This is a genomic window from Colwellia piezophila ATCC BAA-637 (assembly GCF_000378625.1).
GTDB lineage: Bacteria > Pseudomonadota > Gammaproteobacteria > Enterobacterales > Alteromonadaceae > Colwellia > Colwellia piezophila.
This window is the reverse complement of record NZ_KB905163.1, coordinates 115344-173014: the sequence shown is the minus strand read 5'-3', so window position 1 is coordinate 173014 and position 57671 is coordinate 115344. Positions and strand designations below refer to the sequence as shown.

Annotated in this window: 49 protein-coding genes, 1 other RNA gene and 1 pseudogene (2 of these 51 cut by a window edge); 36 read left to right on the top strand and 15 right to left on the bottom strand. The window is 39.7% G+C overall.

The genetic code is table 11. The features are described from left to right. The 19 genes from F580_RS0108120 to lpxC form a co-directional block, all read left to right on the top strand. Positions 1 to 807 carry the 3' portion of a M20/M25/M40 family metallo-hydrolase gene (locus tag F580_RS0108120; RefSeq protein ID WP_019027216.1) on the top strand. It extends 651 nt beyond the left edge of the window, so 807 of the gene's 1458 nt are visible here — the last part of the coding sequence; the start codon falls outside the window, past its left edge; its stop codon occupies positions 805 to 807. Positions 808 to 864: 57 nt separating this feature from the next. Beyond that, a complete protein-coding gene (locus F580_RS0108115) occupies positions 865 to 2547 on the top strand; it encodes a long-chain-fatty-acid--CoA ligase (RefSeq protein ID WP_019027215.1) in 1683 nt (560 codons plus the stop codon). Beyond that, positions 2544 to 4697 (top strand): glycoside hydrolase family 5 protein, encoded by a 2154-nt coding sequence (locus tag F580_RS24190; protein WP_019027214.1) that lies wholly within the window; start codon positions 2544 to 2546, stop codon positions 4695 to 4697. The genes F580_RS0108115 and F580_RS24190 overlap by 4 nt, the downstream gene beginning before the upstream one ends. A gap of 655 nt (positions 4698 to 5352) precedes the next feature. Further along, positions 5353 to 5811 carry a division/cell wall cluster transcriptional repressor MraZ gene (gene mraZ / locus F580_RS0108105; RefSeq protein ID WP_026301330.1) on the top strand — a complete coding sequence of 153 codons (459 nt, stop codon included), beginning with the start codon at positions 5353 to 5355 and terminating at the stop codon, positions 5809 to 5811. 97 nt (positions 5812 to 5908) lie between these two features. Next, positions 5909 to 6859, top strand: coding sequence for a 16S rRNA (cytosine(1402)-N(4))-methyltransferase RsmH (gene rsmH / locus F580_RS0108100; protein ID WP_019027212.1), 951 nt, complete (start codon positions 5909 to 5911; stop codon positions 6857 to 6859). A 2-nt stretch (positions 6860 to 6861) separates the two neighbouring features. Then, entirely contained in the window at positions 6862 to 7170 is a 309-nt protein-coding gene (gene ftsL, locus F580_RS0108095) for a cell division protein FtsL (RefSeq protein WP_019027211.1), read from the top strand. A 66-nt stretch (positions 7171 to 7236) separates the two neighbouring features. Continuing rightward, positions 7237 to 9012, top strand: a complete 1776-nt coding sequence (locus tag F580_RS0108090; RefSeq protein ID WP_019027210.1) for a peptidoglycan glycosyltransferase FtsI — start codon at positions 7237 to 7239, stop codon at positions 9010 to 9012. After that, the gene (locus F580_RS24185; RefSeq protein ID WP_019027209.1) at positions 9005 to 10612 is read left to right on the top strand and encodes a UDP-N-acetylmuramoyl-L-alanyl-D-glutamate--2,6-diaminopimelate ligase; all 1608 of its coding nucleotides are present in this window, start codon (positions 9005 to 9007) and stop codon (positions 10610 to 10612) included. Before F580_RS0108090 ends, F580_RS24185 begins: the two co-directional genes overlap by 8 nt. Further along, a complete protein-coding gene (locus F580_RS0108080; protein ID WP_019027208.1) occupies positions 10609 to 12192 on the top strand; it encodes a UDP-N-acetylmuramoyl-tripeptide--D-alanyl-D-alanine ligase in 1584 nt (527 codons plus the stop codon). The genes F580_RS24185 and F580_RS0108080 overlap by 4 nt, the downstream gene beginning before the upstream one ends. Further along, positions 12192 to 13274 carry a phospho-N-acetylmuramoyl-pentapeptide-transferase gene (mraY, locus tag F580_RS0108075; RefSeq protein ID WP_019027207.1) on the top strand — a complete coding sequence of 361 codons (1083 nt, stop codon included), beginning with the start codon at positions 12192 to 12194 and terminating at the stop codon, positions 13272 to 13274. Before F580_RS0108080 ends, mraY begins: the two co-directional genes overlap by 1 nt. A gap of 39 nt (positions 13275 to 13313) precedes the next feature. Further along, entirely contained in the window at positions 13314 to 14729 is a 1416-nt protein-coding gene (murD, locus tag F580_RS0108070) for a UDP-N-acetylmuramoyl-L-alanine--D-glutamate ligase (RefSeq protein WP_019027206.1), read from the top strand. Then, complete coding sequence (gene ftsW / locus F580_RS0108065) at positions 14720 to 16036, top strand: cell division protein FtsW (protein WP_019027205.1); 1317 nt, start codon at positions 14720 to 14722, stop codon at positions 16034 to 16036. The genes murD and ftsW overlap by 10 nt, the downstream gene beginning before the upstream one ends. Then, entirely contained in the window at positions 16033 to 17181 is a 1149-nt protein-coding gene (gene murG, locus F580_RS0108060) for an undecaprenyldiphospho-muramoylpentapeptide beta-N-acetylglucosaminyltransferase (protein ID WP_019027204.1), read from the top strand. The genes ftsW and murG overlap by 4 nt, the downstream gene beginning before the upstream one ends. 24 nt (positions 17182 to 17205) lie before the next feature. Then, positions 17206 to 18717: a UDP-N-acetylmuramate--L-alanine ligase gene (gene murC, locus F580_RS0108055; RefSeq protein ID WP_019027203.1), complete on the top strand. Its 1512-nt coding sequence runs from the start codon at positions 17206 to 17208 to the stop codon at positions 18715 to 18717. Beyond that, positions 18717 to 19688 carry a D-alanine--D-alanine ligase gene (locus tag F580_RS0108050; RefSeq protein WP_019027202.1) on the top strand — a complete coding sequence of 324 codons (972 nt, stop codon included), beginning with the start codon at positions 18717 to 18719 and terminating at the stop codon, positions 19686 to 19688. Before murC ends, F580_RS0108050 begins: the two co-directional genes overlap by 1 nt. A gap of 43 nt (positions 19689 to 19731) precedes the next feature. Then, positions 19732 to 20601: a cell division protein FtsQ/DivIB gene (locus tag F580_RS0108045; RefSeq protein WP_019027201.1), complete on the top strand. Its 870-nt coding sequence runs from the start codon at positions 19732 to 19734 to the stop codon at positions 20599 to 20601. A 13-nt stretch (positions 20602 to 20614) separates the two neighbouring features. Next, positions 20615 to 21850 carry a cell division protein FtsA gene (gene ftsA / locus F580_RS0108040; protein WP_019027200.1) on the top strand — a complete coding sequence of 412 codons (1236 nt, stop codon included), beginning with the start codon at positions 20615 to 20617 and terminating at the stop codon, positions 21848 to 21850. Positions 21851 to 22001: 151 nt separating this feature from the next. Next, positions 22002 to 23162: a cell division protein FtsZ gene (ftsZ, locus tag F580_RS0108035; RefSeq protein ID WP_019027199.1), complete on the top strand. Its 1161-nt coding sequence runs from the start codon at positions 22002 to 22004 to the stop codon at positions 23160 to 23162. 306 nt (positions 23163 to 23468) lie between these two features. Then, positions 23469 to 24386 carry a UDP-3-O-acyl-N-acetylglucosamine deacetylase gene (lpxC, locus tag F580_RS0108030; RefSeq protein ID WP_019027198.1) on the top strand — a complete coding sequence of 306 codons (918 nt, stop codon included), beginning with the start codon at positions 23469 to 23471 and terminating at the stop codon, positions 24384 to 24386. Positions 24387 to 24633: 247 nt separating this feature from the next. Here lpxC and F580_RS0108025 read toward each other — a convergent pair whose 3' ends face one another. Continuing rightward, the gene (locus tag F580_RS0108025; protein WP_019027197.1) at positions 24634 to 25143 is read right to left on the bottom strand and encodes a DUF721 domain-containing protein; all 510 of its coding nucleotides are present in this window, start codon (positions 25141 to 25143) and stop codon (positions 24634 to 24636) included. Positions 25144 to 25201: 58 nt separating this feature from the next. Between F580_RS0108025 and F580_RS0108020 the strand changes: the two genes are divergently transcribed. From F580_RS0108020 to F580_RS0108010, 3 genes are all read left to right on the top strand, one after another. Next, positions 25202 to 26098 carry a M23 family metallopeptidase gene (locus tag F580_RS0108020; RefSeq protein ID WP_026301327.1) on the top strand — a complete coding sequence of 299 codons (897 nt, stop codon included), beginning with the start codon at positions 25202 to 25204 and terminating at the stop codon, positions 26096 to 26098. Between the two features lie 114 nt (positions 26099 to 26212). After that, on the top strand, positions 26213 to 28894 hold the full coding sequence (gene secA, locus F580_RS0108015; protein ID WP_019027195.1) for a preprotein translocase subunit SecA: 2682 nt from the start codon (positions 26213 to 26215) through the stop codon (positions 28892 to 28894). A gap of 80 nt (positions 28895 to 28974) precedes the next feature. After that, positions 28975 to 29427, top strand: coding sequence for an NUDIX domain-containing protein (locus F580_RS0108010; protein WP_019027194.1), 453 nt, complete (start codon positions 28975 to 28977; stop codon positions 29425 to 29427). A gap of 16 nt (positions 29428 to 29443) precedes the next feature. Here F580_RS0108010 and yacG read toward each other — a convergent pair whose 3' ends face one another. The 10 genes and pseudogenes from yacG to F580_RS0107965 form a co-directional block, all read right to left on the bottom strand. Beyond that, on the bottom strand, positions 29444 to 29680 hold the full coding sequence (yacG, locus tag F580_RS0108005; protein WP_019027193.1) for a DNA gyrase inhibitor YacG: 237 nt from the start codon (positions 29678 to 29680) through the stop codon (positions 29444 to 29446). Positions 29681 to 30043: 363 nt separating this feature from the next. Then, entirely contained in the window at positions 30044 to 30796 is a 753-nt protein-coding gene (gene zapD / locus F580_RS0108000) for a cell division protein ZapD (protein ID WP_019027192.1), read from the bottom strand. A 62-nt stretch (positions 30797 to 30858) separates the two neighbouring features. After that, the gene (gene coaE / locus F580_RS0107995) at positions 30859 to 31467 is read right to left on the bottom strand and encodes a dephospho-CoA kinase (RefSeq protein ID WP_019027191.1); all 609 of its coding nucleotides are present in this window, start codon (positions 31465 to 31467) and stop codon (positions 30859 to 30861) included. Positions 31468 to 31544: 77 nt separating this feature from the next. Continuing rightward, entirely contained in the window at positions 31545 to 32441 is an 897-nt protein-coding gene (locus F580_RS0107990; protein WP_019027190.1) for a prepilin peptidase, read from the bottom strand. A 173-nt stretch (positions 32442 to 32614) separates the two neighbouring features. Further along, on the bottom strand, positions 32615 to 33874 hold the full coding sequence (locus tag F580_RS0107985) for a type II secretion system F family protein (RefSeq protein ID WP_019027189.1): 1260 nt from the start codon (positions 33872 to 33874) through the stop codon (positions 32615 to 32617). Positions 33875 to 33985: 111 nt separating this feature from the next. Next, positions 33986 to 35686 carry a type IV-A pilus assembly ATPase PilB gene (gene pilB / locus F580_RS0107980; RefSeq protein WP_019027188.1) on the bottom strand — a complete coding sequence of 567 codons (1701 nt, stop codon included), beginning with the start codon at positions 35684 to 35686 and terminating at the stop codon, positions 33986 to 33988. Between the two features lie 308 nt (positions 35687 to 35994). Next, positions 35995 to 36969, bottom strand: a complete 975-nt coding sequence (locus F580_RS0107975; RefSeq protein ID WP_019027187.1) for a transposase — start codon at positions 36967 to 36969, stop codon at positions 35995 to 35997. Positions 36970 to 37169: 200 nt separating this feature from the next. Further along, positions 37170 to 37619, bottom strand: coding sequence for a pilin (locus tag F580_RS0107970; protein ID WP_019027186.1), 450 nt, complete (start codon positions 37617 to 37619; stop codon positions 37170 to 37172). Between the two features lie 370 nt (positions 37620 to 37989). After that, positions 37990 to 38076 (bottom strand): annotated as a pseudogene (locus F580_RS26845) (Mobile element protein); the annotation flags it as partial. Positions 38077 to 38287: 211 nt separating this feature from the next. Beyond that, entirely contained in the window at positions 38288 to 38764 is a 477-nt protein-coding gene (locus tag F580_RS0107965; RefSeq protein WP_026301325.1) for a pilin, read from the bottom strand. A gap of 1037 nt (positions 38765 to 39801) precedes the next feature. On the opposite strand from F580_RS0107965, the gene rplM reads away from it, so the two are divergent. The 7 genes from rplM (at position 39802) to F580_RS0107930 (ending at position 45152) form a co-directional block, all read left to right on the top strand. Further along, entirely contained in the window at positions 39802 to 40230 is a 429-nt protein-coding gene (gene rplM / locus F580_RS26315; protein WP_019027184.1) for a 50S ribosomal protein L13, read from the top strand. Positions 40231 to 40233: 3 nt separating this feature from the next. Beyond that, positions 40234 to 40626, top strand: a complete 393-nt coding sequence (gene rpsI / locus F580_RS26310) for a 30S ribosomal protein S9 (RefSeq protein ID WP_019027183.1) — start codon at positions 40234 to 40236, stop codon at positions 40624 to 40626. 714 nt (positions 40627 to 41340) lie between these two features. Continuing rightward, a complete protein-coding gene (petA, locus tag F580_RS0107950; protein WP_019027182.1) occupies positions 41341 to 41943 on the top strand; it encodes a ubiquinol-cytochrome c reductase iron-sulfur subunit in 603 nt (200 codons plus the stop codon). Then, on the top strand, positions 41943 to 43220 hold the full coding sequence (locus tag F580_RS0107945) for a cytochrome b (protein WP_019027181.1): 1278 nt from the start codon (positions 41943 to 41945) through the stop codon (positions 43218 to 43220). Before petA ends, F580_RS0107945 begins: the two co-directional genes overlap by 1 nt. Next, a complete protein-coding gene (locus F580_RS0107940; protein ID WP_019027180.1) occupies positions 43220 to 43942 on the top strand; it encodes a cytochrome c1 in 723 nt (240 codons plus the stop codon). The genes F580_RS0107945 and F580_RS0107940 overlap by 1 nt, the downstream gene beginning before the upstream one ends. A 92-nt stretch (positions 43943 to 44034) precedes the next feature. Next, positions 44035 to 44676, top strand: a complete 642-nt coding sequence (sspA, locus tag F580_RS0107935) for a stringent starvation protein SspA (RefSeq protein ID WP_019027179.1) — start codon at positions 44035 to 44037, stop codon at positions 44674 to 44676. Continuing rightward, on the top strand, positions 44676 to 45152 hold the full coding sequence (locus F580_RS0107930; RefSeq protein ID WP_019027178.1) for a ClpXP protease specificity-enhancing factor: 477 nt from the start codon (positions 44676 to 44678) through the stop codon (positions 45150 to 45152). The genes sspA and F580_RS0107930 overlap by 1 nt, the downstream gene beginning before the upstream one ends. An 82-nt stretch (positions 45153 to 45234) precedes the next feature. On the opposite strand, the gene F580_RS0107925 is transcribed toward F580_RS0107930, so the two are convergent. From F580_RS0107925 to F580_RS0107910, 4 genes are read right to left on the bottom strand one after another with little or no spacing between them, the layout of a single operon-like run. Next, positions 45235 to 45861, bottom strand: a complete 627-nt coding sequence (locus tag F580_RS0107925; protein ID WP_019027177.1) for a BON domain-containing protein — start codon at positions 45859 to 45861, stop codon at positions 45235 to 45237. Further along, complete coding sequence (locus F580_RS0107920) at positions 45862 to 46452, bottom strand: phosphoheptose isomerase (RefSeq protein WP_019027176.1); 591 nt, start codon at positions 46450 to 46452, stop codon at positions 45862 to 45864. Positions 46453 to 46496: 44 nt separating this feature from the next. Beyond that, a complete protein-coding gene (locus tag F580_RS0107915; protein WP_019027175.1) occupies positions 46497 to 46886 on the bottom strand; it encodes a YraN family protein in 390 nt (129 codons plus the stop codon). Beyond that, complete coding sequence (locus tag F580_RS0107910) at positions 46873 to 49023, bottom strand: penicillin-binding protein activator (RefSeq protein WP_040357062.1); 2151 nt, start codon at positions 49021 to 49023, stop codon at positions 46873 to 46875. Before F580_RS0107910 ends, F580_RS0107915 begins: the two co-directional genes overlap by 14 nt. 45 nt (positions 49024 to 49068) lie before the next feature. Between F580_RS0107910 and rsmI the strand changes: the two genes are divergently transcribed. The 7 genes from rsmI to F580_RS0107875 all read left to right on the top strand — a co-directional run. Then, positions 49069 to 49920, top strand: a complete 852-nt coding sequence (rsmI, locus tag F580_RS0107905; RefSeq protein WP_019027173.1) for a 16S rRNA (cytidine(1402)-2'-O)-methyltransferase — start codon at positions 49069 to 49071, stop codon at positions 49918 to 49920. A 78-nt stretch (positions 49921 to 49998) separates the two neighbouring features. After that, positions 49999 to 50435, top strand: an RNA gene (rnpB, locus tag F580_RS25470) — RNase P RNA component class A. A gap of 563 nt (positions 50436 to 50998) precedes the next feature. Continuing rightward, positions 50999 to 52018, top strand: coding sequence for a PEP-CTERM sorting domain-containing protein (locus tag F580_RS0107895; protein WP_019027171.1), 1020 nt, complete (start codon positions 50999 to 51001; stop codon positions 52016 to 52018). A gap of 105 nt (positions 52019 to 52123) precedes the next feature. After that, positions 52124 to 54958, top strand: coding sequence for an XrtA/PEP-CTERM system TPR-repeat protein PrsT (gene prsT, locus F580_RS0107890; RefSeq protein ID WP_019027170.1), 2835 nt, complete (start codon positions 52124 to 52126; stop codon positions 54956 to 54958). A gap of 715 nt (positions 54959 to 55673) precedes the next feature. Then, on the top strand, positions 55674 to 56219 hold the full coding sequence (locus F580_RS25465; protein ID WP_019027169.1) for a GspH/FimT family pseudopilin: 546 nt from the start codon (positions 55674 to 55676) through the stop codon (positions 56217 to 56219). A 14-nt stretch (positions 56220 to 56233) separates the two neighbouring features. Beyond that, positions 56234 to 56713 (top strand): type IV pilus modification protein PilV, encoded by a 480-nt coding sequence (gene pilV / locus F580_RS0107880; protein WP_019027168.1) that lies wholly within the window; start codon positions 56234 to 56236, stop codon positions 56711 to 56713. 7 nt (positions 56714 to 56720) lie between these two features. Continuing rightward, positions 56721 to 57671, top strand: partial view of a PilW family protein gene (locus F580_RS0107875; RefSeq protein ID WP_019027167.1) — the 5' portion only. The gene runs 12 nt beyond the window's last position; only the first 951 of its 963 coding nucleotides appear in the window; it begins with the start codon at positions 56721 to 56723; its stop codon lies off the right edge, out of view.

Sequence of the window (57671 nt, the reverse complement as noted above, 5' to 3'; positions counted from 1 at the left end):
GCCAATGGCATGGTGCCTGGCGTTAGTAAACCTGTGGCACTGATAGGACCTGCTGAAAAAGGGTTTGTTACCTTAGATATATCGGTAACGTCTGCGGGTGGACATTCTTCAACGCCACCTAAACATTCTGCTGTTGGGCGTTTAGCAACCGCCATTGCCAAGCTGGAAGCTTTTGATTTTGAGGTGGATTTATCGGGCGTGAAAAACATGGCTTATGAACTCGCCGATGACCTGCCTTTTGCTCATAAACTGGTGTTTGCTAATACCTGGCTATTTGCCCCTGTACTTGAATATGTGCTCACCCAAAAGCCAGAACTTGCCGCAGGTATTCGTACCACTATAGCGCCAACAGTTTTTAACGCCGGCATTCAAGAAAATATATTGCCCACTTCTGCTACCGCCCTGGTTAATTTTAGAATATTACCCGGAAATTCGATTGAGCAAGTTATTGCAACGGTAATCAATGTTATTGACGATGACCAGGTAACTATTAAGCAACGCCAAGGCGGTTTTGGTAGCGAACCCTCGAAAGTGACTAATACCAACTCAGCTCCTTACTTAGCCATGAAAAAATCAATCCAGCAAGTGTTAGGACAAGACAATATCGCCATTGCCCCGCGTATTGTGGTTGGCGCTACCGATACTCGTCATTTCAATCATTTGAGTGATAACAGCTTACATTTTGTCGGTATCGATTTATCAAAAGATCAATTAACCGGTATTCATGGTATCGATGAAAGGCTTTCCATTAAAGGTTATATCAATGCGATTAAAATTTATGTGCAAATGATTAAAAACAGCGATTAGTTTTCCCCTGTTCTACCAAATAAAGTAGCGCAATATAAAGTGATGAGAAATATAGTAATGACAAACCAAGACAGTACACTAAACCACTTATGGCTTGATAAAAGTTACCCTAGCGATGTGCCTCATCAAATAAATCCAGATAAGTACACGTCGTTAGTGGAACTTTTTCAATGTTATACGACCAAATATAGTAATAAAACGGCCTTTATCAATATGGGCGCTGAATTATCTTATCAACAATTGTATGCTAAAAGCAGGGTGTTTTCTGCGTATTTACAAAACGAATTACAGTTAAAAAAAGGCGATAAATTTGCCATTATGATACCCAATACCCTGCAATACCCCATTGCATTGTTTGGCGCGTTAATGGCAGGTTTAACCATAGTTAATGTTAACCCTTTATATACCGCGAGAGAATTACAACATCAGCTCAGTGACTGTGACGCTAAAGCTATTCTTATTATTGAAAACTTTGCCGGGACACTGGCCCAAATAATTGATAAAACAGCGATAGAAAAAGCTATCGTCACTAAGGTGGGAGACTGCTTAGGTAGCGTAAAAGGGCCCTTGGTCAACTTTGTTACGCGTTATATTAAAAAATTGGTTCCTCAATACCAACTAAATAACAGCATTGGTTTTAAAGAAGTGATGCGCTTAGGAGAAAAACTACCATTTTCGCCGATTGAAATAACCGGCGATGATTTAGCTTTTTTACAATATACCGGTGGCACTACTGGTGTGGCAAAAGGCGCGATGCTGACACATCGCAATATGATTGCTAATATCGAGCAAGCAAAAGCTATGCTAATGCCGCTTTTTATTGAAGGAAAAGAAAGGGTTGTTACCGCTTTACCGCTTTATCATATCTTCGCGCTTACCGCTAATTGCCTGTTGTTTTTAACTATCGGCGGAACCAATTTGTTAATAACTAACCCTAGAGATATTAAAGGCTTTATCAAAGAGTTATCTAAATATCCTTTCACTGCACTCAGCGGTGTTAATACTTTGTTTAATGCCTTGCTAAAGAGACCTGAATTCTCAAGACTTGATTTTTCTAATTTAAAGCTATCTTTAGGAGGGGGCATGTCTGTTCATCAAACTGTTGCTGAGCATTGGCAGCAAGTCACCAATAGCTGCCTGCTAGAAGGCTACGGCTTAACCGAAACTTCGCCTATTCTTACGGTGTGTCCTTATAATCAAAAAGCCTACAACGGCTCTATAGGCATTCCCGTACCATCCACTGACATCAAGTTAATTAATGATGCAGGAGAAAGCTGTGCTATTGGCGAATGTGGTGAATTACTTGCTCGTGGCCCGCAAATTATGAAAGGCTACTACAAACTCGAAGCCGCGACTGCAGAAGTGTTAAATGATGGTTGGTTAGCTACGGGCGATATAGCTACTATGGACGAACACGGTGTGTTTAAAATAGTCGATAGAAAAAAAGATATGATCATAGTGTCTGGTTTCAATGTTTACCCTAATGAAATCGAAGATATAATGACGTTACTTGATGGCGTGGATGAAGCGGCGGTTATTGGTAAACCACATCCAATTTCTGGTGAGACAATTAAAGCTTTTGTCGTTATCACTAACAAAACAATAAGCAAACTCGATATTATCAACCACTGCAAAACAAATTTGACCAATTACAAAGTGCCTAAAGAGATAGAATTCGTTGCTGAATTACCTAAATCTACCGTGGGTAAAATTCTAAGAAAAGAACTGAGAGACAAATGAAAATAACCTCAATTAAAAAACAGTTTTCACTGCTAACCTTTTCATTGTTAGTTACAGTCGCTTCGCTTTGTTCAATGTTATTCTCTGTATCGAGTTTAGCAAGTACTCACGCCGCTGACTCAGTTACAGCAAGCCAGCAGCCTGCTTCATTAAAAATATCGACGCATAAAGGGCAGTTTATTGATCAATACCATCGCACCATCATTTATCGTGGTATTAATCTGTCGGGCAGTAGCAAATTACCCTATACAACGGACTGTAAAAATAAAACAAGCTTTTGTAAAAATGTGTCATTTGTTGGACGCCCTTTTCCACTCGATAAAGCCGATCGCCATTTTGAACGCCTTCAATCATGGGGCTTTAACTTTATTCGTTTAATTGTGACCTGGGAAGCGTTAGAGCATGCAGGGCCAAAACAATACGATAACGACTATATCAGTTATATCAGACTGATTATTATGAAGGCCAAAACCTATGGCTTTACGGTATTAATAGACTCTCATCAAGATGTTTGGAGCCGATTCACCGGTGGCGATGGGGCGCCTTTATGGACACTAGAAAAAGTTGGCTTTAACATCGATAACTTTAAAGCGACTAATGCTGCGTTAACTTATAACGATCCAAACGAAAAAATTCCAACCATGATCTGGCCAACTAATTACACCAAATTGGGGGCAGCTACCATGTTCAGTTTGTTTTTTGCCGGTAATGATTTTGCCCCTAAAACAAAAATCGATGGTATTCCTGCCCAAGATTTTCTCCAACAGCACTATATTGGTGCTTTTGTTCATTTAGCAAAAGCCATTAAAGATTTAGACAATGTTGTTGGCTTTGATGTGATGAACGAACCTCACCCTGGTTATATCGGTCAAGCGGACTTAACTACTTACACGCGTTTCCCATTGAAAAATTTAGCAACACCTACGCCAGCTCAATCCTTGGCCTTAGGAGCTGGTTATAGTGTCGAAGTAGCGAATTGGAAGGTTGGCTTGCTAGGTTTAGAGCAAGATGGCACCACAATAGTAAACAAAGACAACCTCAGCGCTTGGACTGAGCCAGCGAAAGATGTTTGGCTTGAAAATGGTCTTTGGCAGAAAGAAGGGGGTAAATTCACCCTTCCCAATGAACACTATTTTAGTCAAATTAATGATCGCAAGGTTAACTTTACTCAAGATTATTATGTACCATTTTTACTTGATTTTACCCAAGCAATACGTGCCGTGATGCCTGAAACGTTAATGTTTTATGAAAACCCCTTTACCAGCGAGATGCCAAAAATAGATCACCTTGAAAATGTCGTCAATGCCACCCATTGGTATGATCAAATAACCTTAATTAAAAAACGTTATTTGTCTTGGGTGACACTTAATTTATCAACAGGAAAACCGGTATTTGGTGAAAAAGACATTGATAGTTATTTATCTGGCAAACTAGAGCGAGTGATTAAACATGCTCACTTTTTAGGTGATGACGCACCAACATTAGTGGGTGAATTGGGTATTCCTTTTGACTTATCAAACGGTGCCGCTTTTGAGAAAAATAGCCAAGGACAATGGGATTTTAGTGAACAAAACTTAGCATTAGACCGAAGTTTAAGAACGATGGAACGTGCATCGGCAAATTACTCGCTGTGGAATTACACGCCAGATAATAGTAATAAACGAGGTGATATATGGAACGGGGAAGATTTATCTATTTTTAGCCCAGATCAAGTAGACCCTACAATCAAAAATGATATCAATAATGGTGGTCGAGCATTACGTGCGGCGGTACGTCCATTTGCCTCAGCAATAAATGGCCATATTGAAAAAACCTCATTCGATATGCAAACAGGGCAATACAAATTACAGTTCAGTTCAACGCCTTTGCACAAAAATAATGTGCCGACAGTCATTCACTTACCCGCTTTATATTATCAAGCAGGTTTTGATAGTGAGCTTTCTGATGGTGAGTTAACAGCAACGGACGATCCGAGTATTTGGCATTATTTCAAATCAAACGAGCAGAGTTTACATGAATTAATGATTGTACCTACCGTCGAAATGGCGCGCGTTTCAGAGGGAATATGGTGGAAAACAATCTTGGTAAGCATACTGTTTATTAGTTTGTTAGTGATATTTTTTAGTAGGAAAAAATTAGCTAATAAGTGATAAGTAATAAAGGTTAATTAGTTTAGCAGTCCTGAAACAGGCATATGTATGGGCACTCTAAAGTAAACTATTACCCAAAATACATTGATATTTTCTAATTAAAGCTCAGGATTTTTGCTTCTGGCCTGATTTTAAAGCGGGAAGTTGGGCGGCTAAAGGGGTTTAAGCTCTCGGCAACCGCAACCCTCGATTTTTTTTTTAATAAACTGGGTTAATAAACGATGCTAATTAACCCTACTTAGGATTTATTTTTAGTCGGTATATCATGACAGCCCAAGTAAAGATGTTGGTGTTTATCCAAATATTTTGTTGTGGAATTATGATCTTGTCTTAGCTCCACGCTTATGGGTTCCACGTTTACTACTAAAAACAGCAAATAATAGACAATTCCTCCCCTAAAATAATTGTTTTAACCCTAATGCAGGGATTGCCTACCACAAAAGTCCACAATTTCATCTACTTCCTCACAAGTCTTAATTTTACTGGTGTTATAGCCAGTATGTCGCTGGTTGTTTTTCCTTTTCCTGACTTGACATAACCTTGCTTTTTTCTCTAAACTGTAGCAATGTGGAAAAAAGTGGATAAATGTGGATCTTGTAATCACACCGCCAACCGATTGATTATTAATTAACCAAAAAGTGAAGTGACAGCAGATATGTTCAGAGGCACTAGCGCAATTACGCTTGACAGCAAAAATAGGATAACGATACCAACAAAGTATCGGGAAGAGCTATTTGCTGATTGCCAAGGAAAGATGGTTTGCACTGTTGATATTCAACAAGCCTGTTTATTGCTTTACCCGCTAGCTGAATGGGAAGAAATAGAATTAACCTTGGCGGGATTATCGAGTATTAATCCGCAAGAGCGGTTATTCAAACAAATTATCTTGGGTAATGCTAGCGATTGTGAAATGGATAAAAATGGCCGGTTACTCCTTAATGGCCCATTAAGACAACATGCTAATTTAGAAAAAAACATCATGTTAGTAGGGCAACTGAATAAATTTGAAATTTGGCATGACACTGCATGGCAAACGCAAATGCAGCAAGGTATTAGCAAAATACAAAGTGGCGAAATTGAACTGACGGAACGTTTGCTCGACTTGTCTCTTTAAGTATCACTGAAATAACTTCATAAACTATTTTATGAAATAGTTTATGAAATAGTTTTATAAAAATAAATGCGTTAACAAAGGTTATAAAAAAAACAACATGGAATTAGACACCACTCACATCGCAGTATTGCTAAAAGAAGCTGTAGATGGCTTAGCGATAACTGGCGACGGTTGTTATATTGACTGTACATTTGGCCGTGGCGGTCACTCGTCAGTCATTCTTTCGCAGTTATCAGCTAAGGGTCGCTTAATTGCTATTGACCGTGATCCTACGGCGATTGTAGCCGCTGAAAAATTTAAAGATGATGAGCGCTTCTTAATTGAACACCAAGGCTTTGCTGACTTAGCTGAAATTGTTGAAAAACATCATTTGACTGGTAAAGTTGATGGCATCTTACTGGACCTAGGTGTTTCATCTCCACAGTTAGATGAAGCTGAACGTGGCTTTAGCTTTATGAAAGATGGCCCACTCGATATGCGTATGGATACCAGTAAAGGCCAAACGGCGGCAGAATGGCTAGCCATTGCCGATGTTGAAGATATCACTTGGGTACTGAGAACGTTTGGCGAAGAGAAGCATGCCTGGCGAATTGCTAATGCCATTGTTGATAGCCGAGAAGAAACACCACTGACCAGAACTAGCCAGTTAGCCAAACTGATTAAAACTACCGCGCCGCAAAGAGAAATTAAAAAACATCCGGCGACAAGAAGTTTTCAAGCTATTCGTATGTATATCAATAGCGAGCTAGAGCAAATTGAAAAAGCCCTTGCTGCCTCACTTGATGTTTTAGCTGAAGGTGGTCGTATAGTGGTTATAAGTTTTCATTCCCTTGAAGACCGTATGGTTAAACAATTTATGAAAAAACACTCGCAAGGCAGAAAAGTTCCACGAGGGTTGCCGATAAGTGAAGTTGAATTGAATAAAAGTAAAAAACTGGCTTTAGTTGGCCGGAGATTAAAACCAAGTAAAACAGAAGTGGAAGAAAATGTTCGCTCGCGTAGTTCGGTGTTACGGGTTGCTGAGCGCTTAGCCAGAAATCCTGATTAAAAATGGCTGCTCGAGCCTTAGTTTTTGATATTTGGCAGGATATTGTTCGTTATAGTGTGACGTATATATTGCTGTTGTTTGTGGTGATATCAGCATTTGCTGTCATTTATTACAGTCACATCAACCGACAGACAACCAGTGAGTTGGAAATATTGTTTTCAAGAAAAGACGAGCTAAACATTGAATGGCGAAATTTAATACTAGAACAAAGTAGCTTAGCCGAACACAGTACTATAGAAAGTAAGGCAAAAAAATTCTTAGGTATGAAGACCCCAGATAGTCGCTCAGAAATAATTGTTAGTTTGGATTAGCGCAATGAATACCAAACAGCCGTTAAGGTAGCCAACAATAAAAATAATAGTCTAGATGAGAACGGTGTGAATAAAAAAACAGCCAATAACAATAAGCCATTAAATACCGCCCCTTGGCGCTATTATTTAGTGCTGTCTGTTGTTGGACTTATTTACCTCAGTTTGATGGCTCGGACAGCTTATATCCAAATAATTGAACCCGATATGCTGAAAAAGCAAGGCGATTTACGCTCTTTACGTGTGGCCGCCAATACCGTGCAGCGTGGTTCAATTGTCGACCGTAACGGCGCTGAACTCGCCATTAGTGTACCGGTTGAAACGGTGTGGGCTGATCCTAAAGTTATCATGGACAATAATGCCCTTGCCATGACTAAACATTGGCAAGCCTTGGCTGATGTCTTAAATCAAGATATTCATAAATTGACCGCCCGTGTGGTTAGAAGTCCTCGTAAACGTTTTATTTATCTCGAGCGTAAAATATCGCCAGCCATGGCAAATTACATCAAAGAATTAAAAATCCCAGGTATTCATCTACGTAAAGAATCAAAACGTTTCTATCCAACTGGTGAGATTAGTGCCCACTTAATTGGCTTCACCAATGTCGACGATAAAGGTATTGAAGGCATCGAGCGTATGTACGATGATTTACTTACCGGTACAGGTGGCGCCAAGCGTTTTAGAAAGGATGCTAAAGGCAGAAAAATTGAAATAATTTCTATTGAAGAAGCCAAACAAGCGAAAAACATCACCTTAAGTATTGATCAGCGTATTCAAGCCCTTGCTTATAAAGAGCTTAAAGGTGCAGTACAAGCATTTAAAGCGACTTCAGGCTCTATTGTCGTGGCAAATGTGCATACTGGTGAGATCTTAGCAATGACTAACTCGCCATCATATAACCCAAATAACCGTCGGAATACCGCCATTCATCGTTTTCGTAATCGCGCTATTACCGATGTCTATGAGCCGGGCTCAACTATGAAGCCATTAACGGCAATGGCTGCCTTAGAATTTGGCTCGGTGAACGTGAACACGGTAATTAATACTAGCCCTGGTTGGATGCGCTTAGGGGGCAGACGTGTTAGCGATCCCATTAACCGTGGTAAATTATCCATTGAAGATATCCTAGTCTACTCCTCTAACATAGGCACTACTAAATTAGCGTTGTCGGTGCCAAAAGACTATTTATTAACTAAATTCTTTGATGCCGGTTTCGCTGAAGATACCGGTACCAATTTAGTGGGTGAAAGTTCAGGTATGATGCACGACCGCAGTCGTTGGTCACAATTTGAGTTAGCAACATTGTCTTGGGGGGCAGGTTTGGCAATTACCCCGGCACAATTAGCACGATTTTATATGGCCTTGGCTAATGGCGGCATAAAACGAAAGTTATCGATAGTTAAAGTAGACGAAAATTCGATTCCGCCAGAAGATGGAGAAAGAATTTTTTCTAAAGAAAACAGCATAGCGATTACCAATATGCTAGAAGCTGTGGTTGATGATCACACCCCTAAAGCGAAAGTGCCAGGTTATCGTGTTGGTGGTAAAACCGGCACGTCAATCAAGGCTGTTGCCGGCGGGTACGGTAACGATTATGTTGCTTTTTTTGCCGGCATGGCACCGATATCTAATCCAAAAATTGTTGTCGTGGTGGTGATTAACGAACCAGGTGGTGACTTATATTATGGTGGCGATATTGCTGCGCCAGTATTCTCTCGTGTGATGAAAGGCGCTTTACAAGTGCTAAATATCGCCCCTGATGCACAAAAATTACAAACAGCGAATAAAGACAGTAAATATTCAGACTCAGAGTCGAGCTCAATAGCAGGAGAACATAATGTCTAAACCTGCTACAGAAAACATCATCGCTTGCTTGAGACATTTTGCTATAACACTACCGCCAAGTATTGATTTATCAAACTTTGTCGGCGATCTTCATAATGATAGCCGATTAATTGTTACCGGTGATATTTTCTGTGCGATTATCGGTCACCAACAAGATGGTCGCCACTATATAGAACGAGCGATTAGCCAAGGGGCTAAATTAATTATTGCTGAGTGTGATAGTGCAACTGAACATGGCGAGATAGAAGCTAATTCAAATTCAGTAGGCATTGTCATTGTTAAGTTTTATCAGCTAAATCAGCAGCTTTTTTCGTTAACAAAAGCATATTATCAAGCGCCAGAAGATAAGATGACCATAGTGGGCATTACCGGCACTAACGGTAAAACTACCACCAGTCAGTTATTAGCTCAAATGCTAACTGAACAGCAAAAGCCTTGCGCTATTATCGGTACCAATGGAGCAGGTGGCATCGGTAATTTACAGCCAATAGAAAATACCACACCAGGGGCTTGTGAGTTACATCAATTATTAAACAGCTTTAATGATGAGCACTCTATCCATGGCAAGTTCAGTCATGTTGCCATGGAAGTTTCTTCTCATGCGCTATCGCAAAGGCGTGTCCATGCTGATTTATTCGATATTGCACTATTTACCAATTTAACTCGTGACCATCTCGATTACCACGGCACTATGGCAAGTTATGGTGCTGCGAAAAAGCAAATTTTTACTGGCGATAATAAGCAAGTAGCGGTAATCAATTTTGATGATGAGCAAGCAAAAACTTGGTTAGAAAATTGGCCTGAGCAACAGGTGCTCTGGCTGTATGGTCGTGAAGATAAAATAACGTCATATCAATATTATGTCACCGCAAAAAATATCCATCGCCATAGTTTTGGGGTCTCATTTCAGCTAAGTAGCCATTTAGGTGACGTTGAAATTACCAGTCCATTATTGGGTGACTTCAATATTGATAACTTATTGGCTGCTATCAGCGCCTTGCTTATTCAAGGCGTGTCATTAGTTGATATCGCCAAATTAGTGAAAAAAGTGAGCGCTATCGCCGGAAGAATGGAGGCAACAAGTGTTAGCGGTTTAGCGACTGCAGTTGTCGATTATGCCCATACCCCTGATGCCTTAGAGAAAGCGCTACAAGCATGTCGTCAACACTGCACCGGTAGCCTTTATGTGGTTTTTGGTTGTGGCGGGGATAGAGATAAAGGCAAAAGACCACTAATGGCACAGGCGGCAGAAAAATATGCTGACTATGTCGTGGTAACTAATGATAACCCGCGTACCGAAGACGCGCAGTCAATAGCGAATGATATTGTTGCTGGTTTTACCTATCCAGATGCCGAAAAAATATCAGTTATTTTAGCAAGAGAGCAAGCCGTAGTGAATACGCTCAAGAAAGCCAAAGCGGGTGATATTGTGTTATTGGCAGGTAAAGGCCATGAAGATTATGTCATTGTGCCTAAACATGATGACCATGGCGCAATCATCGGCACTGAAAAGTTACCCTACAATGAGCGCCTAGTGGTTAGCCATTATTATCAACAACAACTAGCTTCAAGCTCAAAACATAGTGAGAAAAATTTATGATCACTATTTCATTGGCGACTTTAGCCAAAATTACCGATGGCAAACTGATTAGCTCAGCAGAGCAAATGTCACTGTCTATCAATGATTTAGTTATCGATAGTCGCGTGATTGATAAAAATTCTACCCAGGCGTCTGCTTTTCTTGCCCTTAAAGGACCTAATTTTGACGGTCATCGCTTTGCTCAACAGGTTATCGAGCAAGGCTGTAAACTACTGATAGTTGATCATCATTTAAATGCCTTTACCAATACCCCACAATTAATTGTTAGCGATACCCGTTTAGCTCTTGGTAAAATAGCCGCCTTTGTAAAAAAAGAGCTTGGCCCTAAAACCGTAGGCATTACCGGAAGTAGTGGTAAAACCACCGTTAAAGAAATGGTGGCTGCTATTTTATCTCGTTTAGGCAAGGTATTGGCAACCCAAGGTAATTTTAATAACGATATTGGTGTGCCGTTAACTTTACTGCGTTTAGATAGTAGCCATGACTTTGCTGTTATTGAAATGGGAGCTAATCATATTGGCGAGATTGCTTATACCACTGCCTTAGCTCAGCCAGACGTTGCGGTGATTAATAATATTGCTGCAGCACATTTAGAAGGTTTTGGCGATTTATGCGGTGTCGCCCGCGCTAAAGGTGAGATATTCTCAGGCCTTAGCGAATCGGGTGTTGCTTTATATAATCAAGATACCAAATACACCAATAAATGGCAGTGGCGCTTAATAGGTAAAACAGTACGTACCTTCTCTTGTGTTACCTCTTCACCTGAAAATAAAGCCAATTGTTATAGCGAAAATATCAAGTTAGACGAAAATGGCTGTGCAAGTTTTCTCTTGAATACTGAACAGGGTAGTTGCGCAATCAACTTAACCATCCCGGGTAAACATAATGTTTGTAATGCGGTGGCGGCTGCTGCGATCGCAGTGGAGTTTGGCGCTAGCCTTGATGATATTCGCTTGGGTTTAGCGCAAATGCAACCGGTAAAAGGTCGGCTAAATCTACATCAACTAGTGGTAAAAAAAACCGGCTGCAAAATCAAGCTTATTGATGATAGTTATAATGCTAACTTAGAGTCAGCTAAGGCTGCCGTGCAGTTGTTATCTAGCTATCCCGGAAAAAAATGCCTTGTTTTAGGTGATATGGGCGAATTAGGTAGTGAAGCACGTAGTTACCATCAAGAGGTTGGCGAGTTTGCTCAAAGCCTACAGCTAGATACCTTGTTGTCACTTGGGGTACTGAGTCAAAGTGCAAGTGATGCATTTGTACAGGGTAATGAAAACAATGAACAGAGTCAGCATTTTAGTCAAAGGGCTGAACTGATGAGCCATTTATGCAAGATGCTAAACGAGCAATTGTCGGCCGGTCAACAAGATATTGCCATTTTAGTGAAAGGCTCTCGCAGTGCTCATATGGAGTATGTAGTGACAGAGCTGATTGCCTGGTTTGAACAATTGAATGCTCAATCAAGTAGTCAAAAAAGTACAGCGCAAGGCACTGGCGAAGGTAATAGTCCTAGTCAAGCAAATCGTGTTAGTAACGAGAACCGTACTAACAAAAATCAAAGTAAAGAAGGTAAAACTTAATGTTATTGTGGTTAGGTGAGTATTTAACTCAATTTTATACAGCGTTTAATGTTTTTTCATATTTAACATTTCGCGCTATTGTTAGCACGCTAACCGCGTTGTTTATCTCGTTATATTTCGGTCCGAAATTGATTCGTTATTTACAGAAAATGCAAATCGGTCAAACGATAAGAGATGACGGTCCTGAAAGCCATTTGTCTAAGTCAGGCACCCCGACGATGGGGGGATTATTAATCATCGCTTCCATTGTGGTCACTGTTTTACTGTGGGCTGATTTAACCAATATTTATGTTTGGGTGGTACTTTTTGTAGTAGTGAGTTTTGGTGCCATCGGCTTTGTTGATGATTATCGCAAAGTAGTTCGCAAAGACGCAAACGGCCTGATTGCGCGTTGGAAGTATTTTTGGCAAACCGTTATTGGCCTAAGCACCGCTTTATTCTTATATTATATCGCTCAGGGGCCAAATGAAACGGCGTTTTTAGTGCCCTTTATGAAAGACGTTTTACCGCAATTAGGTATTTTTTATGTGGTGATGACCTACTTCGTTATTGTCGGCACATCTAATGCCGTCAACTTAACCGATGGCCTAGATGGCTTGGCGATAGTGCCAACCATTATGGTCGCGGGTGCTTTCGCTTTATTCGCTTATGTTACCGGTCATGTGAATTACTCCAGTTACCTTAATATCCCCTATATTCCGTTAACGAGTGAATTGGTTATTGTTTGTACTGCTATTGTTGGTGCCGGTTTAGGTTTTTTATGGTTTAACACTTACCCTGCGCAAGTTTTTATGGGTGATGTTGGCTCATTATCTCTGGGTGCTGCACTGGGCGTTATTGCGGTGCTGGTTCGTCAAGAGTTGGTGTTATTTATCATGGGCGGTGTTTTCGTCATGGAAACGGTGTCAGTAATTTTACAAGTGGGCTCCTATAAGATGCGCGGCCAACGAATTTTCCGTATGGCACCCATACATCATCATTATGAACTGAAAGGGTGGCCAGAGCCGCGAGTGATCGTTCGTTTTTGGATTATTTCATTGATTTTAGTATTGATTGGTTTATCGACCTTGAAGTTACGTTAGACATCACGTTAGAGAAAGTAGGGTAGATTTTAAAATATTATGACTTGGTTAACGGCATTTAAAGATAAAAACATTGTTGTGCTTGGCGCTGGATTGACAGGTTTGTCATGTCTGCGCTTTTTGCACGCTCAAGGTTTGTCATTTGCTGTGAATGATTCTCGTGCTATGCCTTTTGTTGATGCGGAAGAAAAATCACAATATCAGCATGACTTCCCCAATACTGAATTTGTTTTTGGTCAATGGCATGACAGTTTAATAGCAAGTGCAGATATTATTATCGCCAGCCCTGGTATTGATTTATCGGGTGAAGGTATTACCAGACTTATTGCCAAGCACTGTCGAGTTATTGGCGATATTGAGTTGTTTTGCCTGGTCAATAATAGCCGTGAAAAACCGATGGAACTATTGGCGGTAACCGGCTCTAATGGCAAATCTACCGTAGTATCGTTACTTGCCTATTTAGCACAAATGCTAGGTAAGCATGCGGCACTCGCAGGTAATATCGGTGCGCCAATCCTTGAACTGCTTCAGCATGAACTTGACGACAGCAATCATGAGACTAAACAAGTTGATACGGTTATTGTCGAGCTATCTAGTTTCCAACTAGAAACATTAACCAGCATGAAAGCCATCGCCGCGAGTGTTCTTAATTTAAGTGATGATCACTTAGATAGGCATAAAACCTTAGCGAACTATCAAGCGATCAAACAAAGCATATACCCACAAGCGGCAATCGCTGTGGTTAATAGAGAAGATCAAAAAACCGTCAGTTTAGATAAAAACCAAGCAGTCATCTCTTTCGGTTTAAATAAGCCCGAAGCAGGGCATTTCGGCTTGGCCGTAGTAAGTAACAAGCCTATGCTGATGTTTGGTGAACAAGGCCTGATCTCAATAGATGAGTTACCGTTAGCGGGTATGCATAACGCCTTAAATTATATGGCCGCTTTAGCCCTTGGTTACAGTGCGGGTTGGCCTTTAGCGACTATGACTGAAAATTTAGTGGGTTTCACCGGCTTAGCGCATCGCTGTCAACGTGTAACCAGTACCGATGGTATTCAATGGATTAATGACTCTAAAGCAACCAATGTTGGTGCAACATTAGCCGCAATAAGTGGCTTAGCTCCCACTTTAGCAAAACATAATCAGCTTATTTTGATCGCGGGTGGTGACGGTAAGGGCGCCGACTTTTCAGCACTGAAAGGGGTATTAAACCGTGACGTAAATCTGCTGATTACTTTGGGCAAGGACGGTAACGAAATTGCCGGGTTAGTCACAAACGCTATACAAGTAAAAAATCTCATTGACGCTGTTCATCAGGCAAGAAAAGTGGCAAAAGCAGGTGATATGGTATTACTTTCACCCGCGTGCGCGAGCATTGATATGTTCAAAAACTATATGGTAAGGGGTGAGCAATTTATTGCTGCTGCCCAAGCTGGGGAGGACTCATGTCGATAGAATCCGCCACGCCCTTAGCACAAAAAATGTCTTTAAAAACAACAAAGGTAATGACCAAGAAAATATCAACAGTGTCAGTACCGACATTGCCTGAGTGGATAAGCCGCTTTATGGGCAGCTCAAACCAATATGATGCTAGTGCTTTTGATAGAAGCTTTATTGTTTTGGGGATAATCATGTATATGGTTGGCCTGGTTATGGTGGCATCTTCTTCGATACCGGTAGCCGAACGTTTATTTGACAACCCGTTCCATTTTGTTATTCGCCATGGTATCTATATTGGCTTAAGTCTTGCTATCGCAGGTGTTGCGCTACAAATTCCGATGTCTTGGTGGCATAAAAATAGCAGTTACCTGTTAGGGTTTGCCATAGTGCTACTTGTTACCGTATTGCTTATTGGCCGAACAGTAAATGGTTCTACCCGTTGGATTGTGCTTGGTCCCATTACGGTGCAAGCCGCAGAGCCAGCGAAATTATTCTTCTTTTGTTATTTATCTGCCTATCTGGTACGCCGCCGTGAGCAGGTCATGGAAAACCTCAAAGGCTTCATTAAGCCGTTAATTGTCTTTGGCGTTATGGCGGCACTGTTATTATTACAGCCTGATTTAGGCACTGTTATTGTCATGTTTGTTACTACGTTTGGCTTGTTGTTTTTAGCCGGAGCTAAGTTATGGCAGTTTGTGGCGATGTCATTAGTGGGCGCAACCTCCTTGGGTCTGTTGGCCTATTTAGAACCATATCGTTGGCGACGCGTAACGAGTTTCATGGACCCTTGGGATGATCCCTTTGGCAGTGGCTATCAGTTAACACAATCATTAATGGCCTATGGTCGAGGTGAAGTATTAGGTCAAGGGCTAGGTAACAGTATTCAAAAATTAGAATACTTACCTGAAGCACATACTGACTTTGTTATGGCAGTTTTAGCCGAAGAATTTGGCTTTGTTGGTATCAGTTTTGTGTTGCTGCTTAGCATGACCTTGGTTTACAAAGCGCTACTTTTAGGTCGTCGTGCCCTTGCTAAAGAAAAATACTTTGAAGGTTTTTTAGCCTATTCTATCGGCATTTGGATGTGCTTCCAGGCCGCGGTAAATATCGGCGCTAGTGCAGGCATGATGCCTACCAAAGGATTAACCATGCCATTAATAAGCTACGGTGGTAGCTCGATGATAGTCATGACTATCGCTTTAGTTTTATTGATACGTATCGACCATGAACTTCGCTTGCAGAGTCTTCAAGCAACGAGGTCGAAAAGAACGACTAACAACGAAAGTAAAAATAGTGCTAGCCCAAGTGGTGATAAAGAATGAACGTTAGCCATTCCCATAAGCATAAGCAAAGCGAACCAATTAAAGCCAAAACCTTGCTAGTGATGGCCGGCGGTACGGGTGGTCATATATTTCCAGGGCTTGCAGTCGCGGATGAGCTTAAGGCGCAGGGTTGGAATGTCCATTGGTTAGGTACTGCCGATCGAATGGAAGCACAAATTGTGCCTGAGCATGGTTATGATATTTCATTTATCAATATAACGGGTCTACGTAATAAGCAGTTAACAACAATGCTTGCCATGCCTTTTAAATTATTTAAAGCTATTTTTCAAGCACGTCGAGTGATTAAAGACGTTAAGCCCGATGTCGTGTTAGGCATGGGCGGTTATGCTAGTGCACCAGGCGGTTTGGCGGCATGGTTAAGCAATATACCGCTTATTGTACATGAACAAAATGCTGCTGCGGGCTTAAGTAATCGATTACTCGCACGTATTGCCAATAAAATATGTTGTGCCTTTCCTGGTGCGTTTACTAGCAAGGTGCTTGCCGAGGTTGTTGGTAATCCGTTGCGAGCGTCCATAGGTAAACAGGGGCGTACCGAAAAAAATAATGAAGACAGCGAAACATTCAGTAAAAATATATTAGTGGTCGGTGGCAGCCTTGGCGCTCAAGTATTAAATGAAGTCATGCCGGGTAGCTTTGCACACTTAGAAAAAAACGACGCAAGCTTTGCCATTTGGCACCAAACCGGGGCCGATAAGCAAGCGCAAGTTATCGCATCTTATGCAGATCTAGGACTGGCACCCAAAAAGGTGAAAGTCGCTGAATTTATCAAAGACATAGCAAAAGCCTATCAATGGGCTGACCTGGTTATTTGTCGAGCGGGCGCATTAACAGTATCAGAGCTAGCGATGGCAGCAACACCTGCTATTTTTGTGCCCTTGCCGCACGCAGTCGATGATCATCAAACAAAGAATGCGCTGTATTTAGTTAATTGTGGTGCAGCAATGTTATTGCCACAAACGAAATTGAATGAAGAAAATATTACCGCGTTAATTACTGAGCTATTTGAACAGCCCGAAACCTTAGTGAATATGACTAAAGCTTCTTTAGGGGCAGCAAGTGGTGATGCCAGTAAAAAAGTCGCAACATTGTGTAAGCAGCTTGCAAAAGCAAATGAAATATAACTTAGCAGAATACGAAGAGAACATATGATTAAGCAAACTAACTCAACTAACATCTCACGCAATAGCACGGACTCAAACAGCCGTTCAAACACAGCTCAGATACCTGAGATGCGCAGGGTTAAACGGATCCACTTTGTTGGCATCGGTGGCGCAGGCATGGGCGGAATTGCAGAGGTATTGCTTAATGAAGGCTATCAAATTTCGGGTTCAGATATTGGTGAAAACCAAGTGGTTAAACGCTTAACTGCTTTAGGTGCAACTATTGTCATTGGTCATCAGGCAGATAACGTATCCGGGGCAAGTGTTATTGTTGTTTCTACCGCGATAGATAGTAATAACCCTGAACTTGTTGCGGCAAAAGAATTACGTATTCCAGTGGTTAGACGTGCAGAAATGTTAGCAGAGTTGATGCGTTTTCGTCATGGTATTGCTATCGCCGGAACACACGGAAAAACCACCACCACAAGCCTAATCGCCAGTATTTTTGCTCAAGGACAATTAGACCCAACGTTTGTCATTGGCGGTTTACTCAACAGTGCCGGAACGAATGCAAGATTAGGTAGTAGTCGTTATTTGATTGCTGAAGCCGATGAAAGTGATGCGTCATTTTTACATTTACAACCTATGGTTTCAGTCATCACTAATATCGATGCCGATCATATGGAAACTTATGGCGGTGATTTTGAAAAACTTAAAGATACTTACATCGAGTTTTTACATAATTTACCCTTTTATGGTTTAGCGGTTGTTTGTATTGATAACCCAGTAGTACGTGAATTATTACCGCGAATTAGCCGTCAGGTAATTACCTATGGTTTTTCTGCAGATGCCGATGTCAGAGCGGTAAATTACCGACAAGAAGGTGCCGTTAGTTATTTCACCGTTGAAGTCGCCGGACAGAAACCGTTAGATATGAGCGTAAATTTACCAGGCCAGCACAATGTATTAAATGCTTTGGCGGGGGTTGCGGTTGCCAAAGACGAAGGTGTCAATGATGAAGCTATATGTCAGGCATTAACTGAATTTGCCGGTATAGGTAGACGTTTTGAGCAACTTGGTCACTTAAATACGGCTGCGGGAGATATGGTGTTGATTGATGATTATGGTCATCACCCGAGTGAAGTGAAAGCGACTATTTTAGCCATACGTCAAGGTTGGCCTGATAAACGGTTAGTGATGGTTTTTCAACCGCATCGTTATTCTCGAACCCGTGATTTATATGAAGACTTTGTTGAAGTGCTCTCAGAAGTAGACTGTCTATTTTTACTCGATGTCTATGCAGCAGGAGAAACACCAATTTCGTCAGCAGATAGTAAAAGCTTAGCGCGATCCATTCGTCAACGTGGCCAAATAGAGCCGGTGTATGTCAGTGATGTCGATAAATTAGCGCAATTATTAGCAAATCAGTTACAAGATAATGACATGGTTATTACTCAAGGCGCCGGTAGCATTGGTACGGTAGCAAGAAATTTAGCCGAGCATAGTTTATTGCATGTCAATGCTGTTGAGCAACCCGCAGCGAAAGGCACTAAGTAATGGTCAAGGCAAGCCAAAGTTCATCAGCGAGTTCACTGGCTCAGCTAAAACAAGAAAAAATAGCCGTGCTTTATGGAGGCACCTCTGCAGAGCGTGAAGTTTCTTTAAATTCAGGGCAAGCCATTGCCAAAGGGCTGCAATATGCAGGTTTTGACGTAACCTTAATTGATACTAAATTAGTGCCGTTAACTGACTTGTTAACTCAAAAGATAGACCGTGTATTTATTGCCTTGCATGGCAGGGGTGGTGAAGATGGTTGTTTACAAGGCGCGCTTGAGTATTTAGGCATCCCTTATACCGGCTCAACTGTTTTAGGCTCGTCTTTATCAATGGATAAGATACGCAGTAAGCAAATTTTTAAAGCGTGTGATTTACCCACAGCGCCTTTTGCCGTTGTTGATAAAGCCCATTTTGAAGAGTTATCACTAGAAAGTGTTCTTGCTGACTTAGGCGGTAAGGTGATGGTTAAACCTGCCAATGAAGGTTCGAGCATTGGTATGGCGCAAGCACAAACCGTTGAGCAACTTGGTAATGCCTTAATTGAAGCCTTTGGTTTTGACCACGAAGTTTTACTTGAGGCTTGGATTGATGGCCCAGAATATACCGTGGCCATATTGGGTGATAAGGCGTTACCTGCCATTCGTATGGAAACACCGCGTGAATTTTATGATTACGAAGCCAAATATCAATCCACGAGTACACAGTATCACTGTCCATGTGGTTTAAGTGAAGCGGATGAAAGTGAAATAAAAGCATTATCGATTAAAGCTTTTAATGCCACAGGAGCACAAGGTTGGGGTCGTGTTGATCTTATGCGTAATAGTCTGGGTGTATGGCAGCTATTAGAAGTTAATACGGTACCCGGCATGACAGAAACCTCATTGGTACCCAAAGCAGCCGATGCCTTTGGCTTAAGTTTTAGTGAATTAGTGACACAAATTTTATTACTTAGCGTTAAAGACAAGCGTTAAAGACTAGCGCTGGAGACCAGTGTTTAAGAGTAAGAGATAAATGATGGCGAAAAAACAGCACAATAAAAGTAAAGTAACCGCTCAACTAGGGCAAGGCACTACGCTGTCTTTTGGCTTAGGTTTGTTGTTCTTTATTGTGGTGCTGTTTAGCTTAGTGACCATCAGTTGGTGGTTAACTCAACATTTCATTGGTCAAGAAAGTGCGCCGGTAACATCTATCGTCGTCTCAGGAGAAATGCCTTATAGCCAACGTAGCGATATTCTTAACGCTATTGAACAGGTAGATATGGGGAATTTTTTCCAAGTAGATGTTAATGAAGTGCAAAGTCATGTACTTAAGCTACCTTGGGTTTACTCAGTAGCGGTGCGAAAGCAATGGCCTAATGAGTTGAAAATATATGTGGTAGATCAAACGCCGGTAGCATTATGGAACGGTGGCTTTTTAATTAACCAGTTAGGCCATGTTTTTCAAGCAGATATTGGCCGGATAAAACATCACTTACCGACTTTTTATGGCCCTGAGGGAAGTGAACAGCTAGCATTGGAAAACTATAGGGATTTTAATAGCTTACTTAGCTTTAATGCCTTAGTTGTTGATGAATTAATCTTGAGTGAACGTTTTTCTTGGCTGCTTACTCTAGATGACGGTGTGACCTTAAATTTAGGACGTGAAGAGCGGGTAGAGCGCATTCAACGTTTTATTGATGTTTACCCGATGATTAAAGCGCAGCTAGAAGTAAAAAAAATTACCGATAAACAGCAAAATCAGGCAGTTGATTACATCGATTTGCGGTATGATACGGGATTGGCTGTTGGTTGGAAAACCATAGAGAAAGTTACGGAAAATAAATTACTAAAAAACAATGATACTAATCACCTAAAACAAGTGCCTCAAATAAGCACAATCAGTTAAGAGTTTAAGTTAAATGCCTAAAGCAGCAGAAAGAAAATTAGTGGTTGGCCTTGATATTGGTACTTCGAAAATATCTGTCGCCGTTGGAGAAATAACACCGGATAACCAGTTAAGTATTATTGGTGTCGGTAATCAGCCTGCCCGTGGTATGGATAAGGGTGGAGTTACTGATTTGAATCTAGTTATTCAAGCAATCCAACGTGCCATTAATGAAGCAGAGTTAATGGCCAATTGCCAAATTAGCTCAATCTACCTAGGTATTTCAGGCAAACATGTTAGCTGTCAAAATGAAAATGGCATGGTTCCAATTAATGACCAAGAAGTCATTCAAGAAGATGTCGATAATGTCATTCATACTGCCCGTTCAGTACCGATCTCAGCTGAACGTCGTATGTTACATGTGCTTCCGCAAGAATACAGTATCGATTGTCAAGACGGTATTAAGAGCCCTATAGGCATGTCGGGTGTGCGTATGGAAGCAAAAGTCCATATTGTAACTTGTGCCAATGACATGGCGAAAAATTTAGTTAAATGTGTTGAACGCTGTGATTTAACTGCCGATCAATTAATATTTTCAGCACTTGCGTCAAGTTACGCGGTGTTGACCGATGATGAAAAAGAGTTAGGTGTGTGTGTTGTTGATATGGGCGCAGGCACCATGGATATTGCAATTTTTACCGGTGGTACTTTACGACATACTGCGGTGATACCTGTTGCCGGTAATCAAGTGACTAGTGATATTTCTAAAATATTTAGAACGCCATTAAGTCACGCAGAAGATATTAAGGTGCAATACGCTTGTGCGTTAAAACAACTGGTTAGCATGGAAGAAAATATAGAAGTACCTAGCGTTGGTGGACGTCCAGCCCGCACTATGTCACGCCATACGTTATCTGAAGTGGTTGAGCCAAGGTACCAAGAGTTGTTTGAGTTGATTCAAGATGAAATTCGAGAGTCAGGTTTAGAAGATCAAATTGCCGCCGGTTATGTGTTAACGGGTGGTACGGCAAAAATGGAAGGCGTATTAGAGTTTGCGGAAGAGATTTTTCAAATGCCGGTGCGTATTGCCAATCCTTTGTCAGTACAAGGGTTAAAAGAATATGTTAACGATCCAAGCTACGCCACTGTTGTCGGCTTATTACATTATGGCATGCAGGCAACTAGCGAAGTAGATAACCTAAGCAGGAAGCGCGAAGGTGTCAGTGATTTTTGGTCAAGAATTCATGCTTGGTTTAAAGGCGAGTTTTAAAAGAATTATGTTGTAAGCTGTTAGATGGAAATAACAGTGATTCCGAGTAGTTATTAAAAATAATTTTAATAACTGTTATTATACCAAACGGATTAATTAGTCCAATTGGTATTAAGTATTTAAGTGATTGTAAGTAAAACGGAGAGAGAGAATGTTTGAATTAATGGAAGACCATAACGAAGAAGCGATAATCAAAGTTATCGGTGTTGGTGGCGGTGGTGGCAATGCTGTTGAACACATGGTTTCACAAACGATTGAGGGTGTTGAATTTATAACAGCAAATACTGACTCACAAGCGTTACGCAACTCTTCTGCAGATGTGACACTACAACTTGGTGCAGATGTAACTAAAGGTTTAGGCGCTGGCGCAAACCCTGAAATAGGTCGTTGTGCCGCTGAAGAAGATAGAGAAACAATTAAGCAAGCCCTTCAAGGTGCCGATATGATCTTTATCGCCGCAGGTATGGGCGGCGGTACGGGTACTGGTGCTGCACCTGTTGTTGCTGAAATTGCTAAGGAAATGGGTATTTTAACGGTTGCAGTAGTAACAAAACCGTTCCCATTCGAAGGTAAAAAACGCATGAACTATGCGGATCAAGGCATTGAGTTTTTATCTAAAAACGTTGATTCATTGATTACTATCCCTAACGAAAAATTACTAAAAGTTCTTGGCCCAGGCACAAGTTTGTTAGATGCGTTTAAAGCGGCTAACAATGTTCTACTTGGCGCAGTACAAGGTATTGCTGAATTAATTACTCGTCCTGGTTTAATTAACGTCGATTTTGCCGATGTTCGTACCGTTATGTCAGAAATGGGCACCGCTATGATGGGCTCAGGTACTGCTTCGGGTGATGATAGAGCACAAGAAGCCGCCGACGCAGCTATTTCAAGTCCATTACTAGAAGATGTTGATTTAGCTGGTGCTCGCGGTATCTTAGTAAACATTACTGCCGGTATGGATATTAGTATTGATGAATTCGAAACTGTAGGTAATGCAGTGAAAGCTTTTGCTTCTGAAAATGCGACTGTTGTTGTTGGTGCTGTCATTGATATGGATATGACCGACGAGCTCCGAGTTACTGTTGTTGCTACCGGTATTGGCGCTGAAAGTAAGCCTGATATTACCTTAGTTAATCCTATGCCAGTTGCAGAGCCAAAAGTTGTTGGAGCTGATTATACACCGGCTATTCCACAACCAAGCACAGTCACTGAAACAATCGCAATGACCGATAGCAATGCCCAAAAAGCCGTTGCAGCGGATTTAGATACTTACTTGGATATTCCGGCATTTTTGCGTAAGCAAGCGGATTAAACCTGTGCTATTGAGTGACTCGATAGTTACTAAATAGTTACTCATTGAGTATCAGCGAAGCTCAGTAGTGATGAGTATTATTGATTTTAGTGCTTTTTTTTGATATATTATGCGCCGGTTAAATTGGCTCGACTATTCCACTGCTTTATAAGGTCATGGGCTAGTTAATCCGTCTTAACGTTGGGGTTAAATATTGGTGGTGGTTTTCTTAGCTTACGCTATTTTAATGGCGAGTAAAAAAGAAAGTTCACGGCTAAAAGTAATTGCATTTACTTATAAATTAAAAGCAAGGTAAGCGAGGCTAATATGATTAAGCAACGTACATTAAAAACGAGTGTATCAACAGTAGGTGTTGGTTTACATAAAGGTGAAAAAGTACAGGTTACTCTCCGTCCTGCACCAGCAAACACCGGTATTGTATTCCGCCGCATTGATCTTAACCCTGTGGTTGAGATCAAAGCGACGCCAGAAGCTGTGGGCGAAACAACGTTATGTACTTGTTTAGTTAATGAGCAACAAGTTAAGGTATCAACGGTTGAGCACTTACTCTCAGCAGTAGCGGGTTTAGGCATCGATAATTTAATTGTCGATGTTGATGCCGCTGAAATTCCAATCATGGATGGCAGTGCCTTACCTTTCGTTTACTTAATTCAATCCGTTGGTATCGAAACATTAAATGCGCCTAAGCGTTTTTTGCGTATTAAAAAAGCTATTCGCGTTGAAGAAGGTGACAAGTGGGCTGAGTTACTACCTTATGAAGGTTTTAGAGTTAACTTTGCTATTGAATTTGAGCACCCTGTTATCGAAAAAACGTGTCAAACGATGAGCATGGACTTCTCTAGTTGCTCTTATATTAAAGAGATTAGTCGAGCCAGAACCTTCGGTTTTATGAAGGATATTGAGTTCCTACGCTCTCATAATTTGGCGTTAGGGGGTAGTTTAGAAAATGCCATCGTGCTTGATGACTATCGCATGCTCAATAAAAATGAATTGCGTTACGATGATGAGTTTGTAAAACATAAAATACTTGATGCTATTGGCGATCTTTATATGGGCAGTGCCAGTATTTTAGGTGAGTTAAATGCATTTAAATCAGGGCATGGCTTAAATAACAAGCTACTAAGAGAAGTATTTAAACGAACAGACTCTTGGGAGTGGGTGACATACGAAGACGATACTGCCTCGCCAATTAAGTTCCAGGAAGTTAGTGCCTCGGCATTTTAGTTAATTAACCGGATCACGGCTTAACTAGATGTTTCTCTAGCTGCTATTTATCCTTACTTCGGCGTTAAATTTACTTGCAATAGGCCAACTATTGACGCGAAACTTGCCTTGAATTAAGCAAAACTATCAGGCTAAAGATTTAATGGGGTAATTTATTCTTATATTCAATTCGTTGAACGTCTCTTAAACCGAGTTCAGGTTATTTAGAGCATGCCTTAAAGTGCGGACAACAATCAGAACGTTCGCACTAGTATTTCCCCCCCGCTACCCGCGCTAATTTCTCCAGTTTTTCTTTTAAGCCTTTAGGGGCATTTTTCGCGATATCTAAAAATTGTTTAGCCGTTTTTTCATTAACTACACGGTTACTTTGATGAGTTATATTTGGCGCTGTTTTTAAAAGGTCAGCACGTACTTTTTCAGTGATTTCATGCCGCTGCAGCTTAAATCCTTGCGGATTTACCTTAATTTCTATGCGGTGAAAATTACCATCTGTACTACTTGATAATGCGTTACAGATATTGTTGCGTTCAAATTGTAATCGTTGCCCCCAAGCGGGTGATTTAACTTCTATTATCAGGGTGTCTTGCCGACAATTGGCAATATGCCATGCATCTGCTGGTAAATCGGGACATATTTGCCGTACAATGTCTGTCAAAATAGTCAAAGAGTTGGTTTTTGATTGAATATGTGCCAAAGTGCCTGTCGTCGATTGTAACAGCGCGGACATATTAATAGGGACTTTTGATTTTCTAGCCATTATAACTACCAAATTTTAGTATAAACGTATACTGAATGATTAACCGAAATAGATACCTATGAGTTTAACACTACTATACCGAGGAGAAAACGTCAGATTCTCAATGCGACTGACAAAATTGCATTGGTTATCGGCTTTGTCTGCGTTTGCCTTGATTTCGGGGTTAATTGTTCACCTTATTGCCAGTAATCAATTACAACCTAGTGGCGAGCAATATCAAGTATTAGCTCAAGCTAGTTCAGGACCTTCAGATTTTAAAGACGAAAAAATTACCGCATTAACAATTAAACTTGCTGAGTTACAAAGCCAAGTATTGCGTTTAAATGCGCTTGGTGACCGCTTAGCCGATGATGCAAATATTCCAGAGAACGAATTTAATTTTAGTCAGCTGCCTGCAAGAGGTGGCCCGGTAAATAGTACTTTGGTACTAAACACTAAAACCATCGAAGAGCTTTTTATCGAAATTGAAGATTTTGAAAAAGTGATGAATTACGAAGAAAAACAATTACAAATGCTTGAATCTTTAACATTTGGTCACCATATACAAAACAGTGCTTACTTATCAGGCCGACCAATTGCTAAAGGCTGGTTATCCTCATATTATGGAGTCCGTAAAGACCCATTTAGCGGTAAAGCAACACTTCATAAAGGTATTGATTTTGCTGGCAAGGAAGATAGTCCCGTTATTGCAACAGCTTCTGGTGTTGTTACCTGGGCAGGTAAACGTTATGGTTATGGGCAATTGATTGAAATCAATCATGGTGATAGTTTATCCACCCGTTATGGCCATAATAAAGAGATCTTGGTTAAGGTCGGAGATGTGGTAAATAAAGGGCAAGATATTGCTCGCATGGGCAGTACAGGGCGCTCTACAGGTCCGCATGTTCACTATGAAATATTACGAAATGATAAACAAATTAATCCAATTAAATTTGTTTATCGCAAAGGGAAGTAGCCGGGTAAAGCGTTTAACGGCTATCATAATAAATTCACAAAAGGTGGTAAATATACCCGGTACCCAGGTAACGGTTATAGTCACTGATAATTCTCAATAAATGGTTTAAATAAGATGTTTGGAAGTTTGTTAACAAAAATGTTTGGTAGTCGAAATGATAGATTACTGAAGCAAATGGGCAAAGAAGTAATTAAAATAAATGCACTTGAGCCTGTTTTAGAAGCGTTAAGTGATGAAGAATTAAAAGCTAAAACCATTGAGTTTAAAGACCGTTTTACCGCAGGGGAAAGCATTGAGCAATTATTACCAGAAGCCTTTGCCGTCGTAAGAGAAGCAAGTAAACGTGTCTTTGGTATGCGTCATTTCGACGTGCAAATGATTGGCGGCATGGTACTCAATGACGGAAAAATTGCTGAAATGCGTACCGGTGAAGGTAAAACCCTAACCGCGACATTGCCATCATATTTAAATGCGTTAACCGGTCAAGGTGTGCATGTTATTACGGTCAATGATTACCTGGCCACCCGTGATGCGGATTGGAGTCGTCCTTTATTTGAATTCCTTGGTATGACGGTTGGCTGTAATGTCGCTGGTATGTCAACCACGGAAAAGCAAACCGCTTATCAATCAGATGTCACTTACGGTACCAATAATGAATTTGGTTTCGATTATTTACGTGACAATATGGTGTTTTCGCCGCAAGAGCGTTCTCAAAAGCCATTACATTTTGCCATTATCGATGAAGTCGATTCAATCCTAATTGATGAAGCTCGAACGCCGCTTATTATTTCAGGCCAGGCCGAAGATAGCTCAGCACTGTATAAATCTATTAATATTGTTGTACCTACGCTAGTGCAGCAAGCAGAAGAAGATAAAGAAGGCGAAGAGAGCACGGGTGATTACACCATTGATGAAAAATCCAAGCAAGTTTATTTAACTGAGCGTGGTCAAATTCATATTGAAGAAATCATGGTGGAAAAAGAGCTGTTAGCTGAGGGAGACACTTTATATTCAGCCGCTAATATCACTTTGTTGCATCATATTATGGCAGCGCTTCGAGCACATAAACTCTTTCTAAAAGATGTTGACTATATTGTTAAGGATGGCGAAGTCGTTATCGTTGACGAGCATACCGGTCGTACAATGGAAGGTCGTCGCTGGTCTGAAGGTTTACACCAAGCTGTTGAAGCGAAAGAAGGTGTTAATATTCAAAATGAAAACCAGACACTTGCTTCGATAACGTTTCAGAACTACTTCAGGATTTATGACAAACTGTCAGGTATGACGGGTACTGCCGATACTGAAGCGTTTGAGTTTAATCATATTTATGGTTTAGAAACGGTAATTATTCCAACCAATCAGCCGATGATACGTAAAGATCTGGCTGATTTGATCTACTTAACCGCAGATGAAAAATTTGAAGCGATATTAGCTGATATCCAAGATTGTGTGAAGCGTGGACAGCCTGTGCTTGTTGGTACCATTGCCATTGAGACTTCAGAATTCTTATCTGACTTTTTGAAAAAGCAAAAAATTAAGCACAAAGTTCTTAACGCTAAGTTCCATCAGCAAGAAGCTGAGATTGTTGCTGACGCAGGTAAAGAAGGTGCAGTGACCATTGCTACCAATATGGCGGGTCGTGGTACGGATATCGTTCTAGGTGGTAATTTAGATGCGATTATTGCTAAGTTAACTAACCCTAGCGAAGATGAGATTGCCAAAACTAAAGCACAGTGGAAAATTGATCATGACCGTGTACTTGAGCTAGGTGGCTTACACATAGTGGCTACAGAACGTCATGAATCACGCCGAATTGATAATCAACTTCGTGGTCGTTCGGGTCGTCAAGGTGATGAAGGTTCAACACGTTTCTACCTTTCAATGGAAGATTCATTGATGCGTATTTTCGCTTCAGAGCGTATTTCTAACATGATGCGTAAGTTAGGTATGGAACACGGTGAAGCTATCGAGCACCCTTGGGTAACTCGCAGTATTGAGAATGCTCAACGTAAAGTTGAAGGTCGTAACTTTGATATGCGTAAGCAATTATTAGAATACGATGATGTTGCTAACGATCAACGTGGCGTTATCTATGAGCAACGTAATGAGTTACTGGATAATGAAGAAATTGGTGATGTTGTTGATGCGATACGCAGCGATGTCATTAATGGCGTTATTGATCAACATATTCCGCCGCAATCAATGGATGAAATGTGGGATATCCAAGGACTTGAAGAGCAATTAAAAGGCGATTATTCAACCGACCTGACTATTGCAAAATGGCTTGAAGACGATGAGAAACTCCATGAAGAAAGCTTGCGCGAAAAGATTGTTACTGAATTTGAACAAGCTTATAAAGATAAAGAACAAGCAGTAGGTGTTGATGTTTTACGCCAATTCGAAAAAGCGGTAATGCTACAAAGTTTGGACTCGCATTGGAAAGAACATCTATCAGCCATGGATCACTTACGTCAAGGCATTGGTCTTCGAGCACATGCACAAAAGAACCCCAAGCAAGAGTTTAAGCGTGAATCATTTCAATTGTTTACTGAGATGTTAGATAACTTGAAATATGATGTTGTTGGGATTTTATCGAAAGTTCAAATCCGTGCTGAATCAGATGTTGAAGCGGTTGAAGAACAACATAGAAAGTCAGAAGAAATTCCGATGGACTTTCAACACCAATCTGCCTCGGCCCCTAGGGAACAAGAACAAACTCCTCGCGTAGGTAGAAATGAGCCATGCCCATGTGGCTCAGGTAAAAAGTATAAACAGTGTCATGGTAAGTTAGTTTAATACTTAACCTTATCATTAATAAATGCCAGTCTTATGACTGGCATTTTTGTTTTTAGAAATGTTAGTTTTAGAGGTCAAATATGCAAAAAATTGTTCATGTAGCTGTCGGAGTGATTACCAAGCGTTGCGAAGTTCACGGTACACAATACTTCCTAACTAAACGGCTTGAAAAGGCACATCAAGGAGGGAAGTGGGAGTTTCCAGGTGGTAAGGTGGAAAAAGATGAAACAGTCGCCCAAGCGCTTGCTAGGGAGCTTAAAGAAGAAATTGCCATAGATGTATTATCTTGTCAGCCGCTGATTAAGATTGAGCATACTTACCTTGGGAAAGAGCTAGGGAAAGAGCCAGATAAAGAAGGCAACGAAAAAGCAGATAAAAAAGTTTGTTTAGAGGTTTTTGTCGTGGATAACTATACTGGCGAGCCAAGTGCACAAGAAGGGCAAGGTCAAGGCTGGTTTTCACTCTCTGCCTTGCAACTGCTTGATTTTCCTGCCGCTAACAAAGCCATTATTAGCGAACTTTTAGCCCGGTAGCACTAGCTAAGTTGATTTATTCGGGTTCTACAAAGAATTTATTGTTGAGTAAAAACTCATCTTCCATGGCATCAATCATTTCTTCAGAAATCATAGTATCAGCTTTTATTGGTTGGCTGATTTTATGATTTTCATCAGCCCAGTCACCAAAATCAATGAGTTGGCAGCGTTTACTGCAAAAAGGGCGGAATTCACTACTTGCTTGCCATACGACAGTTGTTTTGCAATGTGGGCAGGGGACTTTTAAGGTCATAGCTTTATAATACTAATAATTTGATGTAACCATAATTATATACCCATTACCAATCAAAGTGCAGGATTTCAGTGGGAATTAAAATCATTTAAGGCAAGGAGAATAATTTCAGCATAGTCACTCTATGGTTTGATTTTTAACGCAGCATAAAGTAATTTTAAACCCATCGTAGAAGCGCTTGAGCAACATCACTTCATCGTTGCTGTGATAGTAACCATTATTTCATCACAGCGCCTTGAATTGAAATTGCTCAAGCACTCTGAAACCTGCATCTTGAATGGTAACGGGTATAAACTAAAGCTTAGGATTTTGAATCTACAACATGGTAATCAATATTACAGCTCTTTTATTTTAAAGAGCGAGCTAGCAACGAGCTAATTGGAATACAGTCGCTTGGTTAGCATACCTGCGCCCCGTATTTTGGCAAGGCAACATAAAGCGAATGGAATAGCGAAACTTGTTACCACTTATTGTCGGGTAATATTTAGCATCGTCCGCTAATTTTATCCGTAATAATAACAGACCTTCGCCATTATCTTGGTAAAAACCACTATCAACCTCAATGGTTTCAAAGTCGTCGCGTAGGCGGATAAATTTCAATATAAGTCCGAGAGCGGAGGAAAAATCGCTGAGTAAGTTTAGCCATTGCGCTATATCTTGCTTAGTCTGTTGTTCGCTTTGATGTAGCCAAAAGTGCAATTGTGGTAAATCAAAGCTTGAACTCCCGCCTTGTATTGCAAAACGTTGCTTTAAGCCTGCCAGTAGCTTGTCTTCTTTTAACTGCCACCATGTCGGGCGGGGAACTCGAAGGTGACGTATTAAGTGGACTGTTTCAGTGAGCTGTTTTTCTAAAATACTGCTATCAACATCCGGTCCTTTTGACCAAATCACTAGGTTTTGCTCAAGCTTTTCTAAATCTTTGACCAAATCACTACGTACGTCATTGCGCTCTAAGGTGTCGATAATGGCAAAAAGTGCATTGAAAAATACTGGGTGGCTAGTGGTGATTTTTAGATCATTATCCAGGCATGTATATGCCTGAGCGAAGAATTGCTCAAGTTTAAGATAATTTCTAATACGCTCATTGAGCGGATGTTCATATAATACCGTTGACATACAATTTTGTTATTAGTTAAGCAAATGTTGAAATTAAAGACCGAATTATTTATTGTTGATTTTTAAAGCATTTTTGTCAAGGCCAAATACTTTTTATCAAGAGAAGTGACCGCTTCTTTAATACAGGCCAGACTAACATCATCATTAGTTATTATATCATCAGCGTGGTTAAGTCTATTAGCACGCGTAGTTTGGCTCGCTAGAATAGCTTTCACTTGCGCTATAGAGTTATTATCACGTTGCATGGTGCGCTTTGTTTGAGTGCTTTCACTCACGTCAATAACAAGTACACGGTTTACCAGGTGCTGTAAGTTATTTTCAATAAGCAAGGGCGCCACTAAAATACAATAGGGACTGGTCGCTTTTTTAGTTTGGCTTAATAATGAGCTTCGAATTAAAGGGTGTAAAAGCTCATTTAACCAAAGCTTATCGGGTTCATTTGCAAAAATACGATTACGTAATAAGCTACGGTTTAGTTGACCATCTTGTTGAATATAATCAGCACCGAAGTGTTGCGATATTGCGGTTAATGCCGGACTACCCAAAGCAACAACTTCTCTGGCAATGATATCAGCATCAATGACTTCAATGCCTAACTCTTGGAAGTAGTCGGTTACTGTGGTTTTACCACTACCAATACCTCCGGTAAGGCCAATAACTAGTTTAGACATGATGAAAACAACTTAGACATAATAAAAACAACTTTGACATGATGAAATAGTTCAGACATATGATATAAACTTAATGGCTAATAAAGTTGCAGTAAATACCATGACCACATGCCATCTCCCCACAATAAAGCAACCCAACCAGCGACAGCCAAGTAAGGGCCAAAGGGGATACCCTGTTGTCTTTGGTGGTTTTTAAATAGGATTAATGAAATACCGACAATAGCACCGACCACAGATGCCATCAAAATAATGAGTGGCAATAGCTGCCAACCTAACCAAGCACCAAACACGGCGAAGAGTTTAAAGTCACCAAAGCCCATGCCTTCCTTGCCGGTAAATAATTTAAACAACCAGAAAACGCTAAAGAGACTCATATAACCAACGGCGGCGCCAATAACAGCGTCGGCTAACGGAGCAAATGTGCCATTGATATTGAGTAATAAGCCAAGCCATAACAATGGCAGTGTGATTTGATCGGGTAATAACATGTGATCAAAATCAATCATGGTTAAGCTAATTAAGCACCAGGTGAAAATTAACGCGAACAAGGTCTCAATAGTTACACCAAAGTGTTGCGCAACTACTAGGCTTAACAACATAGTGGCCAGTTCAACCAAGGGATAACGGGCTGATATTCTATTATTACACTGGCTACATTTACCCTTTAACAGTAACCAACTCAATACTGGAATATTTTCATAAAACTTGATGTTATGGTCACACTTAGGGCAAGTAGAATTTGGTGTTGATAGCGTTATTGGCTTGAGGTCTTTCGGCTTTATATTGGCAACTTCATCGGCTAAGAACTCACGACATTCATGATACCAGGTGTATTCCATTATCTTTGGTGTGCGGTAAATAACTACATTTAAAAAGCTGCCAATGATCAATGAAATTAAAGCGATGCTGAAATAAAATAAAGTGCTAGATTGCTGAAACAGGACAACAAAGTGGTTAAAAAAAGAATCGAACAAGTGAAGACCTACTTTTTATTTTAAGGATTAAGTTTGATTTTAAGAATTAGTTTGATTTTAATAATTAGAGTAACGATAAAGTTAATAATAACAGAACCATAATTAATTAATAATGAATAATGAATAGTTTATAAGCGAAGTAGCCCAAACGCTACTTCGCTGTATTGAAATGGTTAGACTATCTTACCGATTTCAAATATTGGCAAGTACATGGCAATGATTAGACCACCGATGACTACACCAAGCACTGCCATGATCATTGGCTCTAATAAAGCAGTTAAGCCATCAACGGCATCATCAACTTGTTGCTCATACACATTGGCCACTTTTTCGAGCATATCATCAACAGCGCCAGACTCTTCACCAATGGCTACCATTTGAATAACCATATCTGGAAATATCTTACAGTTACGCATCGCTAAATTCATTTGCATGCCTGAGGTAACTTCAGCTCGTACCTCTAAAATTGCATCACGAAAGACAGCATTACCTGAAGCGCCAGCTGCAGATTCTAGGGCATCAACTAATGGCACACCGGCCGCAAAAGTGGTTGATAAGGTACGGGCATATCGAGCTACGGCAGCTTTTTCTAATAAGTCACCAATAACAGGTAGTTTTAATATATTTTTATCAACGCTATCACGTAATTTTTGGCTATTTCTATGAGCACGTTTAAATAAGAACAAAGCAAGCCAAATTCCTGCCAAACCAAAATACCAATAAGCCTGCATAAATTCTGATATTGCAATGACAAATAAAGTAAAACCCGGTAATTCTGCACCGAAACCTTCAAAAATATCTTGAAATACTGGTACAACAAAGATTAATAAAATTGAAGTAACTATTGCGGCAACAACAAGAACAGCAATAGGGTAAACCATGGCTTTCTTAATTTTTGATTTCAGGGCTTCTGCTTTTTCTTTGTAGGTAGCAATACGGCCATAAATAGTCTCTAAGGCACCAGATTGCTCACCAGAGGCAACGAGATCACAATAAAGATCATCGAAATAAAGTGGATGGTCACGTAAACAGTCCGATAAGGGAATGCCCGAAGAAAGTTTAGTTTCTATATCAGCCAAGAGTCGACGCATTTTACCATTATCGTGACCTGAGCCTATCATTTGTATGGTTTGTACTAAGGGCACTCCAGCTCCCAACATAGTAGCAATTTGACGGGTAATAACCGCTATATCACGAGGCTTTATTGGTTTATCACCGCCACCTATTCCAAATAGAGGTTTAGGTTTTTTCTTAACCCGGCTAGGGGTGACACCTTGTTTACGTAATTGAGCTTTCAATTCAATAATATTATTAGCAGGCAGTTCTCCGCTAACATTTTTACCTTTGCGGTTAACGCCGCGCCATACAAAGAGCTCTTGCTCTTTTACCTTAATTTTCTTTTTAGCTAATTTTTTCTTTGCTGTAGTAGCCATAGTTAACCTTAATCGAGAAAGTACTCTACCTTTATTATGTGTATTTTTTAAGTAAAGTCACTTAATTAGTCGTTATCATGAGTAGAATAATTAAGTTAGGCGAAATTTACCTTAAGAACTAGTGACACGATTTATTTCTTCTAAGCTAGTCATGCCACTCATGGCCTTTATTAAGCCGGATTGACGGAGGTTATTATAACCTTCTAGCTGACATTGTTTGGCAATATCAAGAGAGTTGCCCCCTTCCATGATGATAGAAGCAATAGTAGGGCTAATCTTTATCACTTCATAAATACCAACACGGCCTTTGTAGCCACCAGTACAATGTGTACAACCTACCGGTTGAAAAAGTTTTATTTCTGACAGTTTATCCGCAGGGAAACCTTGCTCGGCTAACTGCATTTCAGATAGCGGCTCTTCTATCTTACATTGTGGGCATAAACGCCTTGCTAGCCGCTGGGCAATAATAACAGAAACTGAGCTCGCGACATTATAAGAAGGTACGCCCATATTAAGTAAACGCGTTAAGGTTTCAGCCGCTGAGTTAGTATGCAGGGTCGATAAAACTAAATGGCCTGTTTGTGCAGCTTTGATAGCTATCTCGGCAGTCTCAAGATCTCGAATTTCACCCACCATAACAATATCAGGATCTTGTCGTAAAAATGAACGTAGCGCACTTGGGAAAGTTAATCCGGCACGATTATTAATTTGTACTTGATTGATACCTTCAAGATTAATTTCAACCGGATCTTCGGCGGTGGAAATGTTTCGTTCTTCAGTGTTTAGTATGTTCAGACCAGTATACAGAGATACCGTTTTACCTGAACCGGTTGGCCCCGTAACTAGGATCATACCTTGCGGCTGTTCTAGGGCCTCCATATAAATTTTCTTTTGCTCGGGTTCATAACCTAACATCTCGATTCCTAGCATAGCGCTAGAGGAATCTAAAATACGCATTACTACCTTCTCACCCCACATGGTCGGCAGGGTACTGACACGAAAATCAATGGATTTTTTCTTTGAAAGTGCTAACTTTATTCGGCCATCTTGTGGTACTCGTCGCTCGGCAATATCTAGCTTAGACATAACTTTTAAACGTGCGGCCATTCTTGCAGCAAGTGATACCGGCGGTCTCGCTATTTCAGACAGTATGCCGTCAATACGAAAGCGGATACGGAATGATTTTTCATAAGGTTCAAAATGTAAATCAGAGGCTCCCTTTTTAATGGCATCGAGTAATATTTTATTAATAAAGACCACGATAGGCGCGTCATCTTCACCACTACCATAGTCTTCTTCTTTTCTAGCTTCTTCTACATCGATGCCGGCAAGCTCATCTGCATCGATGTCACTAATATTTAGCGCATCACTTTCATCTTCTAATACTTTCTCGATACAAGTTTGTAAGCAAACTTCATCACATAAGACTAACTCAGTGCTGTAACCGGTATTAAATTGAATCTCTTCTAAGGCATCTAAGTTGGTAGGATCTGACATGGCGACAAAAAGTACTTTACCACGTAAAAACAAAGGCAGAGCATTATGTTTGATGATTAACTTTTCGTTGCGAATTCCGTCAGGGATCAGACTAGTATCATAACTCTTGAGCTGTATTTGTGGATAACCAAAGGTTTTGGAGAGAGTTTTTGCAATTTTTTTACCATCGATATTCTTATTTTCAATTAAATAGCGAATAAAAGGTTTGTCTTTGCCGACATAGTCAGCAGATATCTCGTCTATCGACTCTATTGGAATTAGGCTCTGCTTTGATAGTGCAGATAAAACACTGGCTTGTTGATGGCTGCCTTTCATAACTTTTAGAGATAACCTTTTGGAAATATTGAATTAGTAATATCAATTCAGTGTAACTTATAATTATATAAAAGAACAAAGAGAATTACTGATAGGCAGCCATTTTAAATATTTAGTTAAAATGCTTGGTTAAGGAAATCCGTAAATGGAAAAATTAAAGTCGTTCTGAATCAGTTATTCAATAATTTTAGCGGGGCTTTCGTACGGAGAAAACACAAACAAAGCAACTTACCTTGATTACATTAATTCGCTTAAGTGTGTCCATTCATTTTTATTGAATAGCATATCAGTACATTTTATCTCAGGATTTAAGCTAAAAGCTTTTTACAGACCGATAAGGTTGAACATCGTTTTAGCTTTAAGTGCTGGCAATATTGAGTTAACGCATGCTCACTACCCACTGCGCCATGAAAACACTTAGTAAAGCTACTGGTTAAGGTAAACCAGTTATCGGGAGAAATTTTTAAACGGTTTAGTATGTTGAGTAGGTTATCAATAATATAGCCTGTCTTATCTGCTCGAATACAACGTCCCGTTAAATCTACCAGTAGAATGTAATCACTTAACTCAAAAGGTAAACCTGTCGGCTTATATTTTTTGGGGTTTCCGACAAAATCAGCAAGTTTTTCCGGTTGTTTGCCGTCAATAGCGGCTTTTATACGCTGTTGAATGCTGGTGTAGGCTGATGTTTCAGGTGTATTGGCAATATTGGCTCGCACAGGGTTTAAATCAACATACACCATACAGGCAGCCAGTGCCGCTTCATCCAGTAATGCTTGAGATTTAAAGCGTCCTTCCCAAAAACGACCAGTACAGTTATCTTCAATGTTGGCTCGTCTGGCTATAGTCTCATTGAGTATGCGCATAAACCAGCTGATATCCATTAAACGTGCTCGGTATACTGCCGCCGTTTCTGCCACTATTTGCTGCAAGGGTGTGATAAGTTTATCTCCCCGTAGATACTGGTGAGTCAATAAAGTCCCTTTAAATAGTAGATGCCAACGCTCAAGCGCCTCAATCATTGACCATGATTTCGCTCGCTCGACATCAACAAAGAGCACGATATGAGTATGATTACTCATGACCGCATAGGCACAAACGTCAATAGCAAAAATTTGTGTCAGTGATAGTAATTTATCTTCAACCCAACCTCTGCGGTGCTCATAGCTAATGCCCGAAAACCTGTCTTCGCCACAAAGGTAGGCGCGACGGACACAACGAGACACACAGTGATAATATTGAGTATCAGTTAAACTAATTTGTCTTTTGCGTGGTATAGCCATACAAAGCGCTAATTGAATTTAGGGGTGATTATTTGAGCATAGCTGACGTTTTTGATATATCAATTTGAGTGGGTGTCTAGCTAATTTTTAGCTTGGTTTTGGTGGGCATTTGGGCATTCACAGAATTGAAAATTTTAATGTTAAAATAAAAAAATCTCCCTAGGAGCTTTTTATTTAGTATTTTATACTTTAAATTGTGATTAACATAAACCAGCAGCTTCACACGTACCAGAAGGGGCCCATCTTATACCTGCGCCATCTATTGTACCCGTTAGAATAAAGGTCTTGTCACCTAGATCTGTAGTAGCTGTTGCTGTTACTGTAGGAGCTGCTGAAGTCCCTCCAATTACAACATGTTTTACATATTTACTATTAGACCAACCATTAGTATTTGCAGTTGACCCATCAGTACCGTCATCAATCTGATGACAACCACCTTTTCCTGATGATACACAGATTGTAATAGCGGTTTTGGCTGGCGTTGCAGCTAAAACAATTTCAGAAAACTTAGCACGTTGCGTATAAGTTTGATAAGCCGGTAATGCTACTGCGGCCAAAATACCGATAATCGCAACAACGATCATTAATTCAATTAAAGTAAAACCTTTTTGGACTCTGTTCATTGTGTTTAAGTTTTTAATAGCTTTCATTATTATATTTCCATTTGATTTATGGGAAAATTAAAGTCGCTCTTAACCTATTATTCAAAAAATTTTAGTGGGGCTTTTATGCGGGGGTAAGCATATTTAACCTGAACTCTGGATAAGCAGCACTTGCTCAATATTCCCCTTTATCCGATTCTCAGCGTTAAAACGTCGATAAATAACCCGTTATTCATAAACGTTTTGCCTTGATAATCGAATAAATTGAAACATTGATAGAGTATATCGCTACTTAACCTTGTAAATTTTATTCTTAATAATTGTAAATTGTTGTTTTTACTTAAACATCAAGCACTCATTATCCAGAGTTCAGGTTACTTAACCTTGATTAATTCTGGCTTTAAATGCCCTTGAATTAGTCTTTGCCACAAAGGTACGCGCGACGCACACAGTGATAATATTGAGTATCAGTTAAACTAATTTGTCTTTTGCGTGGTGTAACCATACAAAGTGCCAATGAAATTTAGAGGTGATTATTTGAGCATAGCTGACATTTTTTGTTATATCATTTTGAGTGGGTGTCTTATTAATTTATTGTGTCTTACTAATTTGGTTACTGAAAGTGATTAAAACAAAAAAAGCTCCCGTAGGAGCTTTTTAGTATTAGGTCAGCTATTAAGCTTTAACCTGGTGCTGAGCCTATCTTGTAGTATTTATTAACAAAGGCCAGCGGCAGTACATGAACCTGTGTTATTAGTCCACGTAGTTGCGCCATTGGCATTTCGTGTTCCGATTAAAATATAGGTATATGCATTGCTAGCAAAAGAACTTGCCTCAGCAGTAACGGTAATGGTAACGGTACCGCCATCTACAGCTACCGTTCCTGTTACGTTACCATTAGCATCCACAACGTCTTCCATCTCGATTTCAACAACAACCGTGTCTACATGAGGGCCATTGGCCCAGCCATCGGTGATATCACCTTGCTCTAATAGAGCACAACTAGTACCGGTTTGAATACAAAGGGTGACCGCTGTTTTTGCTGGTGTTGACGCTAGTACTACTTCAGAAAACCTGGCTCTGTCAGTATAAGTTTTGTAAGCAGGTAAGGCTATTGCCGCCAAAATACCGATAATCGCCACAACGATCATTAATTCAATCAGGGTAAAACCCTTTTGTGAGCTTTTTTTCATTTGTTGTAAGTTTTTCATTATTATATTTCCATTTAATTTATGGGGGCTAACTTCATCTTGCGACAAAAAATTACAAATGTAAAACTTTGTTGCGACTTTTTTTTACTTTTTATTACTGGTCAATCACTGAACGATTATTTTATAACCCATTATTAACTAACGGTTAACTTTTGCGCAGTTTTTTTACTTTCTTAAAACTACCTACATTAAGGGAGATTAGGTTCAAGATAACTCAGGAGATGTAAATTTATGTTAACTGAGTGTTTGTTAAAAAATGGACTGTTTTGTAGGTAATAGCAGTATTAAATATAACCAGATAGAACTCCGTTATGACAAATAATAGATTTAATGAGCTGTGACAACTAATAATTTACAGTAATAAAGAAATTCAGGCCATTACAGGCCATTACAAGTAGTCACTGACCTAGACTTGGATATAAGTCCTGCTGCAGTTATTTAGATCCTGTTTGATGTTGTAGTGGAGGTTATGGACAGAAATTGTCACTGATTAACGAACCTACTAAGTTAAGCTTCCCCTGTAATAGCGGCATGGTTTATTTACTCACTTTATTGAACCTATATTCGGGTTAACCTGAGCATAGGTTAATAAATAGTTAACACAATGGCTTTATCGATTAATTTATTCCGATTATTACTAACTTGTAAGTTTTGCTTAGATTAAGGCGTAATTTACGAGCATACAACTAACCTATATATAGGTGAATTCAAGGTAAAATAAGCAAAAGTAGCTATTAAGAGAAGCAGTGGTTAAGTCGAACTCAGCTTATTTAATAAAACAATAGCTAATATAGGTGACCTTTATCACATCTTTCTGTATAATGCGCGCTCCCTACGTTACAAATGCCTGTAGCTTTTTTGGATTCTCCTTAACTTTAGTGAGGAGTATCCTATAAATAGAGGCGCTGGGCTCGATGCTCGAAGGGGCAATGGCGTAGTCCATTTTAACCGATAATTAGCATTTTTTAGGAAATGTTTAAATTATTATTTAAGTAACATTATTAAGATTGGGTTTTTAAATGAAAACTTTTGTAGCTAAACCAGCAAGCGTACAACGCGAATGGTTCTTAGTGGACGCCGAAGATAAAACTTTAGGTCGTATCGCAACTGAAATTGCAAGCCGTTTACGCGGTAAGCATAAAGTAGAATATACTCCTCACGTAGATACTGGCGATTATATCGTTGTTATCAATGCTGAAAAAGTACGTGTAACAGGTAACAAAGCGAAAGGTAAAATTTACTACTCGCATACTGAGTTCCCTGGTGGTCTTAAGCAAATTAGCTTTGAAAAGCTAATTGAAAAAGCACCAACACGCGTTCTTGAATTTGCTGTTAAAGGCATGTTACCTAAAGGTCCTTTAGGTCGTGAAATGTTCCGCAAATTAAAAGTATATGCAGGCCCAGAGCATGCACATACTGCACAACAACCACAACTTTTGGAGCTTTAAGCAATGGCTGATAATCAATATTACGGTACTGGTCGTCGCAAGAGCTCAACTGCTCGTGTGTTCATGAAAGCTGGTAACGGTACTATCACAATTAATAAACGTGATATCGCGGAATACTTTCCACGTGAAACGGCTGTTATGGTTGTTCGTCAACCATTAGAGTTAGTTGAAATGGTAGAAAAGTTTGACTTTAACATCACTGTAGTTGGTGGTGGTATTTCTGGTCAAGCTGGCGCGATTCGTCACGGTATTACTCGTGCATTAATGGTTTTTGATGAAACATTGCGTGGCGCTTTACGCCAAGCTGGTTTTGTTACTCGTGATGCTCGTAAAGTTGAACGTAAGAAAGTTGGTCTTCATAAAGCACGTAAGAAGCCACAATTCTCAAAACGTTAATTTTCGTTATGCTCAGCATTTATGCTGCGTTGTTATCATTATTCGTCCCAGTCATTTAGTTAATCTAAATTCAGGGACTCATAATTCAACGCCTTGCCTAAATGCAGATCATTTAGAAAATATGAGCCACATATGCAATATGTATATCTGGCTTCAAAAACCGACCTTGTGTCGGTTTTTTTATGTCTTGAATTTAGGCACGTAACGCATGTGGACCTATTCAAGCGCGAACAAGTTCCCGCCTACGGTTCCTCTTTTTGTGGTCCCAGTCATTTAGTTAAGCTACGATTTAGCTAAAATAAACAGGGACTCATAATTCTACGCCTTGCTTAAATGCAGATCATTTAGAAAATATGAGCCACATAGGCAAAATGTATATGTCGCTTCAAAAGCCGAACTTGTATCAATTTTGTTATGTGTTTAATTTCCTAGCTAAACAACCTGTCATTACAATTCCACTTGCCTAAATTTGCTTTATTGAATCTATTTCAAAGTATTTCAAAGTATTTCAGCTTTTACAGTGCTTAAGGCCCTTTTTACCTTGTAAAAAACACGCTATTTCTTTATGATCGTAAAAATTTTTTTGTCGATATACCACTTGGTATGAATTTGAGCTAACAAAACAGTGCTACGCTTATGGCGAACAATCAATATAGCGTTTAGTTTGCTATTAAAAAGTAACTGTTTTGTTAGGGTCTTAGTTGGAGAGTATGAATGAGCAATGTGCCTGTAAATAACAGCCGCAGACGCTTCCTAACCGCTGCTACTGCAGTTGTTGGTGGTGCTGGTGTGGTTGGAGCTGCTGTGCCTTTTATTGCTTCCTGGAACCCAAGTGCTCGCGCGAAAGCTGCGGGTGCTCCAGTTGAAGTCAATGTAGGTAAAATACAGCCTGGTCAATTAATCCGTGCAGAATGGCGTGGTAAACCTGTTTACGTTGTCCGTAGAACGGAAAAAACAGTTAGTGATTTAGCTAAACATGATGACCAGTTACGAGATCCAAATTCGGAAAAGGCACAACAACCTGAGTATGCAACTAACCCTTATCGTTCTATTAAGCCAGAATTTTTAGTTGCTCTTGGTGTATGTACCCATTTAGGTTGCGCGCCAACTCATCACGGCGGAGATTTCGAAGAATTCGTTGAAGGCGTGCCAAACGGTTTCTACTGTCCTTGTCATGGAAGTAAGTTTGATATGGCTGGCCGAGTTTTTCAGGGCGTTCCTGCACCATTAAACTTAGTGGTTCCTGAGCATTCATTTACGGGTAATGACACCTTATTAATTGGTGTAAGCCCAGATGTAAATAAGGGAGCTGCATAATGTTAATGAAAGTATTTACCGATTTCATGGGTTGGATAGATCAACGTTTACCCGTGACAGATGCATGGAACAAGCATATAGCACAATATCCAGCACCAAAAAACTTTAACTTTTGGTACATTTTTGGCTCTTTAGCCATGTTAGTACTAGTTAACCAAATCTTTACCGGTATTTGGTTAACGATGAATTACGAGCCATCTGGCGAGGGTGCTTTTGCATCAATTGAATATATCATGCGTGATGTCGACTTTGGTTGGTTACTACGTTATATGCATTCAACGGGGGCATCTGCCTTTTTCATTGTTGTATACTTGCATATGGTGCGCGGCCTAATGTATGGCTCGTATCAAAAACCACGTGAACTACTGTGGATCTTCGGTATGTTGATCTTCTTAGTGTTGATGGCTGAAGCTTTTATGGGCTACTTATTACCTTGGGGCAACATGTCCTATTGGGGTGCACAAGTTATTATCTCTATCTTTGGCTTGGTTCCTATTATTGGAGATGACTTAACGTTATGGATACGAGGGGATTACGTCATATCCGGGGCGACCTTAAACCGTTTCTTCGCGTTACACGTTATTGCTTTGCCGTTAGTGTTAGTTATCTTGGTGTTTTTACATATCCTAGCCTTACATGAAGTGGGTTCTAACAATCCCGAAGGTATCGATATTAAGAAACCTAAAGGCAGTATGAAACCTGAAGAGATAAGTAAATTTACCTTCCATAAGCAATATAGCGATAAATACGATATTGTTGATGCGGTACCCTTCCATCCTTATTACACCGTTAAAGATATTATGTTTGTTGTTGGCTTCTTATTCCTATTCTGTTGGGTAATGTTCTTTGCCCCAGAGGGTGGTGGCTACTTTATGGAAGCGCCAAACTTCACTCCAGCAAACGGTTTGAAAACGCCTGAGCATATTGCGCCAGTATGGTATTTTGGTCCCTTCTATACCATTTTACGTGTTATACCTAATGCAATGTTAGGTGCTATTGGTATGTTCTCCGCTATTATCGTGTTGTTCTTATTACCTTGGTTTGATCGCGGTACGGTTAAGTCTGTACGTTATCGCTCGAAGTGGCACTTAATCAACCTAATTCAATTTTCAATTTGTTTTGTTGTGCTTGGTGCTTTAGGTACTATGCCTGCTACACCAACGGCTAACTTGATTGGTGCTATTGCTAGTTTTGGTTACTTTGGTTTCTTCGTTGCTTTATGGTTCTACAGCAAGAATGAAAATACTAAACCAATGCCTGAGAGGATTGCTGACTAATGAAAAAATTAATTATCGCCGTTACTTTCGGCATGCTTTGCAGTGTAACGGCTCTTGTGCCGTTCTCCGCGATTGCTTCTGGGCCAAGTGTTCATTTAGATAAAGCAAATAATGATTTATCTGATAAAGAATCACTTAAAAAAGGTTTTAAAACCTATATCAACTATTGTTTAGGTTGTCATCAGTTACAGTACCAACGTTACGGTCGTACTTTTGACGATTTAGGTATTGAAGAAGCTGACGGTATTGCTAATTATATGTACACAGGTGATAAAGTTGGTGGCCATATTCTTAACGCTATGCCGAAAAAAGAAGCAGCAAAGTGGTTTGGTAGTGCGCCACCTGATTTAACCTTGGAAGCGCGTTTTCGTAGCCCAGATTGGATCTATACTTATTTACGTTCATTCCATATTGATGAAAATCGTCCGTTTGGCGTAAATAACACGGTATTTAAAGATGTTGGTATGCCACATGTATTGCAAGATTTGCAAGGTGTTAGCACTATTGACGAACATGGTAAGCTATCTCCAGCAATGGGTGGTACTTTAACTGCTGAAGAGTATGATGTAGTTGTTCGTGATTTAACTAACTTTTTAGAATATGTTGGTGAGCCAAATAAACTTGAGCGTAAAGCCCTTGGTTATTGGGTATTAGCTTTCTTGTTCTTCTTCTTTATTCTTACTTACTTCCTTAAGAGAGAATATTGGAAAGACGTACATTAAGTTATTGATGTAAAATATTTCAGGGGAATTTGATGGTAAAATATCAAATTCCCCTTTGTTAGTTTTTAATGTAAATGATTTTAGGAGGCTCTATGGCCGTAGCAGCAAATAAACGCTCTGTGATGACGTTGTTCTCTCATGCCGATGATATGTACAGTCATCAGACACGCATTGTTTTAGCAGAAAAAGGTGTTGGTGTTGACATCAACTTAGTTGATTTAGCTAACTTGCCTGAAGACCTATTGGACTTGAATCCATATGGTACTGTGCCGACTTTAATTGACCGTGAATTAGCGCTATATGAAGCTAAAATCATTGTTGAATATTTAGATGAGCGTTTTCCTCATCCACCATTAATGCCAGTGTATCCAGTATCACGTGGTCGTAGCCGTTTGATGATGCATCGTATCGAGCAAGATTGGTATAGTCTTACTAAAGTGATCATGTCAGGCACGGTTGCTGAAGCAGCTAAAGCTCGTAAAGAGTTAACAGAAAGCTTATTAAGCATTGCACCAATCTTAAACGAAGCACCTTACTTTATGAGTGAAGAGTACAGTTTGGTAGATTGTTATATTGCTCCGTTATTATGGCGTTTACCAGTATTTGGTATTGAGTTGTCTGGGCAAGGTTCGAAAGAACTTAAAACCTATATGTTACGCTTGTTTGAACGTGAATCTTTCCAAGCATCGTTAACTGAAACTGAGCGTGAATTGCGCTTTGGTCACCCTGCCTAATGGAAGACGCTACACCTAGCTCAATGAGCTCAAATAAGCCTTATTTAATTAAGGCTTTCTATGAGTGGATCTCGGATAATGATCTAACCCCGTATATCATGGTAGACGTTAATGTCTACGGTGTATTGGTGCCCATGAGTTATGTTGCTGACGGACAGATTGTTTTAAACATTGCCCGTTCAGCTGTTGGTACTATTGCCTTAGGTGATAAAACCATTGAGTTCAGTGCCCGTTTTGGCGGAATATTAGAGCATCTCACGGTACCTTACGGTGCCATTGGTGCTATCTATGCCAAAGAAAACGGTGCGGGGACTTCATTGCCCATTGAACATCCTACTGAGGGTGAAGATGAGATAGTTGAAGTAGCTGAAAAACCGAAGTCACCGTTAAGTAGCGTTGCTTCGACAGGTAGAGAGACAGGTGAATCGATTAAGCCGAAAGGAAAGAGTAAAGTGAGTTTGAAAATTATCAAATAATTTTTAATACACTTTCAGTTTGAATAAAGCCGGTAACTTTTAATAAGGTTACCGGCTTTATTGTTAGCACTACTGGCTAAGATTAAATATATTCAAAGACTTTAATTACCCGACTAACACCGCTGATGTTACGGGTTATTTCCACCACAATACGCGCCTCTTCTTTGGTCACTAAACCGAGCAGGAATACTTCTGAGTTTTCTGTTACCACTTTAACATCTTTAGCATTAACCTCGCCATTGGCCAGTAACGCCGATTTAACTTTAGACGTTAGCCAAACATCATTACTTTTTGTTGTTACTGCTATGGTAGAACTGATGCGAATCTGATTATGTATGACGACAATATCAGAGACTTCTTGCACTGTTTTTACCGCTAGGTCTCGAAGGTAAGTGTTAGGTGCTTGGCCAATGAGTAAAACAGTGCCATTCATCGAGATTACATGTAAGTTGGTGTTTTTTGATAATGCCTTTTGTTTAGCGAGTTCGTTATAGGCATAAAATTCAATGGTTTGATCGTCAATTTGCTTACTGAAACTGCGCCTATCGGCCACCATAGTCGCACCAGCGGTAACCGCAACAACCGTGGCTAGGGCACAACCTTGCAGCACTGAAACGAGCATTAACATACCGGCAAGTCGAGCTACGTTACTGGTAGCAAAGCTTGTCGTTAGTTTGGGCTTGCTATCGTTATCTCTTAAGGTAAACATTTACGATTCACTTTGAGGAAATAAAGTAGTATCTATAATTTCACAAAGACTATGAATAACAACTAAATGTACTTCTTGAATTCTTGAAGTTCTCGAGGAAGGTACACGTATTTCGACATCATTTTCACCTAATAAACCCGCAATATCACCACCATCACCGCCGGTAAGGGCAATGATAGGAATATCACGCGATACTGCACTCTCAATGGCTTTTACGACATTACGGGAATTACCACTAGTAGAAATAGCTAATAATACGTCGCCATTAAGACCTAGCGCTCGAATTTGCTTAGAGAATACTTCGTCATATTGATAGTCATTGGCGATAGAGGTGATGGTAGATATATCACTGTTAAGTGAAATGGCTGGCAGGCTAGGGCGCTCCGTTTCATATTTATTGAGTAGCTGCGCACAAAAGTGTTGTGCATGGCCGGCTGAGCCACCATTGCCACAAGAGATGATTTTATTGCCACTTAATAGGCATTGCACCATCATCATGCCCGCATGTTCAATAGATGGGGCTAATAGCTCGCTAGCAGCAATTTGTGTTTGTATGCTTTCTTTAAAATTATTTTTAATCTGTTCTAGCATTGAAAGCTAACTCCGTGGCTATATTGTTTATAGTATTAATCTATCTAAAAAGCGTTCTTAAGCCAAGTAACTTGTGGTTGGCTAATCTCACCTTCAAGCGCTATGACATCAATACGACAAGGGGTATTATATTCATTTAACCCGGCTTGATGTAGGTAAAATGTTACGCAATGTTTAATTTTTTTTTGCTTAGCTACTGGAATAGCGGCAATGGCTCCGCCAAATGCGCTGCCTTTACGATACTTTACTTCAATAAAAACATAAGTATCACCATCAAGCATGATCAGGTCGATCTCTCCTCGGCGACTATGATAGTTTTTCTCGACTAAGGTGAGACCTTGCTTAGATAAATATAACTCAGCAAATCGCTCGGTAATGCAGCCTTTATCAGTACTAGTCACATTCTCTTTAAGTGAACCCTTATTCCATAACAATAGTGACAACCTTATTGTGCTTATACGAACCCCAAAGGAAGCTACGCGTTAGCACATTACTCTTATTTAGCTTTAATACGCCGGTTTGCCCCCAATGTTGTAGGTAAGGGGCTTGCTTCATCAAAGGGATTTTATCAATAAGTTGGTAGCTATCAAAACCCATGGCGAATAGGCGAGATAGACCATCACTACGGTTTGGCCAAAGCGCTTGACTGAGGTTGGCTAAATCAGCATTTTGATCGCTAGTTAATAACCAAGGGATCTCGGTAAAGGTTAAGCCTTGTAAATCACTACCACTGCTGTAATCACTTTTTGTACTATGACTGCGGGAGCTAGCATAAACGGGAATAGTATCAGCAAATGGGCTGATGTTCACTTCAATATAAGGCTTAACTAAGCGTGTTTTCTGAGGACTACCAACAAGGTAAATCATATCTATATCGCGACGATTTCTTGTTTGTGACTTGATACTTTGATTGAGTCGGCTTTTAAGTTTACTAATACGCGCCATACTCTTATCTACAGATAAACTTGCCTTAATATTAGCTTGCATTTGCGCGCCAGTATCGTAGTAAACAACCTCAATAGTGTCGCCGGTAATACGGTGCCATTGTTTAACAAAAGCTCTAGCAATACGCTTGCTGACAATGTTTTTTTGACTTAGCACTATGGGGTGTTGATAATTTTGGCGACTTAACGTTGCTGCGGCCTGCTTTGCTTCATCTTCGGGGCGCATTGAAAAAACGGTATGTTGCTCGGCTAATAAGGCTGTGGTTGGCATGTTTAACAATAGTGTTGAGAGGGTTTTGGCATTATCCATTGGTTGTAAGTAGCTTTGAATTGCAGAGTCACTATCTATGGCCGGTAGGTAATCAAAAGAGCCTTCTAGGTTAGGTGTTTCACTATCTACTAAGTTTTTGCTTTGATTAAGGGTAAATGACTGAGCGGTAGTATCAAGCATGAAGTCGTTTTGGGACTGCGCTTGGACACTGGTGTACTTGATGTATCTATCGACATTTGATTTAAGTAATGGCCCAATAACATAATCTATTTCTAAGGTGGAGAGCTCATTGCTCAAGCCATACCAATTAACGGTATTACTATTGATAAAGTGAATTTTTTTACTCTCATCATTGGCAAAACTTGCCAGTATTCCTTGTTGGATAGCAAGTCCTGCAGAATACTGTTTGCCACTTAACGGTAAAATTACCGCGATGTTTTCAATTTTTTTGACTACAAGAACTTGGCTAGCAAGCTGCTTGGCAATGATATTTGCCGGATGGTATTGGTAATTGCTTTGCCATATAGCCAGTTGTGAGTGAATTTTTTCGGGCTTATCGCCATATTTATTAGCAATTGCGGTTAACTTTAGCCAACCCTCACTTAAAGGCGCTTTATCTAAAGCGGCTAAAGCCAGTTGCCATTGTGATAAGCGTTGCAATCCTTGCCAAATATTTTCAACTTGTTGCTGACTTTGCGCCTTTTTATCTGTTATTTGGAATTCATAAAGCTGAGCATTTAATGCTGCTATAGGTTGTTGTTTTTCTTGTAGTGCAATACTTAACAGTCGGTAATATTTGGCCGAGAGTGAAATGGCATTTTCATTAGCGAATTGCTCAAGCTGATTGAGTTGTAGATAGCACTCTTGGAAAAATCCAAGCTGCTGTAAACTATCGGCCTTAATCAAGGTTAATTGCATCTTAACCTGATTGTGATTAGGTGTTGAGACATCGATTAACGGCAAGGTTTTATCGGCAAGCCAGAGGGCTTTAGGGTAATTCTCTTGTTGAAAGAACAAGGTTGTTGCGATAATTAGCTGATCAACAGCCAGGTCTGGCGCTAAATCTTGTATTAGGGCTAAATGTTGCTCTGCCGATAAACCCGAGGCGTCTATGGTGACTTCTTCAAGTCCAGTGTCTACATTTGTATCTGTAGTTGCATCGGGTACTTTTTGGGTACTACAGCTCGCTAAAAGCGTTAATAATAAAGCGGGTAAAAGTCGAGATTTAATTTGTTGAAAATCCATTGGGAAGTAATTTAATCCTGTTGTCGATAACGCTGTTTTTACCACAATCAATAAATCCGTGCATATTGTTATCAGTATGGGGTTATAATAAACGCCAACGAAGTTAGTCACAACTAATATACGCCAATATCCGCCAAATCAAGTGAAGTAAATGACATGAGTGAAACCACCCTAACCCCAGCCACCCTTTATATTGTAGCAACCCCGATTGGGAATTTAGGCGATATCAGCCAGAGGGCTATAGATATATTAACGCAAGTTGATGTTATTGCTTGTGAAGATACTCGCCATACAGGTAAATTACTATCTGCTTTTGCCATTAAAAATAAAACCATGTCATTGCACGACCATAATGAACGACAACGTCAAGATCAAGTCGCTAATATGCTCAAGGAAGGTAAAACCATTGCCTTGGTGTCAGATGCCGGAACACCACTAATCAGTGACCCTGGCTTTCATATTGTCCGTCATTGTCGAAGCTTAGGTTTAAATGTTTCTCCTATCCCTGGCGCATGCGCCGCCATCTCGGCCTTATCTGTTGCCGGTTTACCTACTGACAGATTTACCTTTGAAGGATTTCTACCTTCTAAATCAGGTGCTAGACAAGCAACGTTACTGGCGTTAGTTGATGAACCCCGTACCATGGTTTTCTACGACGCTCCTCGCCGAGCAATTGATACCGTCCGAGATATTGTTACTACTTTAGGTGGCGAACGTTATATTGTTATAGCTCGAGAGCTAACAAAAACCTTTGAAACTATTCATAGCGATAGTGCGGAAAACTTTCTAACTTGGCTTGAGCAAGACGCTAATCAGCTTAAAGGTGAGATGGTGCTGATCATTGAGGGCCATAAGAAAGTTGAAAATGAAATCTCTGCGGAAATCGTTAATACTCTTAAATTACTACTGACTGAAATGAAACCTAAAAAGGCCTGTGCAATTGCCGCGGAAATTTATGGTGTAAAGAAAAATGCATTATATGAAGTCGCTTTAAGCCTTAAAACCTAAACCTTGCGAAATCTTCTAAATTAATACTGATTAACTAAAGTTCATAGACTTTTTGCTGAGATAGGGTAAAATGCGCGCCGAGTTGACCAGACAATCGCTGGCTAGTTTACGTAAGTATTTCTAGCGGGAGGAAAGTCCGGGCTCCAATGAGCAGGGTGCCAGGTAATGCCTGGGCGGCGTGAGCCGACGACAAGTGCAGCAGAGAGAAGACCGCCGATGGCTTCCTTCCTTATTTATAAGTAAAGAAGCACAGGTAAGGCTGAAAGGGTGCGGTAAGAGCGCACCGGATTGCTGGTAACAGTAATTGCAGGGTAAACTCCACCTGGAGCAAGACCAAATAGGGTTTCATGATTATTTAGGCGTAAGCTTTAATAATATAAGCGTGGCTCGCGTGGAAACCGGGTAGGTTGCTTGAGCTATAGAGCGATTTATAGCCTAGACGAATGATTGTCACTTTTACTTATTTTAGGATAAGCAAGAGATACAAAACCCGGCTTATAGTGTCAACTCACTTATTCAAATAAAAAGCCTCTACAGCAATGTAGAGGCTTTTTTGTTGCTATGGTCTTTGCTCAAGCCAAACAGTATCAATGGCTAGTGCTAGAAGATGGCAACATTCACTTGCTCCGTAGTCATTGATGCTAACATTAAGCGCTTAGTATAATATCTTTCAAAGCTTAGAGAAATCACCAACCAAGCGAGAATAAAGCAGTTTATTATCATGGCGGCAGGCGTCAAAATATACTGGTTATATAGCAAGGCATTGGTTGCTAAAACCTTCTTCAAATAAAATCAAATCAAACCAGTAAAATAGTACGACTTTTGGTACACCGCTAAAAGTTACAGTAATTTTACGCTCAATTAATAAACCTACCTTCAAGAAATCCTTTTACTCAGCTGTGAACTTTACAGCTAACTGCCGATAATGATTGTCAGCATTTTTTACACCTTATGTTGGAATTTAAGAGTCCAACAGTAAAAATATTTTAAAATGCCTATAAAATAATGGCTTGTAAAAAGGGTGTGAAAATTGCAATAAAATAACAATATCATAGGCTTTTCACTTTTGGGGTAACGAATGAAAACAATAGCGTTTATTAAAAAGTTTTTTATAGCAACCGCTTTGCTGTCTATTAGCATAGTTGTCAACGCAGGCAATTTTGATGTAGATGGTTGTTTTGGTTGTAATGGTGAAACTTACGATATAGGTTTTTCCGTTAATTATAAAATTAATGGTATTGATGATGCTAATGGTTTTTTATATTTTGGTGAAGGAAGTGGTGGTAAGCAGTACTTATACTTTATGATGTCAGAGGAGTTTATTGATACTACTTATGCCCCAAATAAAAAAAAGGTATCAGAGATAAATACAACTAATACGGATTATTATTTTGAGGGGGACGCCGATAAAGCATTCTCAAGCACATATAAGGCTGATAGCCCTAAGCCTAAGTTTAGGACTTTTGAGGAAATTTTAGGGAGTGATAAATTTGGAAATAGTAAGAATAATGAACCCTTTGTAGTTAAGCATGATAATGTTACTTATAAACTTGAAATTGATTTGCTGTCTTGTATTGGGGAGGATGGAAGTAGTGTTTCTAATGATGCATGTAAAGGAGAAAAGGATAATAGTGAAGTAGTGTACGAAAGCGCTGGTTACGATAAAACAGGTTATAAAAAAGGTGGTGAAGGGTCTTATGATGGTAGTCACCCAAGTGCTATCATAAGTGAAATTGCAACATCAATGGAATACAATGTAGCTAATAACAGAGAGGATGATGGAACTTTTAACACAAAACATTCTTTACAGCATACTAGTGATAATTGGTTAATGTATATTGGTTATGAGTTTGAGTTCAACTCAAATATTTTTGGTGATTTAGATAGCTTAACTAAAGATAACATCAGTAATTATTTAGCGCTTGGTGACTCCCATGCATCTCCCGCTAAGAGGAATTCAGAAGGGACAACCATTATCGAACGTTGTGATCCTGAGTGTTTACCCCCAACGGATATACCAGAGCCCACATCATTTGCTATCTTTGCTTTAGGTATTATCGGCTTATCATTATCTCGTCGCCAAGTTAAGTTAAGTTAAGCATTCATAAAATTAATTTCACCAATTCATTAAAAAGCACTGCAACTAGCGGTGCTTTTTTCTATGCTCTACTATAAAAGATATATTTCTCAAGGAAGGTTTTTCATGAAAATAGGTCGTTCACGTTATTACTCTTTTCTCGCTAGTCTCTTTTTCATGGTTTGCTCTTTGACGGTACAAGCTACAGAGCAAACGGTTGCTAAATCTCAAGCCAACGAGCATTATGAAAAGTCGTTAATTAGTTTTGAAGAGCAAGACTACCGCGCGGCGATGATCCATTTAAAGAATACCTTTCAAAATCAGAAGGAGCATATGGCAGGCCGTATTTTATACGCTAAGGTATTACTTGCCCACGAGAATGGTGTCGCTGCAGAGGTCGAGTTAAATTATGCTAATGAATTGGGCGCTGATCTAGATCTTATTCGACCGCTAAAAGCTAAAGCGCTATTGTTTCAACAAAAATTTAAAGCCGCATTAGAGTTAACAATTCCAGGAGAAAGTCGCACTGAACTTGAAATTGAACTTGCCTATTTACGTGGCCAAGCGTTTATTGGACTAAAAAAGTTTGTTGCTGCAGGAGAGAGCTTTGATTACGCATTAAAGCTAGCCCCCGGTTATAACTTAGCAAACTTAGGTAAGGCGCAAATTTTTCTTGCCCGTAAACAATTTAAAAAGGCAGAGCAATATACTGATAAAGCGCTACAGGGTTATAATATCCCTAGTCGTGCGCGAGTGATCCGTGCCAGGTTATATTTAATTGCCGGTGATTCTGAGGCCGCGCTAAAACAACTTAATCAGGCAATTGAGCTTAATCCGAACTACTTAGCCGCTCGCATGATAAAAGCAGAAGTCTTGCTATCACAAGGTAATATTGAGCTTGCCGAGGAAGATATTGACTATATTCTTGATAGAGCACCAAAAGAACCACAAACTAACTACCTTAGAGTTATCGCAGCATCGAATAAAGGCCAACCTGAATACTTAGAAGAGACCTTATCTAATATTTTAGCTACATTAGCTGCATTACCCGATAACATTAGACAAGAAAATCCACAATACCTCTATTTGGCAGGTTACATATTATATAAGCAAAATAGTTTGGTTGAAGCTAGTGGGTTTTTTAATCAATACCTTGACCTAGTAAATGATTATCGGGCTATTGTGATGTTGGCTGAAATTGAAATAACACGACAAGAATTTAAAAGTGCTAAAAGATTATTAGGAAAAGCAAATCGCCACTTTCCAAAGAATGAAACGATTCTAAACTTGTTGGCAAGTGCTTTTATGGGGTTAAATCAGTATGAAAGTGCACAGCGCTACTTTATTGAATCATTACAAATTAACCCTAGCAACCCAAATGTTGTATTGCATTTAGCAGAGAGCTTTATTGCGCAAGAAAATTACAGTAAGGCCATTGAACTGCTGTTAAAAATAGAACAAGCTTTTCCTAACTATGTGCCGGCTTTATTAGCATTAAATACCAGCTTTAATCATATAAGACAATTTGATCAGGCCATTGCTCGCAGTAAAAACTTAGTGGTTATTGCTCCTGATAACTCATATTTTCACTTCTTACATGGAAGTAACTTAAGAGCTAACAAACAGTTAACCGAGGCTGAATCTTCATTTAATCAAGCAGTATCTTTATCAGCTGATTATGTTGATGCAAAAGTAGCCTTGACAGAGTTATTGGTTATTCAAGGCAATACTAATCAAGCAAAAATCGACTTGAACATACTGCTAAAACAGTACCCTAAGAATATTGTGATTATGAAGTCTCTCGCCTCATTGTATTATTTACTAGCGGAGTATAGTGACAGCGCGTTGTGGTTAGAAAAGATTTTAGCTGAAAATAAAGAAGATGTTGGTGCGTTAATTGCTTTAGAGCAAGTTTATCGAAAAACCAAGCAATTAGATAAAATTCAACTAAAACTAGAAGAAATTCTCGCTAAAAAATCGATTGGCAAATTACATGAATTGCTTGGCGGTATTTATTTAACTCAGCGAAAATATGTACAAGCGATAAAGCAGTATGAAAACTATGTCGATGAGGAAAACAATAGAGCTTACGCTTTATCAATATTAGCTAATGCACAAATAACCGCTAACGATATCAATGGCGCTATTTCTTCGCTAAAAAAATCTTTGTCTTGGGATAATGAAGTTGTTGCTACGCATATATTATTAACTAAATTATTAATGGCTAGTGGCAAGGTAGAAGCAGCAGCTAAACAAATTAAAATTATTCGTTCAAAAGATAAAGAAGGGGCTGTTGCTGATTTATTAGCTGGAGACTTGTTTTTTAAGCAAGGACAATACGCACAAGCTTTGCCATTATATCAAAGAGCGTTAAGTATTAATCCATCAACAGCGAGCATTCTGGCTTTATATCGAACCTATAAGAAATTGAATAAACTCAACAAGGCGGAACGTTTATTAACCAGTCAAATTGATAGTTCAGAGCAGTTAGAGTTGAAGTTTGTTATTGCACTCGCAGATGTTTATCAATTACAAAACAAACATGAAAAAGTAACCAACCTCTACCACAATGCCCTTAAGGTTTACTCTGATTCTCCGGCATTATTGAATAACTTGGCTAACAACTTAATTGAACAAGGTGAAATTGAACAAGCGATTGTTTTTGCTAAAAGAGCTATGGCAATTGCCCCTAATAATGTCACCATATTAGATACTCTTGCTTGGGGAGAAATTAATTTAGCCAATTATGAAGCGGCACTAATTTATTTACGTAAAGCATTAGCAATAGACGCAGACAATAACTCAGTTAAATATCATTTAGCCATTGTATTAGATAAGCAAGGGCGACGAAAAGCAGCGCAACAATATTTGATTCAAGTTGTTGAAAGCACATATCCCTTCAAGAAAAAAGCACAAGCGAATCAATTATTGGATAATTGGTTAGCGAATAACTCAAATTAAGCGGGTTATATGTAGTGCCTTAGATATAGATACTTTACCGATAAATTGTAACTGGACAATCACCTCAAAGGATAATGTTTCCCCCGTCAATTGACTTTTTATGGCTATTGACCAAGTTTTTGACTACATGATCAGTGTACTGAGCTCAATCAATAGCCTTCTAAAATCCCCCTTAAATTCATAAATTCTGCTCTTGGCTACAGAAGACATAAAAATTCAAGGTTAAACCTTGCTTCTACCAATGAATAAACCTAGTGAGATTCTCCGTAATATGCAGAGTCTTAACGTTTATTTACTGGTTAAAGGTTAAGTATTTATTGTTTAGGTTATTGCTTTCAACCCTCGGGGTAGTTGGCTTTACCAATAATGTCAATGTTAAAAACACTTGTTATTAGCTCAAGAATATTAGACACTGCAGTGGTTTAATTACAGCGTTTACTCCCCAAGGGGGATATTAAAGCCGTTTGGATTTTCTGATATTACCCCAAACCAACTGAGATCAAACACAGAGTAATGAGCGATAATTAGTAGAAAATTGTAGAGGTTAGTGGAATTGTAGTCGCTTTAATCCAGTAGGGAAATTGGTTTGTTTTCTTGGTGTTTATGCTCACCCGAGATGTAAGGATTAACAACAATTAAGAAAAGAATACTTACCTATAAAGAGGGGTTATCTACCCTTTATGGTAGATAAATGGAAATATAAAGAATCAAATTTATGCTAAAGACGAAAAGAATTTATTATGTACAAGGCTTTAACTTACTCGAAGTTCTCATCACTATCAGTATCGTCGGCATCCTTGCGAGTGTCGCGTTACCTTCTTTTTTAGAATCAATAAAATCTACCAATATGTCAAACCTAGCCAATGACATGCACCGCTCCATTGTTGTGGCTAGAAGCGAAGCAATCAAACGCGGTGTGAATGTAACTGTTTGCACCAGTAATCCGGATAAAACAGACTGTTCGAATGCGGGGAGTTGGGAGGGTGGTTGGATTGTCCGTGAAGTCACAGCTGTTGCTGATTTTGACCCCGTGATTTCAATATATGCGCCTTTCGATTCAAACTACTCTCTTCATGGAACAACAACTGCTTATAAATCTAATGTGGTTTTTAGCGCCGCCGGAGAAGCCATCGCTTCTGGCGATATGGTGTTATGTTATAAAAATGAAGTCGATGCACAAACACGAACCATCGTTATTAATCGATTTGGCAAGGTGAGTGTTCGAGGCATTGACCGAAAACCGCAGACTAGCTGTTATTAGGTAATGACTACATTATGATAAAAAACTATAGACTGAAAAGTTCACTTGGATTTTCGTTAGTCGAAGTCCTAGTTACCACTGTTATCGTTGCCGTAGGAATACTGGGCATTTTATCGTTACAGTTATCGCAAATGCGCAGCGCGAAGCAAGCATTAGATAATGAACAAGCCTCTATATATTTGACTGACATGATTGAGCGTATAAGAGCAAACTCTATTCAATCGCTGTCCTATGTTGTTGCCCATGCTGTTGTGCCAGGCGAAGTGGACTGTGTCAGTAATTTTTGCACCGCGATACAAATGGCGCAATATGATATTTATACTTGGCAAAAGATGTTGATAGATAATTTACCTGCCGGTGGTGGAGAAATAGAACAAGCCGGTGGACCTATAACAATTACCATTAGATGGGATGCGGATTTAAGTGGTTCGACTGCTAAAAACTGTCCGGTACAAACCAGTGCAGATTTGAACTGTTTACAGGTCATTATATAGGATGGAGATGAACGATATGATAATGAAACAGCCATCTACAAGTAAAAAAAACACCGGCTTTAGTTTAATTGAACTCATGATTGCCATGTTTATTGGTATATTCGTACTCGGTGGTGTTTTAACGTTTTTTGTTAGTAGTCAAACCGCAAATAAAGTGACCGAGCGATTAGCCAACATACAAGAGACTGGGCGCTTTGCTGTCGCTATTATTTCTCGAGATTTAAGGCGAGCAGGATACTTTGGCGGCAATGCTAATATTGATGAGATTTCTGGCACGGTTGGACCATCAGCTTTTAATACTACTTGCCTCACTGCAGGAAATACTTGGGGCACTATGTTAGCCCAGAATATCTATGGTTTAAATGATACTAATGCTGGCTATAACTGTATTAGCGGATCGGATTACCTCAGAGGGGACATAGTGACTGTAAGGTTTGCGAGCCCTTGGTTAACTACTGCCTATGAAGCTAATGAATTGTATCTGCTATCATCATTATTTGAGGGTAGGGTCTTCTTAGGTAGTGATGTGGCCAACGCAAATAATACCAATATTACTAATAACATTCAAACAGCGCATCAATTGATAGCACGCTCATATTACGTAGGAAATTCGAACGAAAGTTGTCAAGGGAGCACAGTTCCGGCACTGTTTTGGAAATCATTGGAGTTAGGGGTTCCTACAAGTGAGCAGTTATTGGTAGGTGTTGAGCATTTACAATTCGAATATGGTGTTGACCAAACTGCAGACAGTGCACCTAATCAGTATGTAAATGCAGCAAGTGTTGTTAATTGGAATAATGTGGTCTCGATAAGGATGTCAATCATCGTTAGAGATGACTGCCCAGACAAATCATTTACCGATAGTAATACCTACACGCTTGGAGATGTTATCTATAAACCCGCGGATAACTTCCACCGATTGGTCTTTCGCTCGACGATTACGTTACGAAACCTATTA

Excerpts from the sequence above, each read along its gene's own strand:
- ftsL (WP_019027211.1), top strand. The coding sequence starts at position 6,862 with ATGGCTGCTCGAGCCTTAGTTTTTGATATTTGGCAGGATATTGTTCGT.
- F580_RS0108045 (WP_019027201.1), top strand. The coding sequence starts at position 19,732 with ATGGCGAAAAAACAGCACAATAAAAGTAAAGTAACCGCTCAACTAGGG.
- ftsZ (WP_019027199.1), top strand. The coding sequence starts at position 22,002 with ATGTTTGAATTAATGGAAGACCATAACGAAGAAGCGATAATCAAAGTT.
- murC (WP_019027203.1), top strand. The coding sequence starts at position 17,206 with ATGATTAAGCAAACTAACTCAACTAACATCTCACGCAATAGCACGGAC.
- mraY (WP_019027207.1), top strand. The coding sequence starts at position 12,192 with ATGTTATTGTGGTTAGGTGAGTATTTAACTCAATTTTATACAGCGTTT.
- F580_RS0107925 (WP_019027177.1), bottom strand. The coding sequence starts at position 45,861 with ATGTTTACCTTAAGAGATAACGATAGCAAGCCCAAACTAACGACAAGC.
- F580_RS0108115 (WP_019027215.1), top strand. The coding sequence starts at position 865 with ATGACAAACCAAGACAGTACACTAAACCACTTATGGCTTGATAAAAGT.
- rsmH (WP_019027212.1), top strand. The coding sequence starts at position 5,909 with ATGGAATTAGACACCACTCACATCGCAGTATTGCTAAAAGAAGCTGTA.
- F580_RS0107965 (WP_026301325.1), bottom strand. The coding sequence starts at position 38,764 with ATGAAAAAAAGCTCACAAAAGGGTTTTACCCTGATTGAATTAATGATC.
- lpxC (WP_019027198.1), top strand. The coding sequence starts at position 23,469 with ATGATTAAGCAACGTACATTAAAAACGAGTGTATCAACAGTAGGTGTT.
- F580_RS0107940 (WP_019027180.1), top strand. The coding sequence starts at position 43,220 with ATGAAAAAATTAATTATCGCCGTTACTTTCGGCATGCTTTGCAGTGTA.
- F580_RS0107975 (WP_019027187.1), bottom strand. The coding sequence starts at position 36,969 with ATGGCTATACCACGCAAAAGACAAATTAGTTTAACTGATACTCAATAT.
- petA (WP_019027182.1), top strand. The coding sequence starts at position 41,341 with ATGAGCAATGTGCCTGTAAATAACAGCCGCAGACGCTTCCTAACCGCT.
- yacG (WP_019027193.1), bottom strand. The coding sequence starts at position 29,680 with ATGACCTTAAAAGTCCCCTGCCCACATTGCAAAACAACTGTCGTATGG.
- F580_RS25465 (WP_019027169.1), top strand. The coding sequence starts at position 55,674 with ATGCTAAAGACGAAAAGAATTTATTATGTACAAGGCTTTAACTTACTC.
- rplM (WP_019027184.1), top strand. The coding sequence starts at position 39,802 with ATGAAAACTTTTGTAGCTAAACCAGCAAGCGTACAACGCGAATGGTTC.
- coaE (WP_019027191.1), bottom strand. The coding sequence starts at position 31,467 with ATGTCTAAACTAGTTATTGGCCTTACCGGAGGTATTGGTAGTGGTAAA.
- prsT (WP_019027170.1), top strand. The coding sequence starts at position 52,124 with ATGAAAATAGGTCGTTCACGTTATTACTCTTTTCTCGCTAGTCTCTTT.
- sspA (WP_019027179.1), top strand. The coding sequence starts at position 44,035 with ATGGCCGTAGCAGCAAATAAACGCTCTGTGATGACGTTGTTCTCTCAT.
- F580_RS0108080 (WP_019027208.1), top strand. The coding sequence starts at position 10,609 with ATGATCACTATTTCATTGGCGACTTTAGCCAAAATTACCGATGGCAAA.
- murG (WP_019027204.1), top strand. The coding sequence starts at position 16,033 with ATGAACGTTAGCCATTCCCATAAGCATAAGCAAAGCGAACCAATTAAA.
- F580_RS24190 (WP_019027214.1), top strand. The coding sequence starts at position 2,544 with ATGAAAATAACCTCAATTAAAAAACAGTTTTCACTGCTAACCTTTTCA.
- pilB (WP_019027188.1), bottom strand. The coding sequence starts at position 35,686 with ATGAAAGGCAGCCATCAACAAGCCAGTGTTTTATCTGCACTATCAAAG.
- F580_RS0108025 (WP_019027197.1), bottom strand. The coding sequence starts at position 25,143 with ATGGCTAGAAAATCAAAAGTCCCTATTAATATGTCCGCGCTGTTACAA.
- rsmI (WP_019027173.1), top strand. The coding sequence starts at position 49,069 with ATGAGTGAAACCACCCTAACCCCAGCCACCCTTTATATTGTAGCAACC.
- F580_RS0107930 (WP_019027178.1), top strand. The coding sequence starts at position 44,676 with ATGGAAGACGCTACACCTAGCTCAATGAGCTCAAATAAGCCTTATTTA.
- F580_RS0107945 (WP_019027181.1), top strand. The coding sequence starts at position 41,943 with ATGTTAATGAAAGTATTTACCGATTTCATGGGTTGGATAGATCAACGT.
- F580_RS0108050 (WP_019027202.1), top strand. The coding sequence starts at position 18,717 with ATGGTCAAGGCAAGCCAAAGTTCATCAGCGAGTTCACTGGCTCAGCTA.
- rpsI (WP_019027183.1), top strand. The coding sequence starts at position 40,234 with ATGGCTGATAATCAATATTACGGTACTGGTCGTCGCAAGAGCTCAACT.
- F580_RS24185 (WP_019027209.1), top strand. The coding sequence starts at position 9,005 with ATGTCTAAACCTGCTACAGAAAACATCATCGCTTGCTTGAGACATTTT.
- F580_RS0108020 (WP_026301327.1), top strand. The coding sequence starts at position 25,202 with ATGAGTTTAACACTACTATACCGAGGAGAAAACGTCAGATTCTCAATG.
- murD (WP_019027206.1), top strand. The coding sequence starts at position 13,314 with ATGACTTGGTTAACGGCATTTAAAGATAAAAACATTGTTGTGCTTGGC.
- mraZ (WP_026301330.1), top strand. The coding sequence starts at position 5,353 with ATGTTCAGAGGCACTAGCGCAATTACGCTTGACAGCAAAAATAGGATA.
- secA (WP_019027195.1), top strand. The coding sequence starts at position 26,213 with ATGTTTGGAAGTTTGTTAACAAAAATGTTTGGTAGTCGAAATGATAGA.
- F580_RS0108010 (WP_019027194.1), top strand. The coding sequence starts at position 28,975 with ATGCAAAAAATTGTTCATGTAGCTGTCGGAGTGATTACCAAGCGTTGC.
- ftsW (WP_019027205.1), top strand. The coding sequence starts at position 14,720 with ATGTCGATAGAATCCGCCACGCCCTTAGCACAAAAAATGTCTTTAAAA.
- F580_RS0107895 (WP_019027171.1), top strand. The coding sequence starts at position 50,999 with ATGAAAACAATAGCGTTTATTAAAAAGTTTTTTATAGCAACCGCTTTG.
- F580_RS0107985 (WP_019027189.1), bottom strand. The coding sequence starts at position 33,874 with ATGGCTACTACAGCAAAGAAAAAATTAGCTAAAAAGAAAATTAAGGTA.
- ftsA (WP_019027200.1), top strand. The coding sequence starts at position 20,615 with ATGCCTAAAGCAGCAGAAAGAAAATTAGTGGTTGGCCTTGATATTGGT.
- F580_RS0107920 (WP_019027176.1), bottom strand. The coding sequence starts at position 46,452 with ATGCTAGAACAGATTAAAAATAATTTTAAAGAAAGCATACAAACACAA.
- zapD (WP_019027192.1), bottom strand. The coding sequence starts at position 30,796 with ATGTCAACGGTATTATATGAACATCCGCTCAATGAGCGTATTAGAAAT.
- pilV (WP_019027168.1), top strand. The coding sequence starts at position 56,234 with ATGATAAAAAACTATAGACTGAAAAGTTCACTTGGATTTTCGTTAGTC.
- F580_RS0107970 (WP_019027186.1), bottom strand. The coding sequence starts at position 37,619 with ATGAAAGCTATTAAAAACTTAAACACAATGAACAGAGTCCAAAAAGGT.